Annotated in this window: 59 protein-coding genes and 1 riboswitch (1 of these 60 running past the window's edge); of the genes, 29 read left to right on the top strand and 30 right to left on the bottom strand. The window is 33.9% G+C overall.

Annotated features, from left to right (window positions below):
- On the bottom strand, window positions 1-11 hold the 5' end (the start) of the coding sequence (locus tag ACM39_RS11965; protein WP_048511287.1) for a GreA/GreB family elongation factor. The gene continues 430 nt to the left of window position 1, outside the view; 11 of the gene's 441 nt are visible here — the first part of the coding sequence; it begins with the start codon at window positions 9-11; the stop codon falls past the left edge of the window.
- A 197-nt stretch (window positions 12-208) separates the two neighbouring features.
- Between ACM39_RS11965 and ACM39_RS11960 the strand changes: the two genes are divergently transcribed.
- Window positions 209-1141, top strand: coding sequence for a hypothetical protein (locus ACM39_RS11960; RefSeq protein ID WP_048511286.1), 933 nt, complete (start codon window positions 209-211; stop codon window positions 1139-1141).
- Between the two features lie 92 nt (window positions 1142-1233).
- Here ACM39_RS11960 and ACM39_RS11955 read toward each other — a convergent pair whose 3' ends face one another.
- From ACM39_RS11955 to ACM39_RS11940, 4 genes are all read right to left on the bottom strand, one after another.
- Entirely contained in the window at window positions 1234-2580 is a 1347-nt protein-coding gene (locus tag ACM39_RS11955; protein ID WP_048511285.1) for an alpha-amylase family glycosyl hydrolase, read from the bottom strand.
- A 240-nt stretch (window positions 2581-2820) separates the two neighbouring features.
- Window positions 2821-3417: an IS1096 element passenger TnpR family protein gene (locus ACM39_RS11950; RefSeq protein ID WP_048511473.1), complete on the bottom strand. Its 597-nt coding sequence runs from the start codon at window positions 3415-3417 to the stop codon at window positions 2821-2823.
- 134 nt (window positions 3418-3551) lie between these two features.
- On the bottom strand, window positions 3552-4583 hold the full coding sequence (locus tag ACM39_RS11945; RefSeq protein WP_048511284.1) for a sensor histidine kinase: 1032 nt from the start codon (window positions 4581-4583) through the stop codon (window positions 3552-3554).
- Window positions 4584-4629: 46 nt separating this feature from the next.
- The gene (locus ACM39_RS11940) at window positions 4630-5307 is read right to left on the bottom strand and encodes a response regulator (RefSeq protein ID WP_048511283.1); all 678 of its coding nucleotides are present in this window, start codon (window positions 5305-5307) and stop codon (window positions 4630-4632) included.
- A 192-nt stretch (window positions 5308-5499) separates the two neighbouring features.
- Between ACM39_RS11940 and ACM39_RS11935 the strand changes: the two genes are divergently transcribed.
- Both ACM39_RS11935 and ACM39_RS11930 read left to right on the top strand, forming a co-directional pair.
- Window positions 5500-8292: a TonB-dependent receptor domain-containing protein gene (locus ACM39_RS11935; RefSeq protein ID WP_048511282.1), complete on the top strand. Its 2793-nt coding sequence runs from the start codon at window positions 5500-5502 to the stop codon at window positions 8290-8292.
- Between the two features lie 40 nt (window positions 8293-8332).
- Window positions 8333-9757 carry a hypothetical protein gene (locus tag ACM39_RS11930; protein ID WP_048511281.1) on the top strand — a complete coding sequence of 475 codons (1425 nt, stop codon included), beginning with the start codon at window positions 8333-8335 and terminating at the stop codon, window positions 9755-9757.
- A 264-nt stretch (window positions 9758-10021) separates the two neighbouring features.
- Here the strand turns inward: ACM39_RS11930 and hemL are convergent, their stop codons facing one another.
- The 4 genes from hemL to ACM39_RS11910 form a co-directional block, all read right to left on the bottom strand.
- Window positions 10022-11305: a glutamate-1-semialdehyde 2,1-aminomutase gene (gene hemL, locus ACM39_RS11925; RefSeq protein ID WP_048511280.1), complete on the bottom strand. Its 1284-nt coding sequence runs from the start codon at window positions 11303-11305 to the stop codon at window positions 10022-10024.
- Window positions 11306-11384: 79 nt separating this feature from the next.
- Entirely contained in the window at window positions 11385-12443 is a 1059-nt protein-coding gene (locus ACM39_RS11920) for a glucosaminidase domain-containing protein (protein ID WP_048511279.1), read from the bottom strand.
- 15 nt (window positions 12444-12458) lie between these two features.
- Window positions 12459-13367, bottom strand: coding sequence for a 1-aminocyclopropane-1-carboxylate deaminase/D-cysteine desulfhydrase (locus ACM39_RS11915; protein WP_048511278.1), 909 nt, complete (start codon window positions 13365-13367; stop codon window positions 12459-12461).
- Between the two features lie 173 nt (window positions 13368-13540).
- The gene (locus ACM39_RS11910) at window positions 13541-13867 is read right to left on the bottom strand and encodes a hypothetical protein (RefSeq protein WP_048511277.1); all 327 of its coding nucleotides are present in this window, start codon (window positions 13865-13867) and stop codon (window positions 13541-13543) included.
- A 40-nt stretch (window positions 13868-13907) separates the two neighbouring features.
- On the opposite strand from ACM39_RS11910, the gene ACM39_RS11905 reads away from it, so the two are divergent.
- Together ACM39_RS11905 and ACM39_RS11900 are read left to right on the top strand one after the other, a co-directional pair.
- Entirely contained in the window at window positions 13908-14090 is a 183-nt protein-coding gene (locus ACM39_RS11905) for a DUF5522 domain-containing protein (protein WP_048511276.1), read from the top strand.
- A gap of 1 nt (window position 14091) precedes the next feature.
- Complete coding sequence (locus ACM39_RS11900) at window positions 14092-14619, top strand: DUF4136 domain-containing protein (protein ID WP_048511275.1); 528 nt, start codon at window positions 14092-14094, stop codon at window positions 14617-14619.
- Window positions 14620-14746: 127 nt separating this feature from the next.
- On the opposite strand, the gene ACM39_RS11895 is transcribed toward ACM39_RS11900, so the two are convergent.
- Window positions 14747-15556, bottom strand: a complete 810-nt coding sequence (locus tag ACM39_RS11895) for a T9SS type A sorting domain-containing protein (protein ID WP_048511274.1) — start codon at window positions 15554-15556, stop codon at window positions 14747-14749.
- Window positions 15557-15820: 264 nt separating this feature from the next.
- On the opposite strand from ACM39_RS11895, the gene ACM39_RS11890 reads away from it, so the two are divergent.
- Window positions 15821-17362: an endonuclease gene (locus ACM39_RS11890; RefSeq protein ID WP_048511273.1), complete on the top strand. Its 1542-nt coding sequence runs from the start codon at window positions 15821-15823 to the stop codon at window positions 17360-17362.
- Window positions 17363-17436: 74 nt separating this feature from the next.
- Here the strand turns inward: ACM39_RS11890 and ACM39_RS11885 are convergent, their stop codons facing one another.
- The 3 genes from ACM39_RS11885 to namA are packed head-to-tail and all read right to left on the bottom strand — an operon-like array spanning window position 17437 to window position 19158.
- Window positions 17437-17769: a CCC motif membrane protein gene (locus ACM39_RS11885; protein WP_048511272.1), complete on the bottom strand. Its 333-nt coding sequence runs from the start codon at window positions 17767-17769 to the stop codon at window positions 17437-17439.
- Between the two features lie 23 nt (window positions 17770-17792).
- On the bottom strand, window positions 17793-18074 hold the full coding sequence (locus ACM39_RS11880) for a DUF2752 domain-containing protein (RefSeq protein WP_048511271.1): 282 nt from the start codon (window positions 18072-18074) through the stop codon (window positions 17793-17795).
- Window positions 18075-18111: 37 nt separating this feature from the next.
- Complete coding sequence (namA, locus tag ACM39_RS11875; RefSeq protein WP_048511270.1) at window positions 18112-19158, bottom strand: NADPH dehydrogenase NamA; 1047 nt, start codon at window positions 19156-19158, stop codon at window positions 18112-18114.
- A 101-nt stretch (window positions 19159-19259) separates the two neighbouring features.
- On the opposite strand from namA, the gene cdd reads away from it, so the two are divergent.
- The 3 genes from cdd (at window position 19260) to ACM39_RS11855 (ending at window position 22917) form a co-directional block, all read left to right on the top strand.
- The gene (cdd, locus tag ACM39_RS11870) at window positions 19260-19742 is read left to right on the top strand and encodes a cytidine deaminase (protein WP_048511269.1); all 483 of its coding nucleotides are present in this window, start codon (window positions 19260-19262) and stop codon (window positions 19740-19742) included.
- A gap of 78 nt (window positions 19743-19820) precedes the next feature.
- Window positions 19821-19997, top strand: a riboswitch (cobalamin riboswitch).
- A 33-nt stretch (window positions 19998-20030) separates the two neighbouring features.
- Window positions 20031-21857 (top strand): TonB-dependent receptor plug domain-containing protein, encoded by a 1827-nt coding sequence (locus ACM39_RS11860; RefSeq protein WP_048511267.1) that lies wholly within the window; start codon window positions 20031-20033, stop codon window positions 21855-21857.
- Window positions 21858-21876: 19 nt separating this feature from the next.
- Window positions 21877-22917, top strand: a complete 1041-nt coding sequence (locus ACM39_RS11855; protein WP_048511266.1) for a DUF5074 domain-containing protein — start codon at window positions 21877-21879, stop codon at window positions 22915-22917.
- Window positions 22918-23307: 390 nt separating this feature from the next.
- Here the strand turns inward: ACM39_RS11855 and ACM39_RS11845 are convergent, their stop codons facing one another.
- The 8 genes from ACM39_RS11845 to ACM39_RS11810 all read right to left on the bottom strand — a co-directional run bounded on the left by ACM39_RS11845 (window position 23308) and on the right by ACM39_RS11810 (window position 29864).
- Window positions 23308-24729: a CCA tRNA nucleotidyltransferase gene (locus ACM39_RS11845; RefSeq protein WP_048511264.1), complete on the bottom strand. Its 1422-nt coding sequence runs from the start codon at window positions 24727-24729 to the stop codon at window positions 23308-23310.
- Window positions 24730-24846: 117 nt separating this feature from the next.
- A complete protein-coding gene (locus ACM39_RS11840) occupies window positions 24847-25434 on the bottom strand; it encodes an L-threonylcarbamoyladenylate synthase (protein WP_228377108.1) in 588 nt (195 codons plus the stop codon).
- A gap of 335 nt (window positions 25435-25769) precedes the next feature.
- Window positions 25770-26333, bottom strand: coding sequence for a DinB family protein (locus ACM39_RS11835; RefSeq protein WP_228377107.1), 564 nt, complete (start codon window positions 26331-26333; stop codon window positions 25770-25772).
- Window positions 26312-26764, bottom strand: a complete 453-nt coding sequence (locus ACM39_RS11830; protein WP_048511262.1) for a GNAT family N-acetyltransferase — start codon at window positions 26762-26764, stop codon at window positions 26312-26314. Before ACM39_RS11830 ends, ACM39_RS11835 begins: the two co-directional genes overlap by 22 nt.
- Window positions 26765-26770: 6 nt before the next feature.
- The gene (locus ACM39_RS11825) at window positions 26771-27250 is read right to left on the bottom strand and encodes a nuclear transport factor 2 family protein (protein WP_048511261.1); all 480 of its coding nucleotides are present in this window, start codon (window positions 27248-27250) and stop codon (window positions 26771-26773) included.
- Window positions 27251-27268: 18 nt separating this feature from the next.
- On the bottom strand, window positions 27269-28408 hold the full coding sequence (locus tag ACM39_RS11820; protein WP_048511260.1) for a cystathionine gamma-synthase: 1140 nt from the start codon (window positions 28406-28408) through the stop codon (window positions 27269-27271).
- 89 nt (window positions 28409-28497) lie between these two features.
- A complete protein-coding gene (gene gldC, locus ACM39_RS11815) occupies window positions 28498-28824 on the bottom strand; it encodes a gliding motility protein GldC (protein ID WP_048511259.1) in 327 nt (108 codons plus the stop codon).
- Between the two features lie 53 nt (window positions 28825-28877).
- Entirely contained in the window at window positions 28878-29864 is a 987-nt protein-coding gene (locus ACM39_RS11810; RefSeq protein WP_082140584.1) for a gliding motility protein GldB, read from the bottom strand.
- 53 nt (window positions 29865-29917) lie between these two features.
- Between ACM39_RS11810 and ACM39_RS11805 the strand changes: the two genes are divergently transcribed.
- The 6 genes from ACM39_RS11805 to ACM39_RS11780 all read left to right on the top strand — a co-directional run bounded on the left by ACM39_RS11805 (window position 29918) and on the right by ACM39_RS11780 (window position 33382).
- Window positions 29918-30556: a leucine-rich repeat domain-containing protein gene (locus ACM39_RS11805; protein ID WP_048511258.1), complete on the top strand. Its 639-nt coding sequence runs from the start codon at window positions 29918-29920 to the stop codon at window positions 30554-30556.
- 78 nt (window positions 30557-30634) lie between these two features.
- Window positions 30635-31183: a GNAT family N-acetyltransferase gene (locus ACM39_RS11800; protein WP_185097457.1), complete on the top strand. Its 549-nt coding sequence runs from the start codon at window positions 30635-30637 to the stop codon at window positions 31181-31183.
- Between the two features lie 15 nt (window positions 31184-31198).
- Window positions 31199-31993 (top strand): NAD(+) synthase, encoded by a 795-nt coding sequence (gene nadE, locus ACM39_RS11795; protein ID WP_048511257.1) that lies wholly within the window; start codon window positions 31199-31201, stop codon window positions 31991-31993.
- A 15-nt stretch (window positions 31994-32008) separates the two neighbouring features.
- Entirely contained in the window at window positions 32009-32503 is a 495-nt protein-coding gene (locus tag ACM39_RS11790) for a ribonuclease domain-containing protein (protein WP_053073324.1), read from the top strand.
- Window positions 32490-33098: a matrixin family metalloprotease gene (locus ACM39_RS11785; RefSeq protein ID WP_048511256.1), complete on the top strand. Its 609-nt coding sequence runs from the start codon at window positions 32490-32492 to the stop codon at window positions 33096-33098. Before ACM39_RS11790 ends, ACM39_RS11785 begins: the two co-directional genes overlap by 14 nt.
- On the top strand, window positions 33095-33382 hold the full coding sequence (locus ACM39_RS11780; RefSeq protein ID WP_048511255.1) for a barstar family protein: 288 nt from the start codon (window positions 33095-33097) through the stop codon (window positions 33380-33382). Before ACM39_RS11785 ends, ACM39_RS11780 begins: the two co-directional genes overlap by 4 nt.
- An 82-nt stretch (window positions 33383-33464) precedes the next feature.
- Here ACM39_RS11780 and ACM39_RS11775 read toward each other — a convergent pair whose 3' ends face one another.
- Window positions 33465-34778, bottom strand: a complete 1314-nt coding sequence (locus ACM39_RS11775; protein WP_048511254.1) for a T9SS type A sorting domain-containing protein — start codon at window positions 34776-34778, stop codon at window positions 33465-33467.
- A 212-nt stretch (window positions 34779-34990) separates the two neighbouring features.
- Here ACM39_RS11775 and ACM39_RS11770 point away from each other — a divergent pair, with 212 nt between their 5' ends.
- Window positions 34991-36568: a helix-turn-helix domain-containing protein gene (locus ACM39_RS11770; RefSeq protein WP_228377106.1), complete on the top strand. Its 1578-nt coding sequence runs from the start codon at window positions 34991-34993 to the stop codon at window positions 36566-36568.
- Window positions 36565-37695, top strand: a complete 1131-nt coding sequence (locus ACM39_RS11765; RefSeq protein ID WP_048511252.1) for a hypothetical protein — start codon at window positions 36565-36567, stop codon at window positions 37693-37695. The genes ACM39_RS11770 and ACM39_RS11765 overlap by 4 nt, the downstream gene beginning before the upstream one ends.
- A gap of 74 nt (window positions 37696-37769) precedes the next feature.
- Here ACM39_RS11765 and pafA read toward each other — a convergent pair whose 3' ends face one another.
- Window positions 37770-39416, bottom strand: a complete 1647-nt coding sequence (gene pafA, locus ACM39_RS11760) for an alkaline phosphatase PafA (protein WP_048511251.1) — start codon at window positions 39414-39416, stop codon at window positions 37770-37772.
- Between the two features lie 242 nt (window positions 39417-39658).
- Between pafA and ACM39_RS11755 the strand changes: the two genes are divergently transcribed.
- The 6 genes from ACM39_RS11755 (at window position 39659) to ACM39_RS11730 (ending at window position 43443) form a co-directional block, all read left to right on the top strand.
- Window positions 39659-39985, top strand: coding sequence for a hypothetical protein (locus tag ACM39_RS11755; protein WP_048511250.1), 327 nt, complete (start codon window positions 39659-39661; stop codon window positions 39983-39985).
- 9 nt (window positions 39986-39994) lie between these two features.
- The gene (locus tag ACM39_RS11750) at window positions 39995-40789 is read left to right on the top strand and encodes a hypothetical protein (RefSeq protein WP_048511249.1); all 795 of its coding nucleotides are present in this window, start codon (window positions 39995-39997) and stop codon (window positions 40787-40789) included.
- A gap of 10 nt (window positions 40790-40799) precedes the next feature.
- Window positions 40800-41333, top strand: a complete 534-nt coding sequence (locus tag ACM39_RS11745; RefSeq protein ID WP_048511248.1) for a GNAT family N-acetyltransferase — start codon at window positions 40800-40802, stop codon at window positions 41331-41333.
- An 87-nt stretch (window positions 41334-41420) separates the two neighbouring features.
- Entirely contained in the window at window positions 41421-42005 is a 585-nt protein-coding gene (locus ACM39_RS11740) for a TetR/AcrR family transcriptional regulator (protein ID WP_048511247.1), read from the top strand.
- Window positions 42006-42076: 71 nt separating this feature from the next.
- A complete protein-coding gene (locus tag ACM39_RS11735) occupies window positions 42077-42814 on the top strand; it encodes an SDR family oxidoreductase (RefSeq protein ID WP_048511246.1) in 738 nt (245 codons plus the stop codon).
- Between the two features lie 260 nt (window positions 42815-43074).
- Window positions 43075-43443 (top strand): hypothetical protein, encoded by a 369-nt coding sequence (locus tag ACM39_RS11730; protein ID WP_228377105.1) that lies wholly within the window; start codon window positions 43075-43077, stop codon window positions 43441-43443.
- Window positions 43444-43516: 73 nt separating this feature from the next.
- Here ACM39_RS11730 and ACM39_RS11725 read toward each other — a convergent pair whose 3' ends face one another.
- The 3 genes from ACM39_RS11725 to ACM39_RS11715 form a co-directional block, all read right to left on the bottom strand.
- Complete coding sequence (locus tag ACM39_RS11725) at window positions 43517-44443, bottom strand: malate dehydrogenase (RefSeq protein ID WP_048511244.1); 927 nt, start codon at window positions 44441-44443, stop codon at window positions 43517-43519.
- A gap of 115 nt (window positions 44444-44558) precedes the next feature.
- Complete coding sequence (locus ACM39_RS11720) at window positions 44559-45110, bottom strand: biliverdin-producing heme oxygenase (RefSeq protein ID WP_048511243.1); 552 nt, start codon at window positions 45108-45110, stop codon at window positions 44559-44561.
- 27 nt (window positions 45111-45137) lie between these two features.
- Entirely contained in the window at window positions 45138-47330 is a 2193-nt protein-coding gene (locus ACM39_RS11715; protein WP_048511468.1) for an ATP-binding protein, read from the bottom strand.
- 532 nt (window positions 47331-47862) lie between these two features.
- Between ACM39_RS11715 and ACM39_RS11710 the strand changes: the two genes are divergently transcribed.
- Genes ACM39_RS11710 through ACM39_RS11690 form a run of 5 tightly spaced genes read left to right on the top strand, consistent with a single transcriptional unit; the run spans window position 47863 to window position 53830 of the window.
- Window positions 47863-49020, top strand: coding sequence for a porin (locus ACM39_RS11710; protein ID WP_053073323.1), 1158 nt, complete (start codon window positions 47863-47865; stop codon window positions 49018-49020).
- Between the two features lie 18 nt (window positions 49021-49038).
- Complete coding sequence (locus ACM39_RS11705) at window positions 49039-50469, top strand: anion permease (protein ID WP_048511242.1); 1431 nt, start codon at window positions 49039-49041, stop codon at window positions 50467-50469.
- A gap of 15 nt (window positions 50470-50484) precedes the next feature.
- Window positions 50485-51141 (top strand): succinate dehydrogenase cytochrome b subunit, encoded by a 657-nt coding sequence (locus ACM39_RS11700; protein WP_048511241.1) that lies wholly within the window; start codon window positions 50485-50487, stop codon window positions 51139-51141.
- An 11-nt stretch (window positions 51142-51152) separates the two neighbouring features.
- On the top strand, window positions 51153-53069 hold the full coding sequence (locus tag ACM39_RS11695; RefSeq protein WP_048511240.1) for a fumarate reductase/succinate dehydrogenase flavoprotein subunit: 1917 nt from the start codon (window positions 51153-51155) through the stop codon (window positions 53067-53069).
- A gap of 11 nt (window positions 53070-53080) precedes the next feature.
- A complete protein-coding gene (locus ACM39_RS11690; RefSeq protein WP_048511239.1) occupies window positions 53081-53830 on the top strand; it encodes a succinate dehydrogenase/fumarate reductase iron-sulfur subunit in 750 nt (249 codons plus the stop codon).
- Window positions 53831-53856: 26 nt separating this feature from the next.
- Here ACM39_RS11690 and ACM39_RS11685 read toward each other — a convergent pair whose 3' ends face one another.
- Window positions 53857-54819 carry a hypothetical protein gene (locus tag ACM39_RS11685; protein ID WP_131701452.1) on the bottom strand — a complete coding sequence of 321 codons (963 nt, stop codon included), beginning with the start codon at window positions 54817-54819 and terminating at the stop codon, window positions 53857-53859.
- A gap of 69 nt (window positions 54820-54888) precedes the next feature.
- The gene (locus ACM39_RS11680; protein WP_048511237.1) at window positions 54889-55902 is read right to left on the bottom strand and encodes a nucleoid-associated protein; all 1014 of its coding nucleotides are present in this window, start codon (window positions 55900-55902) and stop codon (window positions 54889-54891) included.
- A 489-nt stretch (window positions 55903-56391) separates the two neighbouring features.
- On the opposite strand from ACM39_RS11680, the gene ACM39_RS11675 reads away from it, so the two are divergent.
- Window positions 56392-56787: a hypothetical protein gene (locus tag ACM39_RS11675; protein WP_048511236.1), complete on the top strand. Its 396-nt coding sequence runs from the start codon at window positions 56392-56394 to the stop codon at window positions 56785-56787.
- A 68-nt stretch (window positions 56788-56855) separates the two neighbouring features.
- Here ACM39_RS11675 and ACM39_RS11670 read toward each other — a convergent pair whose 3' ends face one another.
- Both ACM39_RS11670 and ACM39_RS19215 read right to left on the bottom strand, forming a co-directional pair.
- On the bottom strand, window positions 56856-57200 hold the full coding sequence (locus ACM39_RS11670; protein ID WP_048511235.1) for a tetratricopeptide repeat protein: 345 nt from the start codon (window positions 57198-57200) through the stop codon (window positions 56856-56858).
- Window positions 57201-57451: 251 nt separating this feature from the next.
- Window positions 57452-57671: hypothetical protein (locus tag ACM39_RS19215; protein ID WP_048511233.1), on the bottom strand; the 220-nt coding region annotated here is incomplete at its 5' end.

Below are 57671 nucleotides of genomic sequence, written 5' to 3'. Positions count from 1 at the left end.
GATTTATCCATTCCTCCTTTAAATTAGAACAAAAATATATCAAATTTAATATAATCTATAATTTTTTACTACAAAATTTTATTATTATATAAAAACAAACAATTCATACTATTATATACTCAACAAAACATAATAATATTTGATAATTATTTAATATAAAAATAGAACAATTTATATATTTTAGTCAGACTTTTAATAAAAAAACAACATGACAAAAAAATTATCTCTATTTACATTAGTTTTAATGTATTCTTCTGCCTTCTCACAGGTTGGCATCAACACGGACACTCCAAACTCTTCTGCTGCATTGGATGTAAACTCAGACACAAAAGGGCTAATTGTCCCCAGATTAACAACAGCCGCTGTAACTTCTCTTTCGAGCACGGCAAGTGAAGGATTAATTGTTTTTGATAAAGAAAAGAAAATATTTTTTGGCTGGGATGGAGCAAAGTGGCAAAACTTAGGATTTGAAGGTAATGCAAGCAATGGCTCATCTCAAACAGGAATTATTTTCTCACAAGGGTTTGAAACGGGTGATTCTGTAAACTATACAACGTCGGGATTTTCACCTTCAGGTTTTAATTTCACATCAGGATCAACTACAACCTCTGATGCTCCGGCTTCTTCTTCGTTATTTTCTGAAGGAATAAGAGGCTACGGATATTCCAGCAACAATAGCAGCGCTACGACTTCCTATATAGAATTTAATACTGTTGATGCGTCATCCTATACCAATAATATTACATTCAGCTTCGATATTGCCGCATTTTCTATAGGAAGCACAGCTAATGGGATGGAAAATAACGATATCATCACAGTAGATGTAAGTATAGATGGCGGTGCTAATTATAACACTAAACTTACCCTCACGGGAGGTAATTCTTCGAGTGCAACCAACACAAGATGGTCATTTTCAGGGTCGGGAACAGGTACAAACACGTATTCATCATCAGGAATTACTGTAACCTCACCCAATACCAATACAGGTTCGGGAATTACTTTTACCGGAGCTCAAGCAATAACGGAGTTATCTGTGACAGAAATTCCTAATTCAAGTCAATTGAAACTAAGAATTGGGGTAAGAAATAATGCAGCTGCAGAACTTTGGGTTATTGATAATGTAAAATTACAGGCATTGTAACCTTTTATATTATTACAATTTGTGAAAAAGCGGACTTAAAAGTCCGCTTTTTATCTTTTTTAAATTCAATCTTCAGCTGGTGCTGTAACGGTTTATTTTTCATATACAACATAATCTGAAACTTTGAAATTAAAATCTTTTCCGTTAGTGAAATCTCTTTTTTTACCGTCAAATATATTTTTGAAATTTCCTGATAAATTTTCATCTTCAATTCTGAAATTTACAGGTTCCTTTGACATGTTTAAAACCACTAAGACCTCATCTTTTCCGTTTTTTCTTATGTATGCTAAAATTTTATCATTAGCAGTTGTATTCAAAAGATAAGTGGAAACACTTGCATCACCTCCTCTCAACGCAGGATTTGAAGTTTTTAGATTTAATAACGTTTTATAAAAATCAGCATTCTGATACGTATTTGTCCATTTGATAACATCCTTTTCAAAGAATTCTAAACGCTTCATATTGGGAAGTTCCTGCCCCGAATATAATAATGGAACACCATTCCAGGTTGCAGAAAATACTGCCATTGGTTTTGTGATGGCTCCATATTTTTCATATTCTGTTCCGTTCCATGAATTTTCATCGTGATTGGTTGTGAACCAAGCCCTCATTGAGCTATCTCCGATATTTGAATACTGTACCAATAAGTCTTTAAGCTCTTGAAGCGGTTCATTTTTCTTATAATAGTCTGCAGATTTATGCATCCATTTCCAAGAATAACTTGCATCGAAAACTTTTCCGTATTCCGGACTTTCCAATTCATCAAATTCACCTAACCAAAATAAAGGTTTAATTTTTTCAACCTCAGGACGTGCCTGTTGCCAGAAATCAACCTCAACCCAAGAGGCCAAATCACATCTGAAACCATCAATATTTGTTTCTTTTACCCAATACTTCATGGCGTCGATCATTGCAAGGCGCATTTCCTGGTTCTTATAATCCAGTTCGATGATATCATCCATTCCTGAAGCACGATGAAAACTTCCATCCAGATCTTTTAAATAAAATTCAGGATGTGTTTTTGTCCAAACATGATCCCAACCTGTATGGTTTGCCACCCAATCGATAATTACTTTGAATCCTAATCTATGAGCTTCATTGACCATGTGTTTAAAATCGTCCAGTGTTCCGAATTCAGGATTGACAGATGTATAATCTGCCGCTGCATAAGGGCTGCCTAAACTTCCTTTTTTATTCTGTTGAGCAATCGGAGTGATGGGCATAAACCAAAGTGTTTTGATTCCCATTGATTTCAGCCTCGGCATTTCTTTTTCAAATGCTTTGAAAGTTCCTTCTTTAGTATATTGTCTTACGTTGACCTCGTAGATATTTGTATTGTGTTTCCAGCCCTTAGGTAAATCCGCCATCTTTTTTGTATTTTGAGTGGTACAGGAAACAATTCCCAGACCAATTGCAGCTAATAAAATTAATTTTTTCATTAAGCGATTTTTAACAAATGTAATAATTTGTGCTAAAAGATAGAATTTTTTAAAGCAAAAAGACCCTGCTATTACGAAAATTTATGATGACACTGGGTATTATAGCCCAGATAGAAACGGCTACCCCGCAGCAAAGGCAAAGGAGCGAAGAATAAAAGTGGATAACAGGAAGAAGCGTTTAAAAATCATTCCAAAAAAGCCCCGAATTTTCATTCAGGGCCATATAATTTAAAATGTCTTTTATCTTTCTTCGTTATCATCGTCTTCATCATCGAAAACATCATCATCATAGTCTTCTTCTTCGTCATCAAAGTTGTCATCATCTTCATCCGCAAAATTGTTGCTGCTTCCGAAGTCGTCTTCAAAACTGAAATCATCATCCATTAAAGGCATCGCTGATTTCTTTTTAGATCCTCCTGCGCTTCCGCTTTTGCTAGGGGCTTTTAAAGGAACATTTCCGAATCTGTAAACAGTAATTGGGTAATTAACGCCTTTTGTTTCGTCAATAATCTCAACTAATTCACAGAAAAATTCCCAAAGGTCTAAAAGTCCGTACTGAAACTGAGCTTTATCACTTACATTAGCAAATGCCTCATCAATGTAAACATCCGACATAATCTCGCCATCGCCATCGTCACTCATATCTTCTAACGGAACACTTTTTACTATTGTTCCATCTTCTTCAAGCAAATTAAAAGTAGAAAGCTCGTCTCCCTGCAAGCTGAATGCACTCTTAATTCCTAAATGTAAGTTCCATAGCGTCTGTTTTCCTTTAACTTCGATATCACGGAAAATATCTTCTTTCGCATCTAATATTACGCGGATTTTGTAAACCATATCAGTTTTTAATTTACTTTTTTTGCCTTTATTATTATGATAAATCTCTCCTGCAAATATAAAATAAATGATATGTGACAAAAAAATATTTCATGATTTTTTAAAATATTTTTTTTTCTTACATTTTGCGAAAATTATTTACTTTTTTCAAGCATAAAACTGAATTTAGTTCCTTCAAGATAAACACTCTCCACAGTAATATTTTCGTTATGCGCCTCAAGGATATGTTTTACGATCGCCAAGCCGAGCCCGGAGCCTCCTTCCCTTCTGCTTCTGCTGGTTTCTACGCGATAAAATCTTTCAAAAATTCTAGGTAAACTCTCCGGCTTTATCCCCATTCCGTTATCAATAACTTCTATTAAGACTTTATTTTTAAGAATGCTCGTTTTTACAACAACCTTAGCTTCCTGTCTATTGGCATAATGAATGGCATTTGAAATTAAATTAATAAATACCTGTGAAATTTTTTGCTTATCAGCATCTACAAAAATTTGAGGATGCAAAGTCTGGATTTGTAAGGTTGTATTGTGCTTTTCAGCTTCAAGATCTAATAAATCGAAAATTTCTTTAATCAGGAGGTTGACATCAAATTTTGAAACCGTAAGGTTAATTTCACCCGCTTCAAGCCTGTTGATCATATCCAAATCTGTAACGATCGCGATCAGCCTTTCCACAGAAATATCAATTCTCTCCAAATATTTGTCACGAATCGTCATATTATCCACTCCGCCATCTCTTAACGTTTCAACATATCCCTGAATGGAAAACAATGGGGTTTTAAGCTCGTGAGAAACATTTCCGATATATTCTTTACGATAGCTCTCCATCTCTTTCATCATATCAATTTCTGTAACTTGCTGCTGATTGAGGTCAGAAAATCTTTCTCCCAATTCTTTAATGGTAATATTTTCATCATTAGCATGTACAATTTCCTGAGGTAAAATCTGAGAAAGACCACGGACCTGTTTCTTTCCGTAATAATTGAAAAGCAACTCAAGAACTATATAATTAATTACAAAAATAAAAATAAGACATATAAACAGGCCTATTTTAAAGAAGGGAGTGCTGTAATAGATATCCTTTAGTGAATCAAAAATGATTACTAAAAGAAACATCACCAATGTCAAAAGACAAGAGGCGACGAGTGTGAGTCTGTAAAATTTCAATTTTACAACATTTTTATTGGTTTATGTAAATGTAAGAAACTGAGTATTAAACAATAAGTTTATACCCAATTCCCTTTAATGTCTGAATGGTATTAATACCAAGCTTTTCTCTTAATCTTCTGATGTGAACATCAATTGTTCTTTCTCCCACGATTACGTCATTACCCCAAACTTTCTCCAGAATTTCCTCTCTTTTGAAAACTTTTTCCGTATTTGAAGCTAAAAGATACAATAAATCGAATTCTTTTTTAGGAAGTAAGAACTGCTGCCCACTTTTAGAAACCCTGAAATTGTCTTTATCAATTACTAAATCCCCGATTTCAATCAGTTTAGCATTATCAGAAACCTGAGAAGTCAGCTGTAATAATGCATTTACTTTAGAAATAAGGATTTTAGGCTTGATCAATTTTACAATATAATCATTTGCTCCCGCCTGAAAGCCTGCCAATTGAGAGAATTCTTCACTCCTTGCAGAAAGGAAAACGATAAGCGTCTTCTGAAGCTCCTTGATTTTCCGAAGTTCCTGGCAAGTTTCTATACCGTCTTTTTCCGGCATCATGACATCCAACAATATCAAATCGGGAACAATTTCTTTGGCTTTATTGATACCTTCGTTACCGTTTGTAGCTGTGTAGATATCATAGCCTTCCTTTTCTAGGTTGTAAGACAGAATCTCTAAAATATCCAGTTCGTCGTCTATTAAGAGGATTTTCTTTTGGTTCATTTTTAATTTTTACTGAGTCAAAGTTAATAATTTTTGAATGACAGATTAATAAATAGGTTATCGTTCACATAAAGTTAACAATAATATTCTTTTGTTAATGTTTAGTTAAGAAAAAATTAAAATTTACTAAACCATTTACCCCATCTTTCTTTACTTCCTTTGCACCGAAAGAATATAGTAAGATAAAGTAAAATGAAAAAACAATTCCACAAGAGCATTATGCTACTTGCCTTGTTTTCTGCTGGCTATGCATTTGCACAAAGTCAGGTTTTAGAAGGTAGGGTATTGGATGAGAAGGACAATACTCCTATTGAAGGAGTAAAAGTAAAGGTAAATGACCAGGAGGTAACTACTGACATTTCCGGAAACTACTCTCTCAGTCTTCCACCCGGAACCAACTATGTTATAACAGTAACTTCCAATGGATACAACAAAAAAGAAATCAGTGAGGTTATTGTAAAAAATGACGCAAATACTCATCTTGATATTATTTTAGATAAGCCATCTACCAAGGAGAAACAAATTGAAGGTGTTGTCATAAAATCCAATGCCAGAAAAGAAACAATTGCATCTACTATCGGTTTACAAAGAAATGCAGGTGTTGTTTCACAGGTTATCGGTGTTGAAGCCATCAAAAGAAGTCCGGACAGAAATACAGGAGAAGTTCTGAAAAGAGTATCCGGGGTAAGTTTATTTGACGGAAAATATATCGTAGTAAGGGGGTTATCAGACCGCTATAACCAAGCTATGCTGAATGGTATTCAGTTATCAAGTACAGAACCGGACAGAAAGACTTTCTCTTTTGATCTGTTTCCCGCTAATGTGATCGAAACACTTGTTATCAATAAAACTTTTATTCCTGAATACAGTGGAGAATGGGGAGGAGGGCTGATCCAGGTAAACACTAAAGATATTCCAAACAAAAACTTTTTTAATCTTCAGGTAGGTGTTGGAGGAAACTCTATCACAATGGGACATGAATTCCATATGCAGAAAGGTGGAAAGTGGGATTTTCTAGGGATTGATGACGGAACCAGAAAACTTCCGAGCAGCATGCCTGCAAAAAATGCGTTTAGTATTTTGGATGATGCTGATAAAACCGGAATTGGTAAACAATATGTAAAAAACCTTGGATATAGCAGTATCGGATATCCTGAAAATTTAAGTTTACAGTTAGACGGCGGTTTTAATACAAAAGTTTTCGGAAAAGATTTGGGAGTTATCGCAGTTCTTAACTACAGTAACAATAAAAGAAGAACTGAATCTAAAAACCGCTTCTTTACTATCAATGATGAACTAGCGGATACCAACTTTGATTATTTTACGGAAAAATACCAAAATGATGTTATTTTAGGAGGTTTATTAAACCTTACCTTAAAGCTTAACAACAATAATAAAATTTCCCTGAAGAATATCATTACCAACAATACGGTAAATCATATGTCTTTCAGAACAGGAAAAGATTTTGAATTTGACCCTGTAAACGGAACCAATATTATGGCGAGGGAGATTGGGTTTAAAGAAACTACTTTCTACAATTCGACTCTTAACGGGACACATAAAATAGATGCTCTTGGAGGTCTTACCTTCAATTGGTACGGAAGTTTTGGTATTTTAGATCAATACATTCCACTACTACAACGTCTACAGTACAATCAGTATCCTGATATGACAGGAAGCCCTTACCTGGCTTTAATTTCCAATGGACTTTCACAAAAATCAGGAAGTGTATTCTACTCTACTCTCAGTGATTATTTATATAATGCAGGAGGAGATGTATCCAAAACCTTTGAGATGTTTGGGCAAAAACAAACAGTAAAAGGAGGATATCTATTTCAGGTAAAAGACAGAATTTATAACTCAAGACCCTTCTCTGTAAGACTTGAAGGATATAATCAGGGATTACTTTCTCAGCCGTTCGAAACAATCTTTAATCCTGAAAACTTCGGAACAGGCGGAGATCAATTTACTTTCGACGAAATTGCCGGAAATCAGTACAGATATATTGCCAATACAATCCTAAATGCAGGTTATTTACAATTTGACAACAACTTTACACCCTGGTTAAGAGCTGTATGGGGATTAAGAGTTGAAAACTTTGACCAATTGGTAGGAAGCACAAAGAGAAGCGATGATCGTTTTGTAAACACTCGAGTTACAGACTTTTTACCGGCATTAAACCTGACCTTCAAAGTAACCAATAACATGAACATTCGTGTTGCAGGCTCACAGACTGTTGTAAGGCCCGAATTTAGGGAAGTTTCTCCTTTAGCATACTACGATTTCGATTTAGGGGCGACAGTAATCGGAAATAAATTTATCCAACGAACTAAAATCACCAATGCGGATCTTCGTTGGGAATGGTATCCCAGAAATGGAGAAATTCTATCTGTGGCAGGTTTCTATAAAAACTTCAAAAACCCGATTGAATTATACTTTAATCAGTCTGGTGTAGGAACAAGTAACACTTTCAACTACCTAAACGTAGATAAGGCTGATGCTTATGGTGCTGAGCTTGAATTCAGAAAAAAACTTGATTTTGTAAGCACCTTCAAAAACTTCACTTTAGGTGGAAACTTCGCTTTAATCAAAAACAGAGTAACGGACGAAGCAACTAATACAGACAGACCTATGCAGGGGCAATCTCCTTATACAGTCAATCTAAGCCTTCAGTACGATGCTGAAAAAACAGGATGGAGCTCAACAGTACTTTTCAACGTGATAGGAAGGAGAATTCTTTATGTAGGAAACGACCAGGTTCCACCAATCTGGGAAGCACCAAGACCACTTCTTGATTTTCAGGTTGCAAAAAAAATATGGCAGAACAAAGGAGAAATCAAGCTTAATGTTTCTGATATCTTAAATCGCCATGCGAAGTTCTACCATGACTTGAATAATAATAAAAAATATGACAGTGCGGATGCACTTGCTATAGACAGAGTAACAGGAACTAACATTAGTTTAACTCTGGGGTACAGCTTTTAATTTAATCAAAATCTAATCTAATAAAATAAGTCTTTATAACATGAAAAAAATTGTTTTATACTCTTTAATGCTTGGTACATTAGCAACAACTATTACCGCATGTAGAAATATAGAAGAAGATGGTGAAACTATCGTTCAAAATGGAGGTTCAGGAAACGGAAGTACTGAAAATCTTATTCTTTCAGGAAAAATCACTACCAATCTTACTCTTAAAGCTAACAATATCTATAAGCTGAGAGGATTAGTATATGTAACTAACGGAGCAACTTTAACTATCGAGCCAGGAACAAAAATTGTAGGTGAGGCTGATAAAAACGGTTCGTTAATTATTACAAGAGGAAGTAAAATCATGGCAGAAGGTACTGCTTCAAACCCAATTATCTTTACCTCAGAAAAACCAAGCCCTAAAAGAGGTGACTGGGCAGGTTTGGTAATCTTGGGAGCTGCTCCTACGAATGCTTCTTTCAACGGACAAGCTGGAATCGGAGAGATTGAAGGTGGTATCAACAACACTGAAGGTCTTGGTCTTTACGGAGGAACAAATGCTGCTGATAACAGTGGTATATTAAAGTATGTAAGAGTAGAATACGCAGGGTATGCATTCTTGCCGGATAAAGAAATCAACGGAATTACATTCGGAGGTGTAGGTAACGGTACTACAGTAGATTACGTAGAAGTTGCTTATGCAAATGATGATAGTTTTGAATGGTTCGGAGGAACTGTAAACTGTTCTCACCTTATTTCTTATAAAGGTCTCGATGATGATTTCGATACTGATAACGGTTTCTCGGGAAAAATCCAGTTTGGTATTGCTGTAAGAGATGCTCAGGTAGCAGACGTGTCAGGTTCTAATGCTTTCGAATCTGATAATGATGCTAATGGCTCTTCTTTAACCCCGCAGACATCTGCTACGTTCTCAAACATGACCATTATTGGTCCAATCAACTCTACAAGCACAAGCACAAACGCCGGATCAATCAACTCTCTGTTCCAGCATGCTTTACAGATAAGAAGAAATTCATCAATCTCAGTATTCAACTCTGTTTTCACGGGATTCCCAATCGGTTTATTTATTGACGCAACGAAAGGTGCTCCTACAGATAACAATATTGTTAATTCAAACTTGGCTTTCCAGAATAATATTTTAGCAGGGAACACAACTCCTTTAAAATTCGGGCCATCTACATCATCTCCTACCCCTTATACTTTAGCAGCCCTTACAAGCTGGTTTAATACAGGAGGAAACTCTATCCTTCCATATACGGCTGATGTGAAATTTACAAATGCCTGGGCTCCTGCAGGAACTACTCCAAACTTCTCTCCTGCTGCAGACTCTCCTTTATTAACAGGCGGCTTATTCACTCACGCTAAATTAACATCTTGGTTTACTCCGGTAACTTACAGAGGAGCCGTTAAAGATGCTAACGATACTTGGTACGCTGGTTGGACAAACTACAACCTATAAAATTAGTCATTCTATACAATAGAAGTAATTAGTTCTTCATATATCAAATTAAGAAAATCCTTCGGAAGTAATTTCGAGGGATTTTCAATATAAAAAATCAGTTTCAAGCCTAGCCATTTTTTTAAATTTAGTTTCCTTTCACAGAAATATTTATATTTTCAAATTTCTTCTAAGTCGAAATGACAAGTTATTCAGATGTTTATTTTAAATAAAAAAGGATAAAGTTTTACACTTCATCCTTTTCAATTTTATATTTTAAAAGCTCTAAGAAAAATCAAATTTCCTGACAGCTTCCAGTGTCATATCAATTTCTTTATCTCTAATAGCATCACTGATAAAGTAGGTTTCATATCCGCTTGGCGGGAGATATATTCCATTTGTCAGCATTTGATGGAAGAAATTATTAAATAATGCATGATTTGCTTCCTGAGCTTCATCAAAATTAGAAACTCTGTTGATATGAAAGAAAACAGACATCATTGAACCTTTTCTATTGATTTTATGCGCAATTCCCTTTTCATTCAAAATTTTTCCAATTTCAAAATCTAAAGTTTCTGTTGTTTTTGCTAATCTGTTGAAAAATTCCGGATCATTTTTGATGATTTGCAACGTTTTTAAACCTGCTCTCATTGCCAAAGGATTTCCGCTTAATGTTCCGGCCTGATAAACCCCTCCTTTTGGAGCTAAATGATCCATAATTTCGTTTCTCCCTGCAAAAGCACCAACCGGAAGGCCTCCTCCAATAACCTTACCGTAAGTCACCAAATCTGCTTTAACATTGAAAAGCTCCTGAGCCCCACCAAAGGCCAGTCTAAAACCGGTCATTACCTCATCAAAAATCAATAAAGCTCCGTTTTCGTCACAGATTTTTCTTAATTTTTGAAGAAATTCATTTTCAGGAAGGACACAACCCATATTTCCGGCAACAGGCTCGATAATTACCGCAGCAATTTCACCCTGATTGTGTCTGAATAAATCTTCAACCTGCTCAAAATCATTATATCTTGCCAACAAAGTATCTTTTGCCGTTCCTCCTGTTACCCCCGGAGAATTCGGATTACCAAAAGTTGCAGCGCCACTTCCAGCCTTAATCAAAAATGAATCTGAATGACCGTGATAACAGCCTTCAAATTTTATAAATTTATTTCTTCCGGTGAAACCTCTTGCCAACCTGATAGCGCTCATACAAGCTTCTGTTCCTGAAGAAACCATTCTGATTTGGTCGATATTCGGGACATTTTCCACGATGAATTTTGCAATCTCAGTTTCCAGTTCAGTTGGAGCACCGAAAGAAAAACCTTTCTCTGCCTGGATTTTTAATTCCTCTAAAACCTCAGGATGAGTATGACCCAAAATAGCTGGTCCCCAAGAATTTATATAATCAATATAGGTATTATCATCGGCATCTGTAAGGTAGGCTCCTTTTGCAGATTTCATGAAAACAGGAATTCCTCCTACTGATTTGAACGCACGTACCGGAGAATTTACCCCTCCCGGAATGTATTTATAAGCTTCATCGAATAAAGCTGAACTTCTTTGGTATTTCATATCTTTTATTGAAACTGACAATTGCCAGTTAACAGTTAAACGAACCTATCAACCAGCAACTTTCATTATAAAAATTAAATTAATTTCTAGGTTTTTTATCAATTAAATAAATCAATTGTCCGGCAGAAGGTTTTTGACCTTCATCCATTCTGTTTTTAGCGTATAATTTATTTAATTTGATTCCGAATTTTTGTGCGATATCGTGCATATTTTCACCATATTCGGCTTTATAAGTTGCTGTATTTCCTTCAGAATTTTTTGATTCAAGGAAAATGATATCGTTTTTCTTTAAAACATCACTTTCAAGTTCGTTCCATTTCATCAGCCTGCTTTCGCTTACTTTGAATTTATTGGCGATGAACTGTATGTTTGTATCTTCAGGAATTATGATATATTTTAAACCGTCATTCGGATGGCTTTTAATTAAAATTGAATTAAGGACTTCTGCTTTTGTTTTAATTTTTTCTACTCTTTTTTGTTGTTGAGCGAAAGAAGTTTGTTTATAGGGAACTTCAACGGTAACAGGATCTTTAGCCTTGTTCACATATTTTTCAGGCTCCAATTGAGCCATGAAAGTTCTGTCATCTCTTAAATCAGGGTACATTTTCAGAACTGCATAAAGAACTTCTCTAGAACTTGTATTATCAAATTCGTACAGTTTATATCTTTCAATTTTACCAATCAAGATGGATGCATAGCGAGGATTTGTTGCATAACCAGCCTTCTTCAGACCGTAAGCCCAGGCTTTGTAATCCTTCATATCCAAATTGAAAAGATTGGCGTAATATTTTCTTGTCGATAAAAATACAGAATGATCTTCGTAAGATTGTCTGGGATCATCATACACACGGAAACACTCATTGGGAGCATCATCTGTATGTTTCATGGTTTTTCCCGTCCAGTCTTCTTTACACTTTATCCCAAAATGATTTTTGCCTTCCTGGGCCAGCCGGCTTTGTCCGCCACCCGTTTCCAAAAGTCCCTGTGCAAGAGTAATAGAAGCAGGAATCTTATACTTTTCCATTTCCTCTACCGCATATTTTGCAAATTTTTGGATATATTGATCTTCAGTAGCCCAAGACTGAGCCGAGAATTTTGATAAAACTAAAAGGCTTATGAGTAAAAAAAGTCTTTTCATGTTTTTCAATTTTACTTATATAATTAAATTTCTATTCTGTTTTTCTAAAAGCAAATTAGCACCCTCAATACCCTGCAATCCACCTGTGTGAAAGCACAAAATTTTGCTGTTTTCAGGAAAAAAACCTTCATCTATCAATTCAAAAACCTTCTGCATCATCTTTCCTGTATAAATCGGTTCTAAAGGAACTCCGTATTTCTCTTTAAAATTATTGATAAAACGGACATTTTCATCTTTTATTTTACCATAACCTCCAAAACCAGAATCTATTAGATTAAAGTTTTTCTTTAAGGTTAATTCAAAGATTTTATTTTCAAGTGAATCATCATCAACCACTTTAAAGCCAATAACTTTCTGATTCTCTTCACAATATTTTGAAATTCCCGCAACGGTCCCTCCTGTTCCAACTGCAGTGCAAAGATAATCAAAATCTTTTGTTTCATTATTGAGCATCATTTTCACGCCTGCTACAGCATCTTCATTGGTACCGCCTTCGGGAACAATTAAAGCTTCCGGGAATTCCTGTTGCAAAAATTCGGTTAATTTATCTTTGTTTCGATATTCCTCACGGGTAACGAATTGTAAATTCATTCCGTTTCTTTTAGCAAAAAGTAAGGTCGGATTGTCACGCCACTTATTTTTAAGTTCCTCCCCTCTTACAATTCCCAATGTTGGAATTCCTGTAAAACTTCCAACAGCAGAAACCGCGGCAATATGATTAGAAAATGCTCCACCAAAGGTAATAATGTAAGGTTTTCCAGGATTTTTCTCTAAATATTTATTAATATTAAAAAACAGCTTCCAATATTTATTCCCAGAAATTTGAGGATGAATTAAATCTTCTCTTTTAATGAAAAGTTTTACATTTTTATTAATAGGGATTTCCTGAATAGGGATGTTATCTGTTGGAAATTGTAGTAGCATACTTTTAACGCTGTGTTCGCTAGGTTTTATTTAACAAAAATAATGTTTTTTTTATGTTCTCTATGGCATTTCGCCCGGCAAAACATATATTCACACTGTTTGCCCTTCTGACCCCAAAGGAGTGTAGTGAGAATATTATAAAGAGTTGAGATATTCGCTTTGAACCCAAACCACTACAGGTATTTCCTGAAATTCCAGAATTTTCTTTTTTTAAGATATTCTAAATCAGATTCATTAGCATAAGCTTCTCTTTCGAAGGAAATTCTTTTGTAAGCCAGATGAGTGTTTTTTAATTTAAAAACCCAATAATAATATTCAATGACGTAGAATATATAAAAGAAAATAACAAGCATTTCCAATTGTTGTCTCAAGTGGATCTTTTCGTGATTGATAAGTATATTATTTTCCTTATCTTCGGGTTTCCTAATGAAGATAAAGGGAAAAAGAGCAATGCCGTTAATTTTTAATTTTTTTAATGGCTTTTGGCATACAATTATCATAATAACAAATATAAAGTTTTTTGACTTAGAGATTTAACTTATGGCACTTTTTGACATCAAAGAAGGTGAAGACTTTTACTACAACGAGCAGGGGTACAAGGTTTTTACGGAGAAATTTCATCTGAAAAGAGGATATTGCTGTAAAAGTGGCTGTAGACATTGTCCTTACGGATACTATAAAAAGACCGATACATTCATTAAAAACGATAAAAAAAATAAATAAAATGAAAAAATATATTTTTATTTTGTTAGCTTCGGCTACGTTGGGTTTAACATCTTGTAGTCCTTTCAACGTACGTTCTGATTATGCGGATACGGCAAACTTCACTTCTTACAAAACATATAAAATAAGAATTGATGATCTGAAGTTGAATGATATTGATAAAGACAGGGTTTTGAATGAATTGTCTAAACAACTTCAAAGCAGAGGTCTTCAATCTGGTGAAAATCCTGATTTAATTGTAAATGTAAAAGCAAACCATAAAAAAGTTACTGATATTACCAACAATTCACCGTACGGAATGTATGGCTGGGGTGGCCCTTTCGGCTGGGGAGTTGGAATGAGCAGAACCTGGACAAGCAATTATAATGAAGGAGCAATTATCGTGGATTTGGTAGATGCGAAGTCTCAAAAATTGGTTTGGCAAGGTATCGGAAGCGGAATTTCTGTAGATTCTCCAAAAGCGAAACAAAGACAAATCCCTGAAATCATGGCGGAAATTATGAAAAATTATCCCCCACAAAGAAAATAAGATTTAAATCAATCAAATATATGTAAAGTCAATACAAATTTTTGTGTTGACTTTTTGTTTTATGAAAAAATGCTGTTTCACAATGTGAAACAGCATTTTCTTAGTTAAAATATAAAAAACCCCTTTTTTATTTTTTTATAATTTTGGTAGATGTATTACTTCCGTTTTTGTAATGCAACGCCACAAAATAAATTCCTTTTTCTAAATCATTCACCTGTAAAACTGTTGATGGCTTCTCAATAAATTTTACCATTCTTCCTACTGCATCAGTAATTGTAATCGATTTCACATCTCTAACGTCTGAAATATTCAAAATGTCCTGAACCGGATTTGGATATACTTTCACTGTTGACAAGTCAATAGCTTCATGAGTCCCTAAATTCGGAATAGGCTCCCAAACCGCATCGTCCCAATAATATCCGGCAAAAGTAGCACCGTTATTACGAATTCCAAGCCTTACATCCGCAGGAATTGTAGTAGGAACTGTTATTGTTTTTTCAGCGGTAGAGTCATAAGTACTGTTTGTGATTATAACCTGCTTCAATACTACAAAGGTTGATGCATCACTGATGTCTGTAATATATCCAAACTCAAGAAACCCTCCTCCCGAATTAGCTTTAGCTTTGAATTTAAAGTGATGCGTTCCTGCATTAACATTGCTTAGCTTTGGAAAAATTACAATGGATGTTTTACCGCTTCCGTATCCGAACTGATAAATCTGCCCTGTACCCGAAGCAGGTGATGTACTGGAAATAATCTGACTTGCTCCATTTAAAGCAATTCTATCCCAACAGGTCGGAACGATACTTTCCGGCGCAGTGTAAGTGTCAAAGTTTTCTGAAAAGCTATCAACGATATTGCATTGGGCATTCACAGAATTACCAAAAAAAATTCCTATTAAAGGAAGATAAATTTTAAAAGATAAATTTTTAACCATTCTAAATAAAAATAATAGAACGAAAATAATTCTTTTTAGGCTAATACTATTTCAATATTTTATGATTTATATCAATTAAATGAAAATTAATTCATGGTTAAAAGTAAATTAATACAAGCGTTCTCAGATATGAATTACAGATTAGCATGTAAATAAAAATTCATTATTTGTGAAGTCTGATTACAATTCACAGCATTAAGATTTAACAGAAACGTAATTTTACATTCATAAAAATGTAGTAATCTTACTGAAAATTTAATTAATATGAAAAAAATTATCTTATTTCTAAGTTTTGCAGGATTAATGCAAGCTCAGGCTCCGGCCGGTTATTATAATTCCGCAAACGGATTATCTGGAGCATCTTTGAAGACCGCTTTAAGCACCATTATCACAAACGGTCATCAAGATAAAGGTTATAATGGACTTTGGACCGGCTATAAAACGACTGATATTGACAAAACTTACGAAAATGACGGTTCGATTATGGACATCTATTCTGAAAAACCAAACGGAGCAGATCCTTACAAATTTACTCCGGGAACCAATCAGTGCGGGACATATTCAGTTGAGGGAAATTGCTATAACAGGGAGCATATTGTTCCTCAAAGTTTGTTTAATGAATCTTCACCGATGGTTTCTGACATTCATTTTATCAGAGCAACAGACGGAAAAGTAAACGGGATGCGTTCAAATTATCCTTTTGGAAAAGTGGGAACTGCAACTTTCACTTCTAAAAACGGCTCAAAACTTGGAAATTCTGCTTCATCAGGATATTCTGGGACAGTCTTTGAACCAATTGATGAATTTAAAGGTGATGTTGCAAGGATGATTTTTTATTTTGTAACACGCTATCAAAGCAAACTTTCAACTTTCACTTCGGGAAATATGCTGGGAAATACTACTTTCCCGGGATTACAAACTTGGGAGCTGAATGTTTTGTTGGCCTGGCATAATCAGGATCCCGTCTCCCAAGCTGAAATTACCCGAAATAATGCTTCTTATACATATCAGGGAAATAGAAACCCTTTCATAGATAACCCTAATTACGTGAATTTAATCTGGGGATCGGGCTCTACAGGCGGAGGCACTACAACTCCACCGGAAGCACCTTCTGGAACAAATTGTGTGAATGAAACATTTGAAAATATTCCGACAAGCAGCCCTTCCACATATTCAACCAGAACATGGACAAACAGCGGAATTTCATGGACCGCAACTGATGCAAGAACAGATCAAACGATTTCTACAAAAGCAATTACAGTAAGAGCAGGTTCGTTAACATCAAGCAGCTCGGCAAACGGGATAGGTTCATTAACTGTGACAACTCAATTGAAGTTCTCAGGAAGCAATGGAACTTTTAACGTAAAAGTAAACGGAACAACAGTTGGAACGATTCCTTACAATACCAATACAACAACGACAACAATTAATAATATCAATGTTTCAGGGAACGTAATTATATCATTAGAAAATACATCAGGCAGTAACAGGGTGGCAATTGACAATCTAAGCTGGACTTGTTATTCATCTACCGGAAAACAGAGCAAAAGTATTTCTCCGGAATTGATTAATGAAATTAAAGATTTACAGATTTATCCAAATCCTATTTCCAATCAGGAAATTTTTGTAAAAGGTAAAACTGAAAACATTAAAAAAGCTGAAATCTATAATCTTCAGGGGAAAATAATGCAGACTATTGACCTCCCTTTTAAAAACAGCAGAAATTCAATTAAAATAATAAATCTGCCACAAGGAGTTTATATTTTGAAACTGGATAATGCTGGTATAAAATTTATTGTGAAGTAATAAATTAGAAATTTTCACTTAAATTAATAAAAAAGACCGCATTGAGCGGTCTTTTCTGGTATTTTATTTTATAATTACTGTCCCATTATATCCTTTATCCTCTCCTGCATCAGTTGCGGATCCTTCATTGCATCCCAACCCACTGTTGAGACCAATACAATTACATAAATAACATACAATACGCTTAGTATGATTCCTATAATAGCCATGATTTTACCGGCGTTAAGCTGACTGTAATTAGAATACGCTGTTGGATTATTTTTATAAAGCTCACCATCTTTTTTAGCAAGAACAAGAGCGATAATCCCGGCGATTAACCCCGGAAGACCATAGCAGCAACATCCTAAAATAGATACAATTCCTAAGATTAATACGGCTGTTGCGTTTGGTAATTTTTGTTCATTCATAGTTATAATTTTAAATATATATTTTAAAAGAAATGCTTGCAGAAATAGGATGTTACCATAATTACGGCATTAATAATAGCTAAAAGAACTAATATATTACTGTAATTTCTTTTTCTGTCTACAAAATTGAGGAATATTGCTGCGAAAAACAGCAACAAAGTATAGACTGCCGGAAACATATGAAAGGCCTCTACAAATCTCCCTTCAAAAACCATGACAATAGCTCTCTGTGTACCACAGCCGAAGCATTCTATTCCTAGGAATTTTTTGCTGGGGCATGATAACATGAAGTCTTCTATTTTCATTTTTATGTTTTTTGGCTATCAAATATATAAAATTACTTTAAATTTTGGCTCTTAAATATTGGTGTGGGAAAAAGCAATCCTGTTTCATTGCAAACGAACCCTGAACAGCGATATATGGGTTTCTTAAAATTTCTCTTGCAATAAAAATTAAATCAGCGTCTCCATTTTGAAGGATACTTTCCGCATGTTCCGCAGTTGTAATTAATCCCACAGCTCCTGTTTTAATTTCAGCTCCATTTTTTACCTGGGACGCAAGAGGAACCTGGTAACCGTCAAAAAGAGGAATTTTCACTCCGTGAATATTTCCTCCGCTGGAAACATCAACTAAATCAACATGGTGATGTTTTAAAATCTTTGCCAATTCTACGCTGCTTTCAATATCCCAGCCATTTGCAGTGTATTCAGTTCCGGAAATCCTTACAAATAAAGCTACATTCTCATCGAGTTCTTCATTGACGGCATCAACGATTTCAATTAAAAACCGGATCCTGTTTTCAAAACTTCCACCATATTCATCCGTCCTGATATTTGAAAGGGGCGATAAAAACTGATGAATCAAATAACCATGCGCTCCGTGGATTTCAATAATATCAAACCCCGCTTTTACAGCTCTTTTTGCTGCATTTTTAAAATTCTGAATCTGTGCTTTAATTTCCTCAACAGTCAAAGCATGCGGAATTCTTTCTGTCGGATGATAAGGAACAGGACTCGGGGCAACCGTTTCCCAGCCTTCTTCAATCGGGATTTGAATATTATTCCAGGTTGAACCTTTTCTTCCTGCGTGAGCAATTTGAATTCCAATTTTGCTTTCAGAATTTTTGTGAATAAATTCAACAATTTTCTGAAGTTTCTCAGCCTGCTCATCATTCCAGATCCCCATACAATGATTGGTAATTCTCCCGCGGGGTTCCACACCTGTTGCTTCAACCATAATTAACCCTGTTCCGCCCTGCGATCTGCTTCCATAATGTACAAAATGGAAATCATTTGCTAAGCCGTTCTCACAAGAATACATACACATTGGTGACATTACCCAGCGGTTTTTCAACTCAATATTTCTGAACTGTATTGGATTGTATAACATTTTTGATTTGAATTTTTCAATTAAAATATCCTGAATAAAATAATATTGCCCACCTGATTAAAAAGAGCTAATTTTATCCCCCTTTTTTTAATCCACAATATATGAAAAAAGAAACTCAAATCAGTTACGAATATTTTAAAAATAACAGCGAACTGACTGATGTCGAAAAAGAATTATTTGAAAGAGCAAAACAAGCTCGTGAAAAGGCTTATGCGCCTTATTCCAACTTTTTTGTCGGCTGTGCTGTCTTGCTTGAAAATGGAGAAATATATACCGGGAACAATCAGGAAAATGCAGCCTATCCTTCCGGACTTTGTGCAGAAAGAACGACTCTTTTTTGGGTTGCTGCCAACTTTCCGGACGTGAAAGTGAAAAAGATTTTTGTTGTTGGGGGCCCAAAAGAACTTCATGAGAAGAATCCGCCAATTCCACCGTGTGGTGCTTGCAGACAGAGTTTAATGGAATATGAAACAAAGCAAAACGAAAATATCAATCTTTATTTCTCAAGTATGAATGAAGAGGTTGTAAAAGTACATGCCATAAAGGATTTGTTACCTTTTTATTTTGACGCTACATTTCTTTGATAATGTAAAGCTCAGTTACTAAATCAGGTATTTTTTGATTTAGCTCTTTACTATTTTGTATTTCAGCTGAATAAACTTTATCTTTGCAAAAATTTTGGTTTCCAGTGTTTTGGAATAATAGGGAATTGGGTGAGATACCCAAACTGTCCCCGCAACTGTAAATCGCAATCAAAATTCCTACGAAAAACCACTGTGCAAACGGGAAGGTGTAGAAAAGCGAAAGTCAGGAGACCTGCCAAAATTATAATTAAAAAACATATTGCTTTCGGAGGAAAAGTAAATTAGTAAATGGGTATAAAAAGATCTTTAGTTCTGCTTTTTTCATCTTATGGTTGTTTTCTTTTTTCACAGGAGAAAACCATAGATACTGTTTATGTTTTTGATAACCAAATGAATAAAGTTAAGCTTTTTCACAAGGTAACAACCATTACGTCTGAGGATGCAGAAAAAAATTCGTCAAACCTTTCCGAACTTTTACGCTTTCAATCACAGGTTTTTATTAAAGAAAATGGACGTGGGGCAGTTTCTTCGCCATCTTTCAGGGGAACTTTAGCAGGACATACCGCTTTTGTATGGAACGGAATTAATATCAACTCCACTTTTCTAGGACAGGGTGATATTAACAATCTTCCTTTATTTGGGGCTGATCAAATTGAAGTAAAGGCCGGTGGCGGAAGTGTAATCTACGGAAGTTCAGCAATCGGGGGAAGTATTCACCTGAATAATGATTTAAATTTTAACAAGGGCTTTAATGCTTCTCTTTTTTCAGAAGTTGCTTCTTTTAATACATATAATAATTTTGCAAAAGCTTCTTACAGTAATGATAAATTAAGCTTTAAAGTTTCCGGAAATTATTCAATAAGTGAGAATGATTATAAGGTTGACGACCTTAAATATATCAACAGAAACGGAAATTATTACAACACCTCTCTGAATATCGGAATTTCTTATAAAATTGCTAAAAATCAGAAAATTTCCTGGCAAAGCCAGTTTTATGATTCGTCGCAGCACTTCCCTATTTATGAGGAAAGCGAAACAAAAACCAAATATGAAACTCAAAGTACAAGAAGCTTAATTGTATGGGATATTAATACCAATAAACTTTCGAACAGCTTAAAAGCAGCTTACACGGAGGAAAATTTCCAGTATTTCAATAATGTGAATGCTCCGAAATCCAGTGGAGGAACGGGAAAAAATTACATTTTCAGAAATGATTTTAATTATTTCATTCTTCCGAAACTAAATGTGAATGTAATTGGCGAGTTTCAGGTCAATAAAGGAGAAGGTTATCAGTCAGGAATCGGAAATATAAGCAGAAATGTAGGCTCTATTGCAGGATTGCTGAGATATTATGCAACAAAAAATGTACGTTTTGAAGGTGGGATTAAAAAAGATTTTGTTGAAGACATTGATTCACCTGTTTTATACTCATTTTCAGGAAAATGGAATGCTACAAACTGGTATAATATAAGTTTTAATGTTTCAAAAAACTTTAAATATCCTTCATTCAATGATACTTACTACGAACCCGGAGGAAATAAAGATTTAAAACCGGAAACTTCTACTCAGGTTGATATGACCAATGAGTTTAAAGCCGGTAATTTTAAACTTACTTTAACTCCTTATTATATGGATATTGCAGATCTTATTGTATGGCTACCGACAGCAATGGGATACTGGCAGGCTTTCAATGTCAATAAAGCAGAATCCTACGGTTTAGAATCTCAATTGAGTTACAGTAAAAAAGTTGGCATCCACCACATTAAAGCAAATATTGGGTATTACTATGCAAAATCTACGAACAAAGAAACGGGAAATCAACAGCCCTACATTCCACTGCACAGAGGTATGATGAATGTTAGTTACGAATATCGCTTCCTTACATTTTTTGCTCAGGGAATACTCAATGGATTAACTTATACGACAAGTGACGAAAAAAAATCAGAGGCTATTGATTCTTATTTTGTTTTAAACACAGGCATATCAGCGGCGGTTTTGAAAAAATATACTTTAGGATTTAAAGTAAACAATATAACGGATACATATTATAAAACGGTTTCTTTTTATCCTTTACCAAAGAGAAATTACAGCGTTTACGCCACAATAAATTTTTAAAAAATAAAACTTGATATATATGAAATTTACCAGACTTTTAACTTTATTTTTTGCATTTGCATTAGTTTTCAATATTTCGTGCAACAGCGATAATGACAATGAAATTACTGCAATCACATATGAAAACGGGTACTTCATTTCAAACGAAGGAAAATTCAATGATAAAAATGCAAGTGTGACTTTTGTAACCAGAGATTTATCTCTTAAACAGGATAATATCTATGCTTTCAATAACAATAATGCTATTTTGGGAGATGTCCTTCAAATGATTGCATTCAATGGAAACAATGCTTTTTTGGTAGTAAACAATTCTAATAAAATTGTTGTAGTAAACCGTTATAACTTTACAAAAGTGGCTGAAATCACAGATCATATTCTGCAGCCAAGAAGTATGACTTTTGCAAACGGGAATATCTACGTTTCAAACAATGATTATGGTACTAATAAATATGTAAGCATTTATAAAATTTCCGATTTATCATATGTAAGTAAAATTGATTTTACCGAATATGTGGAAACAATATTAACTGCAGGGCAAAATGTATTTGTACAAAATGCATCCGGAGGTTATGGAAACAAATTCACCTACATCAACACATCAAACAACAGCAAAACTGAATTCACAGTTCCGAATGGAGATATCAATAAAATGATTTCTTACAATTCTGAAATCTATGCTATCGCTGGGGGTACTACCGATTCTTATATCTACAAAATCGGAACTACAGGAGTTACAGAAACACAGGTATTGACAGGAATCCCGAATGCCACAAATCTTCAGATTGATAATAACAGATATTATTTCAGCTCTTCAAACAAGGTGTATTCAATGAGTATGAACTCAACAACAGTTCCTACTACTCCATTATTTAATGCAGTAGACGGAGGACCTTATTTAACGCTTTACGGATTCACTGTTGTAGACGGAAGAATTTTTACATCAGACATTAAAGGATTCACGCAAGACAGCGAAATCACTGTTTATTCTGCAAGTACAGGAGCTATAATCTCTAAATTTAATGCAGGAAAAGGTTCTAACGGAACGTTCCTAAATCAATAATTATACGCTAAAAGTGTAAAACATAAATTTTTTATTTTTTTTCATCATTTGTGTTTTTTTTCCGGGCGGTTTCTTCGAAACCGCCCGGATTTCATTTCAATGCTTTATAATATATTTCAAATAAAATACTTCAAAAATACCCATCAGCCACCAAACGGGAAACCTAAAATAAGTATAAATAAGGGTAAAATTATCTACAAATGGTTGACCATTTACAGTTTTCTGTATTTCAAAATCCATTGAAAAAACTGGTAATATGATTCCGAATAAAGAAAAAGCAATCAGATAAAATATCCAATTGCTCTCTTTCATTATGTTGTATTTCCAAACTCCAATGTCGAAAGTGAAAATGATGCTTAAAATTATATAATCAAATGCTCCTAAAAATATTTACGCTAAAGTTAAACCCAGTTTTTCTGCTTCTGCAATCACGAATTTAGTGGCATCTTCTTTTTCATTTAAAATTTCACCTTCAAGGATTGCCTCTTTCACTTTTTCCTTTAAAATTCCGATTTCTCGCCCCGGTTTCAAATTAAACATTTCCATGATTTCTTCGCCGGAAATTGGCGGTTGAAAATTTCTTACCTGATCTTTTTCTTCAACTTCTTTTATTTTAACGGCAACATATTCAAAGTTTTTCTTGAATTTTTCCTGTTTTTTTGAATTTTTCGTTGTAATATCTGCCTTACAAAGTGTAAATAAATCTTCTAAATTTTCTCCGGCATCAAACAACAATCTTCTCAATGCAGAATCAGAAGCATCATCTGTAATCAATGCGATTGGACGGGATGAAAGCTTTACCATTTTCTGAACATATTTCATATCTGGACCCAACGGCAATTTTAATCTTTGAAACAGTGTTTTTACCATTTTTGAGCCTAAAAATTCATGTCCGTGAAAAGTCCAGCCTGTTCCTTCAACGAATTTTTTTGTCGGAGCTTTTCCTATATCATGAAGTAATGCTGACCAACGCAGCCAAAGATTATCTGTGTTTTCACAAATATTGTCAACCACTTCTAATGTATGGTAAAAGTTATCTTTATGAGTCTGACCTTCAACCTCTTCCACCCCTTTTAAATCAATCAATTCAGGAATAATAAGTTTTAAAAGCCCTGTTTGCTCCATCAATATTAAACCAACAGAAGGTTTTGGGGAAAGCATGATTTTATTAAATTCAACCATGATTCTTTCCATAGAAACAATCTTAATTCTTTCTGCTTCCTGCCTGATTGCTTCTAAAGAATTTTCTTCAATCTCAAACTGTAAAGTTGAAGCAAAACGAACTGCTCTCATCATCCTTAAAGGATCATCAGAATAGGTTTGAGCTGGCTCTAAGGGTGTTCTAAGGACATTTTTTCCTAAATCATCAATTCCGCTGAAAGGATCAATCAATTCTCCAAAATTATCTTTATTTAAAGAAATTGCCATCGCATTAATAGTAAAATCTCTTCTTTTTTGATCATCTTCCAGTGTTCCTCCTTCAACATTGGGCTTTCTACTGTTTTCGGAATAACTTTCTTTCCTGGCTCCAACAAATTCAAGCTCTAAATCTTTATATTTGATCATCGCTGTTCCGTATGTTTTAAAAATAGAAACTTTTAATTTAGGATCTATTTCCTTAGCAACATTTTGGGCAAGTTCGATTCCACTCTGCTCAGTAACAAAATCAATATCTGTAGAAGCCTTTCTCTTCATTAGTAAATCCCGGACATACCCCCCGACAATATAAACAGACTGATTATTTCTGCTTGCAACTTCTGAAATTATTTTGAAAAGCTTTAAATTTTTATTTTGATTAAGATTAATGAACATGTGTTTGTTATTTAATGTAAAACCATTAAGAAATCAAGTTTATCAAGCCGTTTGACTTCATATTCTTAACGCCCTAATGGTTAAATGATTTTGCAAAGATAATTAAAATCTTTTCTTTTATTCACGCAGGACCTTTATTCTGTTGTCACTCCAGATTTTTATCACTGAGGATCCGGAATATTTTGATATTTTTTCACGATCCTCTTCCACGGTATAATCTACCAAATCAATAATTTCAGAAGAAATATCAGAAAATTTCAGAGGACTTTTCTGACCGCTAAAGTTTGCTGAAGTTGAAACCAATGGTTTATTCAATTTTGTAATTAATTTTTTACAAAAGTCATTTTTTATCAAACGAATTCCTATACTTCCATCTTCTGCCAATAATTCTTTTGGTAAGCCCTTTGGATTTTCATAAACAATCGTAACAGGTTTTTCACTCAAATCGATAATTTCCCATGCCATTTCCGGAACGTCAACCAAATCCTGCAACCTCTTTTCAGTTTCCACTAAGATGATCATGGATTTATTTTTTTCACGCTTCTTAATGTCAAAAATTTTATTAATTGCTTCTATATTTGTTGCGTCACAACCAATTCCCCAGATTGTATCCGTGGGGTAAAGGATAGTTCCTCCGGATTTTAGTATATTGATGATGTTTTCCATTGTTTTCTGTCGTTGAGAGGAGCAATAGCAACGAAGCAATCTCAGAAAGGATCCATTATATCCCTGATATCTTCGGTTAAATCTCTCCTCCTGTAAATGAATTTATTAAATTTAGTTTTTTTCTGTCGGGAACCTGCTTTAATTTGCTTTTCCCTAAAAATTGCTTTTCCTATTTCTTAAAAAGACTCCAATAAACCAATTTATTAAGGTTATATTTTAAAGTAAAACTCAATTCATGAAATTTCCCTTTATGCTCCTGAACTCTTCTGAGTAAGTTTAATGTCACACCTGTATAAAGAACAGTATATTTTTAATAATCTTAAAGATTGCTTCGTCGCTATTGCTCCTCGCAATGACAATAAAATAAAAAAACTTTACAATTTCGGCAAATATCTTTCCTCAATAATATTCAAATGATGGTAATTGTGGCCAACAATCAGTTTCCCGATGGTTTCTACAGAAATTGGATTTCCGTTGGCTATTCCTATGTTGTTTAAAACTGACAGACGAAGAGATTCCAATAAAACCTGAGAAGAATTTCTAACCAACTTATATTCTTCCAATAAAGATTTTAAACTTCTTTCATTGGCAAAAGAATTTTCAGCATAAATTTCTTCGTCGAAACCTGGAAGCTGATTTTCATCACCTCTTGCAAAAGCCAGAATTCTGTATTGAAAAACTCGTTCTGTATCAGATAAATGCAAAAGTAATTCTTTTAATGTCCACTTCCCCTCCCCATAAGCAAAATGTGATTGTTCTTCTGAAAGCCTTGAATAGACATTTACCGTTTTTTCACCGGAAATTTTCAATTCTTCCAGCCAATTTTCAGATGGAATATTATCTAAATATCTCTGGATATATTTTTGAAAATCAGTCATATTAATATGATTTATAAGTAATTGGTAATGAGTGATATCTAATTTTCCGGATTTGTCCATTCATAGAAATTTACTTCATCATAAATCTCGAATCCACAACTTGGGTATAATTTGTTTCCGATATCGTTGGATTTTCCTGTTTCAAGCAGGACTCCGCAAGCGTCTGTAGATTTTGCCAATTCTTTGGCTTTTTCAATCAATTCTTTTGAATAACCTTTCCCGCGATGATTTTCGTTGACATATAAATCGTTCAGCAACCAATACCGCTTCATTCTCGTAGAGGAAAATAAGGGATATAACTGAACGAAACCTACCAATTCACCGTTGCTTTCGGCTACAAATATTTCGGAATCTCTATTCTCAATCCTCTCTTTCAGAAAATTTCCGGCTGCAGAAATATCGGAATCTTTAAGATAAAAAATTCTGTATTGATCAAACAGTTCTGCCAATTGATGTAAATCCTGAATGACAGCTTTTCTTATATTTTTCATTAATAATTATAAATGATGATCGTAGCTCAGAACACGTTTCATTTTCCAGTTTTTACCATCCAAAATCCAAAGAATAGTAAATTTTGCACGGCTGCCTTTGTTCCATTTTCCTTGATAGAGTTCAGCAAAATCATGTTCCCCTTCCTGAATAAAAGCATACAAAACATTATTGTTGTACAAAGGATATACCTGCATGCTGTTTGGAACTAATTCACGTTTTACTTTATTTGGATTACCACAGATATTATTTTTAATAGAAGCGGTGAAAGCTTCTTTCCCTGAAGTAATTCCACCTTTATCATGATAAAATTCCAAATCATCACTGACTATGGAATCATAATGAGAAAGATCACACTTATTAAATCCGATATCGAATACCAAACTATCCAATTTCTTAGCCGTTCTATACAATTCATCAGTCGTTTTCACCTGGGAATATACAAATGGGCTCAAAATCAAAACAATTAAAATTTGAATCTTTCTCATTATGTTTTATTTAAAATATTAAGAAAAAGCTTTTTCCAAATCTGCAATTAGATCTTCTGCATCTTCAATTCCGACACTTAAACGAACCAGATCGTCTGTAATTCCCAGTTCAGCACGTTTTTCAGCAGGAATAGAAGCGTGTGTCATCAAAGCCGGATGGTTTGCCAAAGATTCTACCCCACCAAGAGATTCAGCCAAAGTGAAAACTCTCACTTTTTCTAAGAATTTAATTGCATCTTCTTTTTTACCAGATTTGAAAGTGAAAGAAACCATTCCTCCAAAGTCTTTCATTTGAGATTTTGCCAATTCATATTGTGGGTGAGATTCCAATCCCGGATAAATTACTTTATCAACTGCAGGGTGAGATTCAAGATATTTTGCCACGGCCAATCCGTTTTCCGAATGTCTTTGAACTCTTAATGCCAATGTTTTAATTCCTCTCAACACTAAATAAGAATCGTGAGGCCCTAAAATTCCACCACTCGCAAACTGGATGAAATGAAGTTTTTCTCCCAATTCAGCATCTTTCGCCACCAAAGCTCCCGCGATAACATCAGAGTGACCACCTAAATATTTTGTAGCAGAATGCATTACGATATCAGCTCCCAAGTCGATTGGTCTCTGAAGATAGGGTGTCGCGAAAGTATTGTCAACTGCAACTAAGATATCTTTGTTTTTTGCAATTTCCACAACAGCTTTAATATCAACTAGTTTCATTAATGGGTTTGTTGGAGTTTCAACCCAGATTAATTTAGTTTTATCTGTGATAACCTCAGCAATTTTAGAAACATCATCAAAATTTACGAATGTAAACTTCAACTGGTATTTTTCAAAAAGCCTGGTGAACATTCTGTATGTTCCTCCGTATAAATCGTCAACTGCAATTACTTCATCACCAGGATTCAACAATTTCAGAACACAGTCGATTGCAGCTAAACCCGAACCGAAAGCTAAACCTCTCGCGCCGTTTTCAATGCTTGCCAAAGAGTCCTCCAAAGCCTGTCTTGTAGGGTTTGCGGCTCTTGAATATTCATACCCGGAATGTACTCCCGGACTTTTTTGCGCAAATGTAGATGTTAAAAACACAGGAACGTTCACAGAACCTGTTGCAGATTCGTGATGTTGTCCTCCGTGGATAACTTTTGTATTAAAATTCATAATTTGTATAATTTACAATGTATCAATTTACCGGTTTGCCAATGATTATTATATTGTTAACCTTTTAGTATTGTTATATTTATTATTTTTTACATTTTGATAGCAGACTTTACAGCAAATTCTTCTGCCATTTGCTCAATCCACTGTGCAACATCCTCTTCTCCTGTCGCTCTCTGATACGTATTTCCCAAAGAAATAAAAATCTGGTGAATAAACATTTTCATTTGGTCAACGGGCATTTCTTTTGTCCAAAGATCGATCCTCAATGCTTCCATTGCTTTTTCGTCCCACACAGAAATCATCACTGCTTTTGTATCTTCTTTTTCAACGCCCCCATCTTGTGCATTCCAGGTCATATTTTCCGGAATGTGATTTTCATCCAGCTCTACATCTATCGTTATCTGAGTTTTTCTCATAACTTTCTATATATTTCTAATAATTTACTTTTTCTGAGGTCTAAATTTTTAACTTATTCTTTCAATTTTGGTTTATATCCTGACTGATTAAAAATTGTTGTAGCATCCATTTTCAGGAAGTCCTGTAATTTTGTATCCGGTTTTTGCCTGAAATATTCTTTACAAATCTGCCATCCCGTGAAAATTCCTACTTGCGGTGAAGATTCGTTATCAATTTCAGTATAAAACTTTGAAAACGGTCCCGGCGAAATAAAACGTTCAATTAATCTGTGATCATCCCCAAAAATCAAATTGTTTTCCACAAAATAATTCCAAATATTAGCCTCGTTGGCAACTGTCCAATCATATTGCTTTTGCGTATAATTCATTTTCAGATAATCCGGAAAATTGGGTAAAAAAGCATCCTGAAGAATCATTATTTTACCGTTTAAAACCAACTGATCAATAAATTTCTGATGATCGGGTGAGTCAGGAACAGCATTTTCTGCAAAAATCTGTGAAACTTTTGGAACAATATTCTGAGGGTTCATAGACTTCTGGAAATACATTTCCAAACCTTTGTAGTTTGCATTATTTTCACCCATAAAACCAGTAACGTCTATGAATAAAAAATTTTCTTTCGGATCATAAAAGATTGGATCCTGTACCATCTGCAAAGCCGAAGAGAATAAAAATACCTTTGGGCTTTTGAATTGTGGGAAATAATATTTGATATGCGAAAATAATTCCTGAAGATCTTTCTGAAGTTTTTTCTGATCTATTTTGGCAATGGCTTCTTTATAAATCTTTATTTCTCCATCATCTGCCCTTCTTTTCCCGAAATCAGCATCAGAAACAGTGCCCTGAAACCATGGGAATTTTGCTTTAAACTGTTCTAAAGGAATATTCTGATCATAAAATTCTTTCGAAATATCGGTAACTTCGATTTTTTCCGCAGGATTTTTAATTTCCACATTCCATTGATTCTGAGATTCTTTTTTACAAGAATTCAAACCTAAAACTAAAATGAGAGAAAGCGCAATAATTCTAAAAATCTTCATTATTTTTACAAAAAATTTGATTCACAAAAATAAGGATTATAAATACAAACATCATGATGAAAAAGAAAATATTTACAGCACTTTGCATGTTCTCGACGTTAGCATTTTTTTCAGCCCAGAAACTGGAATTCAAGGATAAAAATTTTGAAAAAGCAGTTCTTGAAAATTTTGATTTAAACAAAAATGGTGCCCTTGATAAATTTGAAGCCGATATGATTTCAAACTTATTTTTAGTCAAAAAAAATATTACTTCTACAGACGATTTAGCTCTTTTTACCAATACAAAAATGATTGTTCTGGATGATAATCCAATTCCTATCGTAACGGTAAAAAATTTAGATCAGCTTGATTTATTTTCTTGTACCGGCTGTAAGATCTCGACTTTCAACGGAGAAAATCTTAAAAGTTTAGCTTCATTGTATCTTGACAACAATGCTATTGAAAATTTTTCATTAAAAGCAACTCCAAGAATTGATCAATTAACCATATCTTTAAATAAGCTAAAGACAATTGATCTAAGTTCATTAAAGAATTTAAGAAAATTAAACGTTGAACACAATCAAATTCAAAAGCTGGATATTTCCGGAAACCCTGGTTTACAAACCCTAAATGTTGGTGGCAATAAAATGAAAGAAACTGACATCAAAAAAGGAACAAAAAGCAATCCAACAATTTTCGGAACAGAGCAATAAATTATAATTTAAAAACCAAGACATACGGAATTTGTTTTTTTTATGTGAATTAAAACGCGAAAAATATTTTTCAAACTAATGATAACGTTAAGGCAGGAAGAAGAAAAAGACTATGAAAAGGTTTTTCAGATTATTGAAGAAGCCTTTATAACAAGAGACAAAAGTAATCATCAGGAACAGTTTTTGATTGAAAAATTAAGAAAATCAGATATTTTTATTCCGGAATTATCAATTGTTGCGGATTATGTAAACGACGAGACTGGCCATCAGGAACTTGTGGGGCATATTTTATTTACAAAAATCACCATTGAAAATGGTTCAGACTCTTTTGAATCATTGGCTATAGCTTCCGTTTCTGTAAAGCCTGAATATCAAAAACAAGGAATTGGAGGCCATCTCATCGCCTTCGGGCATGTTATTGCTGAAGAAATGGGGTATCAATCTGTGATTTTAATAGGCCATGAAAATTATTACAAAAAATTTGGTTATAAAAAAGCAGGTGATTTGGGAATCAATTTTCCGATTGATATTCCTGATGAAAACGGAATGGCTGTTGAATTAACAAAAGACGCATTAAAAAACATAAAAGGAACTGTAAAGTATCCTAAAGAATTTGAAATAGACTAAAAAATTAAATATACAATGCAGACACAAAAAGTAATAGATCATATTGTAAACTGGCTAAAAGATTATGCAGTAAAAGCAAATGTAAAAGGATATGTAATCGGTATTTCCGGAGGTGTGGATTCCGGTGTAGTTTCTACACTCTGCGCAATGACAGGGCTTGAAGTTCTGTTGCTGGAAATGCCAATTCGTCAAAAAGAAGATCAGGTAAACCGTGCTCAGGAACATATTGCAGATCTTAAAAGTAAATTCCCAAATGTACAGGCAAAAACGACGAATCTGACCCCTGTTTTTGAAAGTTTTGAAACAGTGGTAAATGATCACGTTGAAGGGAGATGGAGCAATAACCTTGCACTTGCCAATACAAGAGCCCGTTTCAGAATGTTGACATTGTATTATTTTGGTCAGCTTCACGGTCTTCTGGTTTGTGGAACAGGAAATAAAGTGGAAGATTTCGGAATTGGTTTTTACACAAAATATGGTGATGGCGGCGTTGATGTTTCGCCTATTGCAGATCTATACAAAACTGAGGTTTACAAATTGGCAAAAGCTTTAAATCTAATTGAAAGCATTCAAAATGCAATTCCGACAGACGGACTTTGGGATGCTGAAAAAACAGATGAAGATCAAATAGGAGCAACATATCCTGAATTGGAAAAAATTCAGAAAGAGTACGGAACAAAAACTGCAGAGGATTACGAAGGAAGAGACAAAGAAGTATTTGCCATCTTCGACAGGATGCACAAAGCTGCTTTACATAAAATAAACCCTATCCCGATTTGTGATATTCCTGAGGATTGGAAAGAAGGGTAATTTTGTTTTTTTTATATGAATAGCAAAACCAGATCTCTGTTTTTTATATGTTTAGGGCTTCTTTTTGGGATGTCTGTAATGTATGTATACAAGAATTTTATCGCTGATAAAAAAACTTATTCAACGAATACAACTACAGTTGAATATGGAGAGGTAAATGCAGAAAACTCATCTTCTCAGCAAACTATAAACCAGTTAACTGATGAAAGAACAGTCATCAATTATGTAAAGCAAAAACATACGCTTCCCGATTATTATATCACAAAAAATGAAGCAAGAAAACAAGGCTGGAATCCTTCTAAAAGAAATCTTTGTGAAGTTTTACCCGGAAAAGCAATTGGTGGAGATCAATTCAGCAACAGAGAAAAAAATCTGCCCGGTGGGAAAAAATATTTTGAAGCTGATGTAAATTACAGTTGTGGAAACAGAAATGCAGACCGAATTATTTTTACAAAAGAAGGTGATGTTTATTTGACTAAAAATCATTACAGGAGTTTTGAAAAACAGTAGTTCTTTTTTTCTCCTATTTTGTCTTTTCCTATTTTCATGCTCTAAAAAACAGGAAAATAGGAAAAGACAAAAAGCTGTTACAATATTAATTCAGCCTTTTAAAGATTTAAAACCTGAAAGTATTAATTTTGTAACGGCAGAAATAAAAAAGGTTTATCCTAGTGTAAAAATTCTTGAACCTATTGATTTTCCCGAAAATACCTATTATAAACCAAGAAATAGATACAGGGCTGATTCTATCATTAAGTATTTGAGTGAAAAAACTCAGGATGGCTTTGTAACAATTGGTTTGACTTCAAAAGATATCAGTGCTACGAAGGGAAAAGTGGCTGATTTTGGACTAATGGGATTAGGATATCGGCCTGGAAAAGCATGTGTTGCATCAAAATTTAGATTAGATAAAAAATCTGATGAACAATTTTTTAAAATCGCCATTCATGAGCTAGGTCACACACAGGGTCTGAAACACTGTCCCGAAAAAACATGTTTTATGAGGGATGCTGAAGGTAAAAATCCGACTGATGAAGAAAAAGATTTCTGCAGAAAATGTAAATTAATTTTAATGACTAAAAACTGGAAATTTAGTTCGATATGAAAACAATATATATAGATTTCACTGACATTGGAGATTATGAAGACTTCTACGCTCAGTTGAAGGAAAAACTTACCCTTCCGGATTATTTTGGAGATAATTTGGATGCACTTTCTGACATTATTACAGGAGAATTGGAAATGCCTCTTCATTTGGAATTTGTAAATATGAGTGTGGATCAATTGGAAATTTTTGAAGATTTATTGACAACACTTGAAGATGCTGAAGACCAAGTAGAAGACTTCTCTTTTACTTATTATCTAGAGCAATATGAAGATGAAGATTAATTTTTACTTATCAATAAAATTGGAAAAACTCGCAATACTGCGAGTTTTTCTGGTCTAAGTCTTATGAGTTGTTTTTAAATTTTTACTGCTTTATGAATTTTAAATTTTGTGAAACTTCCCCTTTCACGAAAAACTCTAATACGTAAGTACCTTTTGACAGTGAGGAAACATCAATCTGGTTTCCAACCGAATCAATAGTTCTTACTTTTTGACCGACCATGTTATATATCTCTGCTTTATCAATTTTTTTTGTTCCTTTGATATAAATAATATCTTTCACAGGATTGGGATAGATAGAAGCTTTATCATTTTTTACTGATATTTCATTTGTAGAAAGGAAAGAAGTAATATCAAGATAAAACCCTACAATCTGTCCCGAAGCATTTGTTCCAACTCCCGCAATTTTCTTTCCGTCTCCAGATATTGCCAAAGGAAGAGACATTGTTACTCCTTGTGTATTGATTCCCAATCCTGTTGCATAATCATTTAAATTTACACGCCCTCCTGCAGAAGTCCATATAAAGCCTTCTCCAGCCATTGGAGGTCCGGGAAATGATCTGAAAAAGCCGATTACAGTTCCGCCATCATCAGAAATTCCCGTTGCCCCGCCTCTGAAGAAGACCGAGGAATTTGGATGTGTTATGTATGTAAGCCCGGAGGTACTATTCCAGACATAAGGTTCAGGTAGGCTTGCTCCTATGATTGTGTTTCCATCAGCAGAAACATCTCCTGCCTCGCCTACGTTATCTCCGTTATTATCAGTAATAAAAGATTCTACACCATTTACCCATCTGGCACCGCTCCTCGTTCCGTCAGCTTCATCCTGCCAGCCAACGATAACTGTTCCGTCAGCATTTACAGCATTTGCTCTAGAGCTTCTGCCGGGTATTATACTTCCTAAATCTATTACTCCTGTTGCTGAACTCCATTTTACAGCGTGAGCATTGGCTGCAGTAAGCCAGCCTAAACCCACAACTGTATTTCCATCAGAAGTCATTCCCCAAGTAGAACTTACACTACCGTCCCAGCCAGTGGGAACTAATCCTCCTTGATTTGTCCAGGTCGAAGTAGCAACATTATAAGTAGAGATTTCATTAAAATTTGTATTGCCGTTGGTGATTGAAGAAGCAATTTTAGTCCCGTCACTGGAAATCAAAGTCCTTCCGGCAGCGGGATATCCATTCGTAATGGAACCAATTTGCACCAACCCGTTACTCGCGTCCCATTTGAAAATCTCTCCGGAACTTGTGTGCATACTTACAATCCCATTATCGGAAATACCTCCAACGGTAAAATTTCCAAGTGACATTACAGTCAGCTGCGCATCCATTACTGAAAAATTGAACAAGAAAAAACCAGCAATAGTTTTTATTGACATTTTGTAAATTTTTTTCATATATATTTGGATTTAATATTTCGAATTGGTGGAAACAATATTAATATTATATTTACTATTTCGAAAGGATTTGACTTATATAATTCACGAAATTTAAAAGAACTAAAAGTACAAATAATTAAAATTCAAAACTATAGAAACATTTTATTTTGAGGACAAATTTTAAGAAGATTGAAGAAAAACATAATAAAAACATTTTTTTGCAAAGGAAAATGCTAAAAAAAAACATTCAATTTTGTTTCTTTTTTCTTTGTTCAATTATCATCCACGGACAATCAAGTCCTGATTTTAATATTTTAGCAGATAAGGCTTTTCAAAAATTATATCAAAATCCGGATGATTGTATCAATTACTCATTAAGCATTCTGATCAGTGATCAGAATATCGAGCATAGGATTGTTTTACGAAACATAATTTCTCAGGCCTATGCAATGAATGGAGATTATGTGAAATCTGTGAATATTTCAAGCCAAAAAGATGAAGCTGGTGAAAAAGAAAAACTCTCTTATTTTATGCAGGTATTTGCAAATTATAACCTTGCAGACCAATATCAGAATCTAGATCTGTATAATCAGTCTCAAAGAATTATTTCAAACCTGTTAACTGATAAAAACCTGTTAAAAAGTGACAATATAAAGATAAAAACTACTGTTGCAAAATTATACCAACTGCAGGCATTGAACTTTGGAATCAAAAGAAATTACAATGCTGCTTTAGAAAACCTTAAAAAAAGTAATAATTATCTTGGTTTTGATAACGAAGAAAACCTGATTCTGGGAGTCGAAAATAAAGTAATCCTTTCCTCTTATTTAATGCGACAAAATAGACTGGAAGATGCAAAACATATTCTTGAAAATACATTGATATTTGTAGAAAGCAGAACAAATTATAATTTTCTTCAAGCTCTTATCTATGAAAATTTAGCCCGGTATTACTTTTTAAAAGGAAATTATAAAACTTCAATAGAAAATTTAGAAAAAGGGCTTTCAAAAATCGAAAATAATCAGTTTTACAGTCTTAGGGTAAAATTTTATGAATCTCTGGCAAAGAATTATTTTGCATTACACAATGACGAAAAATATCAGTATAATAACAAGCTTTATATAGAAATCCGTACAAAAATTGATACCAGTGCAAAAGAAGGAATCCGGTATATTGTGAGATTAGTCGAAAATAACCAAAATGAGAATCTTGAATTTCAACAGCAAAATGAATCAAAACAGTTCTGGATTATAACTTTAATTTTTTCTTCGATTATCATTATTTTAATTATATATCTTTTTACTGCAAAAAGTACAAACAACGACTTAAAAAAACAATCCGAATTCTTCGAAAAGCAAAAAAAATGGCAGGAAACCCATCGGGCAAATCTTCCAAAGGAAGTTATTCCTGAAAAAACCATTGAAAAAGATTCCAATAAAATTTCAAAAGAAAAAGAAAATGAAATTCTGCAAAAATTAAACGAATGGGAACAATTTGATTTTTATTTAAACAAAAACATGTCGCTTTCAACTCTTTCAGCTCAAATGGGCGTCAATACAAAATATCTTTCCGAGGTCATTAATACAAACAAAGGAAAAAATTTTAATGGATACATTAATGAATTAAGAATTAATCACATTGCTCATTTATTAAAGACCAATCCTGCATTTTTAAATTATAAAGTCAGTTATCTAGCAGAATTTTCGGGATTTTCCTCTCACAGTGCGTTTACGACAGTTTTTAAATCAATTACAGGAATGTCTCCCAATGCTTACATTCAAGAAATCAGTAAAAACAGAACATCATGAAAACTGCGTTGAAAATCTTATTATTCATTTTTTTAATCTGTCGGATTAATATTTCTGCACAGGAAATTCCTTTTGATGTTATACTAAAAAAGGCTCGCCTGGAAATCTATGATAACCCCGACAACTCTATAGCAACAGCCAAAAGTTTATTAAAAAAAGAAAAAAATATAGATAAAGTCATTCAAATCTATATCGTTCTTTCCACCGCAAATATTGCCAAAAGAGACTTTGATCAATCTTTACAATATATTTTAAAGGCTAAAGAATTAGCTCAAAAATCTAATGATTTAAAAACACAAACCAGCGTTTTGATTTCCGTGGCAATTCAATATCAGCAAATGGAACTTTTCAGTAAAAGTTTTGAAACCCTTAACGAAGCTGATCTATATTTAGCAAAACTTCCTGATGATCTTTTTGAAAAACATATTGAGACTGCAAGAAGTTACGCTATCCGCGGAATGATTTATAAAAGCCAGTCGAATTCTGAAATTGCCTTAGAAAAGTTTTTAATTTCCATTAAAAATTTCGAAAAAGTAAATCCTAAACAATCAGCATACGCCAATATGAGCGTTGTGTACTACAATATTGGATATTGCTATCTCAACCTTAATCAAATAGATAAAGCTCAAGAAGCTTTTCTGCAATCTGTAACTTATGCTCAAAAAAATAATGCAAAAAGCCTGGAAGCATTCGCATTAAAGGGAATGGCAGAAGTTTACAAACAAAAACGGGAAAATAAAGCAGCCCTACATCTTTTAATAAAGGCCGAAGATCTTTGTAAAAATACCCAAGACCTCATCCTGAACGAAGGAATTTACAAAGAAATGGCTGATAATTATCTCGCAATGGGAAATCAAAGTCTATATCAAGATTACAATAAAAAACACTTTGAAATGCGTTTCAAAAGACAGCAAAACGAATTAAAATCTATAAATCAGGCGATAAATAACCATAATAAAGAAACTTTGAAGAAAAGCGAAGAGCTTAAAACATATTATTTCCGAATAAAAATGTTAGTCATAGCTTTTGGAACAATCATCATTTCTGTTTTGTTTTATTTTATTTTAAAAGTCAAAAAACAAAACAGAAAATACCAAAAAGAAATTCAGGAGCTTATTCGCTCATAAATATAATTTTATAGAAAAAATAAAAATCCCTGACACCATTAAGCCAGGGATTTGTTATATGTGTGTATTTTATACTATTTTCCGATTGCTTCCGTGATCGGGTTTCCTATATTTCCACTTGGAAACTGAATCTTTAATAACGACGAAACTGTCGGTGCAATATCTGTCATATTATAAGCTTTATCACTTTCCCCATGCTGAATTCCCCAACCCATAAATAACAATGGAATGTGAGCATCATAAGAATTCCAGACACTATGTGTGGTTCCTGTTTTTGCATAAGGAGGAAGCATAGAATCGTGAGAAATCAACTGAATGTCTCCACTCCTCTGCCTGTTGATCCCGTTGATAATTCTCTGCTTAATCGGCTCCGGAATTGTTGATTCCTGGACTTTCGTTACAGAAACAGCATATAAAACCGTAGGATCTTTTTCCAGTTCTTTGATGGTGAAATCTCTTACAGCATCCAGCTCTATTTTATTGTCATTTAATAATTTTCTGTCAAAATAAATCTGGTAATTATCAACTGCGTTAATCAGTTTATCCACTCCGAATTTTTCTTTAAGCTTCTGATTAATGTCTTTCTGGCTGTTTTCACCGAAGAATCCTGTCGGGATTTTATGTTCCTGCAAAAACCCTACAGAATGCGCTCCACCATGATCTGCTGAAAGAAAAACAGTATACTGACCTTTTCCAACTTTTGAATCCAAATAATTGAAAAACTGTGCCAGATCCTGGTCTAATCTTAAATAGACATCTTCAACCTCGATAGAATTTGGCCCGAATTTATGACCTGCATAATCTGTAGAAGCTAAATTAATTGCTAAGAAGTCCGTAATATCATCACCTCCTAATTTTTCGCCTTCCACGGAAGCTTCAGCCATTTTCAAAGTCAATGTATTCCCGAAAGGAGTATAACGGATATTATCTTTTTTTTCCTGATAATCTTTAGCTAAATTGTTGTAAGGAAAAGTTGGTGTTTTTGCACTTCCCAAAAGCCCCTCCCAAGAAGAGTTATCGGGAGAACTTTCCGTATACTGATTGATCGGAAGCAAGGTATTCCAGCCGTTTGCCACTAGTTTATCCGGTAAATTCTGAGAATTGAAGGTTTTTACCCATTGAGGTAAATCATTCATATACCATGTACTGGTAATGAAATTTCCTGTAGAATCGTCAAACCAGAAAGCTCCATTTGGTGTATGTCCTGCCGGAAGAATTGAGGCACGATCTTTCAGAGAAACTCCGATTACTTTTGCCTGGAAATTCGTTGCCAATCTCAACTCATCAGTCACAGTAGTAGACCAGAGATTTTTAGGAGAATGACTTCCTATTTTAGCATTGGTAGTTCCGACTGGCTGTACGCTTTCGTCAGTTGTACAATACACATTTTTACCCGTTTCTTTATCTGTCCAGTCATTTCCTGCTATCCCATGAATCGCCGGAACCGAACCTGTATAAATACAAGTGTGTCCTAAAGCAGTAACCGTAGGAACATAAGGAATGTGAACATTATTCAGAGAGTACCCTGTATTTAGCAACCTTTTGAAACCGTCATTCCCATATTTATTGTAAAAACGGTACAAATAATCCCATCTCATCTGGTCTACGACTAAACCCACCACTAATTTGGGTCTTTCTAATTGAGAATTTTTGTTCTTCTGAGCATTGATTGTAATTACGGACAAAAAAGTAACCGCCGCAATCGAAATTTTCCTAAGCATTCAGTAAAATTTTATTGGAAACAAATTTACGCCTTTTGAAAGTTTTGGAATGTGAAATTTTGATTAAATTTCACAATGTTATATGTAATTTAAAAACATTATAATCAAATATGTCTACCTTTGAAAAGAGTTTAAAGGCTTCTAATTTTAAATTTTCTTTGTTTTTATAATTTTTAAATAAAATTAGTTAAATTTGAATCTGACACAAAGTCATTAATATTCCCTCAAATATTAATTAAACCATGAAAATACTCAGACCATTTCTTTTATTCATTTCACTTTTATTATTCGGATGGCTCTTTGTGAGCAATGCAAATCAGATAAATGTAGCAGCAACCTTTAATGAAGACGAAATTAATTCTGAAATTTCTAAAATCAATAGTTTTACAAATATTGATATGCTGAAAGGATATTCTATCCAACAAATCAATTCGCTGGAAACAAGTAAAGAAAGATCTTTCCAAAGTGCTATAGGAAGAATTTTCATTATTTTAATTTTAGTTTTAATTCAAATTGTCATTTATGCTACCAAAGGAAATTTTACAAACTCTAAAGCAACCGATTTTTAATACTGTAAAATGATTTTAGGAGTCTATTGGTATTTTAAATTCCCTGAAGGTTTATATAATTTTCAATATTTTAAATTTTTAAAAGGAATTGGTAGTCGTGTGAATAATCTTGCAGAGCTTGAAACCAAAGTTTCGGTAAATAATATTGATCAGCTTTTAATAAAACTCGAAAATCTGAAATTAAATTATAGTAAAGCTTATTTGAACGTCAAAATTAATGGAAATCAACTTATAATAAACACGGGCGAATACAATCTTTATGATTATCATTTTCAAATGATTTCTGAAATAGAACAAATATTACAAAGTGAAGATACCGTTTTGATGGATAATGAAATTCGTTTTGAAACCCAATTAACTAAAAATCTCGAGGCTGATTGGAATGGAAAATTTGATAAGAAAAAGCATAATTTTATTCAAATCATCGGCTCTGATTTCAAAAAATACAACGCCGAAAATCTTTCGCTAAGAATTGACTGCAACCTGCCTTTAATTTCAAAGAAAAAGTTTATGATTGATTTAATTCAAATCTGCCGTGAAGAAAATATTTTTGTTTTTTACTATAATGAATGCGAATTTGAAAATCATATTAACTTAATGTTGTTTTTCAGCAACGGACGACAAACCAAAGAAAATATTCAGATTGTAAATATTAATTCTTTTGGGCATAAAGTTGAGCTTCTCACCCAAAAATATAATCTGAAATTCGGTTATACCGGAGAGTTTAAGTATTATCCATCAAAGGGGCCTCATCTTCAGCTTATCGTAGATGAAGAATTTATAATCAGCCATAATAACCGTTAAATTAATTCTGATGGAAGTAAAAAAACTTGAAAAATTAAAGTGTGATCCGACACTCAACTGGGGATTGAATGGATATGAAACCGATAAAATATTCAGCGTTTCAACCATTGAAATTGAAAATTCTTTCGAGTTTAATCTGAGAGAAAAAAATCAGCATTATAAAAAGATTTGGGAAACAAATTCTGATGATATTGATGAACTTAACGAAATTATCACACAAGGACATTCGTTTGGAGTTTACGAAAATAATGAATTGATTGGTTGGGCTATTTGTGATTTCAGAGACTGGAACAACAGTCTTTTTATTGAAAATATGTTGATTAGTGAAAAGTTCAGAGGTAGGAACATTGGAAGATATTTAATTAAAAATATCCATAAAGAAGCTCGGATTTTAGGCTGTAGAATTGTGGAATTGGAAACACAAAACACCAATTATCCCGCTATAAAATTTTATCAAAAAGCAGGCTTCCAATTTACAGGACTCAATACAAAACTTTACGATAATTCTACAGAAACAGCTCTGTTTATGAGTTTTGAAATTTAAATAGACAAAAGCTATAAATCATATTTAAAATTTTATTTTGTACCAATTAGTACAATTGTATATCTTTGCTTTATCAAATAGAAAATCATGGCTGGAAGACCAAAAATATTCGATGAAGGACAAGCTGTAGAAAAGGCAACTGAAATTTTCAGAAGTAAAGGCTATGACACCGCTTCGGCAGATGAATTACTGAGTGCCATGGGAATTGGAAAAGGAAGTTTCTATTTGGCTTTTAAAGGAGGAAAACAGGAGTTGTATATTCGCTCCATACAACAATTTTCAGAAAGCTTTATCAAAAAATTAAGTGACGGAATTTCAAAATCAGAAAATAAAATCGAATTTATCAGACAACTTTTTTTAATGCTTGCAGATGCTCCGGATTGTGATAAAGAAAGAGGCTGTTATCTAGGGAATGCCTTAGTGCAGCTTTCTGAAAAGGATGAAAACATAAAAAAAACGACAGCAGAATTATTAAAAAAACTCCAAGTTCTTTTTACAGGAGTAATTGCCGAAGCTCAGGAAAAAAATCAAATCAAAAACACCGAAAAACCTGAAATTTTATCGTGGCATTTGATTAATCTTTGGAACGGAATTCACGTGACAAGACGTATGGAAAACTCTTCGGAAATTCTTCGTTCGATGATAGAAATTAATTTAAAATTACTTAAATAAAAAAATTTAACCAATTTTGTACTAAACAGTACAAAAAAAATAATACCAATAATTTTAACAAACAAGAAATTATGAACATTACAAACAACACCATCTTAATTACCGGCGGAGGTTCTGGAATCGGGTTAGAAATAGCAAAAGCTTTAAGCCCGGCTAATAAAATTATCATTGTAGGAAGGAACAAAGAAAAATTAGATGCTGCAGCAAAAGATTTAGCAAACGTTTTTACTATTCAGGCAGATATTACCAATGAAAGTGATATTGACAGACTTTTTGAAGAAGTAAAAACCACTTTTGGAGGGTTACATATTTTAATCAATAACGCTGGCCATGCTTATTACTATACCATTTCAGAAAATTCTGATACATACACTAAAGCTTTAGCCGAATTCACGACTAACTATTTTGCACCCATCAGGCTGACAGAAAAATTTCTGCCCTTATTAAAACAGCAAAATGAAGCAGCCATTATAAATGTTTCTTCTATTGTTGGTTTTGTTCCCGGCTCTTATATTCCAACATATTCTGATTCAAAAGCAGCCTTACACTCCCACACGAGAATTTTGAGATATGAATTGGCAAAAACTACCCATGTAAAAGTATTTGAATTGATGCCGCCTTTAGTTGATACAGATTTTTCAGTAGAAATCGGAGGAAGAGAAAACGGAATTCCGGCTTCTGACGTTGCAGAGAGCCTGGTAAAAGGACTTCAGGAAGACATTTATGAAATTCGGGTTGGAAATACTGAACTGATTTACAATAATTTCTTTGCCAATTCAGAAGAAGCGTTCAGTACTTTTAATAATTAAAGCTTGTCATTCCTGAAAAAAGGTCTGATTTATATTTCGTTTATATTCTCGCAAATTGAGCAATAATACAGACGTTTTATCTAATCTGTAAATCAGCTTAATCTGCGAGATCTTATTTATATAATTTTACCTTCAATTTAAAATTTATTAAAAGTTATCCACAAAACTGCTTTTTTATCCACAATTTGATTTCAATAAATTACAATCTATTTCCAAAATAAAATACACAAAATTATTACGCTTTTTTATATTTTTATGTAATGAAAATCTTCAAAATTATTTCTCTAACATCATACTGTTTCATATTTTTAATGGGAATGATGATTCCTCTCCCATTTCTTATCTGGCTTATTGTTACTCTTTTTAGTTTTGGAAATATTGATCAAGTTTTTGCAATTCTTGGTATAGCAGGAATCATTTTAAATCTTGTAAAATGGAAAGATAGTTATGGAAAATCAATCATAAGTTTCATTTTAATGATTTCACCAATCATATCCCGTCTTATTCAAGTTTCGTTTGAAAAGTTTCATTACTTAGGGTTTGAAATCCCTTTAGTCATTTTTATTGTTACCTATATTATTTTTATTGTTCTTCAGATTAAAATTAGAAGAGCTGGTAACATTTTATAATTTGAAAATCGATATATAAAATGAAGCCTGCACCCTTTGGGTGCAGGCTTCATTTTATATAAAGTTTACTCTATTAAAACTTCAAATCTCCATTTACTTCTCTTACAGCATTTGCAGCCTCAGCAAATTTTAATTGCTCTTCTGCAGTAAGGGTAACGTTTACAATTTTTTCTACACCGTTTGCACCGATGATAGCCGGAACGCCTAAACATATATCGTTTTGACCGTATTCACCTTCAAGCATTAGAGAGCAAGGGATCATTTTCTTTTGATCACATGCAATAGCCTGAACCATTACAGAAACTGCTGCACCCGGAGCATACCAAGCTGAGGTGCCTAATAGCTTTGTAAGAGTTGCCCCTCCTACTTTTGTTTCTTCTATTACATATTTTTGCTGTTCATCATTTAAGAATTCAGTTACAGGAACACCATTTCTTGTTGCTTTGCTCAATAACGGAAGCATACCTGTATCACTGTGAGCAGCGATTACCATTCCGTCTACGTCAGAAATTGGGCTTTCCAATGCTTCAGCCAATCTATATTTGAATCTCGCTGAATCCAGCGCACCACCCATTCCAATGATTTTGTGCTTCGGAAGGCCAGATGTTTTGTGTACCAAATAAGCCATTGTATCCATTGGGTTAGACACAACGATGATGATCACTTCCGGAGAATGTTTTACCAAATTTGCAGTAACGTCTTTTACAATTCCCGCATTGATACCGATCAATTCTTCTCTTGTCATTCCCGGTTTTCTGGGAATACCTGAAGTGATAACAGCCACATGAGAACCTGCAGTTTTACTATAATCTCCTGTTGTTCCGGTAATTTTTGTATCAAACCCGTTTAGAGATGCTGTCTGCATCAAATCCATTGCTTTACCTTCAGCAAATCCTTCTTTAATGTCTACTAAAACTACTTCTGAACAGAAGTTTTTCATTGCGATGTATTCTGCACAGCTTGCTCCTACAGCACCTGCTCCTACTACAGTTACTTTCATTTTGATTTATTTTTTTAAATTATTTTTAGTTTAGTCTAGATTGAAACTGCCCAAATTTAACAATTCCTGAAAAATTGGGCAATCTTTCAGGAATTTTAATTATAATTTAATAGAATTAATTAACGTTTAGCAGGAATGTGTATAGTTTTTTCGCTCCGGAAAGTACATCATTATAATTTTCCTCAGTCACTTCAGTATCCAAAACCTCCTTAAAGTTTTTCCACATTGATCCTGTATTTTCCTGATAACACCCGAAGAAATTAAAAGTAACAGTATCAAACCCTTCAGTTTTAGAAAGCTGTTTTGCAATCACATTTCCACCCAAAGTAGAACCTTCAATTACATACATTGCTCCCAAAGCTTCATTTTCATTGCTGAATTCTAGTTCATGAGAAACAGTTTGATTTTCTAAAGCTAAACTTGCCAAATCTTTTTCAATAAGAGGAAGTTTTTTTCTGTTGCTCAACTGTAATTTTTCAGCAAATTTATCAGAAAGACTGCTGAATATTTTATCTTCACTATGGAGAAGCATCAAATAATTGGTATTGATGATTTTTTTATAATCTTCCAAAGTGAAAGTTTTATTAAAAATTTTTTCAGAATTAAAAAGTTTCTCAGCAGCATCGTGATATTCCGCTGTATTCTGTTTAAGATATTCAGATACCATAAATAAGGGTTTAAAAGTTCCCCAAATTTAAGGCTTTTTGAACGTTAAAAAGAAAGAAGTACCATCTTTATTGCTTTTATAATCAACATTTCCCCCGATTCTTTTCATTATTCTATGAACAATAGATAATCCTATTCCGTTTCCTTTAAACTTTTTTGCATTATCCATTCTGTTGAAAATTTTGAACATCTTATGTTTTTCTTCTTCAGGAATACCAATCCCGTTATCTGAAATCCTGTAAACAATCATATCACCATCTTCCGTTCCTTCAATTTCCACTTTAGGTTCTTCCTTATGAGAAGAATATTTTACTGCATTATTGATGATATTTAAAAATACCTGATGAAGCAACGTTTTATCTGCCAATACATCCGGACATTCTTTGACAATTACTTCGCTGGCTGGGCTGGCAAATGTAATTTTAGCATTTTCCAAAATTTTATGAATCGTAAGGCCGGGCTGAAGTCTTTCAAGTTGTATTTCACTGTGCTTTGCACGACTTAACTGTAAAACATCATGCATCATTTCTGCCATATTATCAATCTCTTCTATAATAGAATTAATTTTTCCCTTACTCTTTTCCGAGCCATCTGTAAGGCTGTTTAAAAGCATTTGAGCATTCAGTTTCATCACCGTCAAAGGTGTTCCTAAGTCATGAGAAATTGTGTACGAAAAACTGTCAAGTTCTTCATTGACTTTTTTAAGTTCTTCATTTAACTGCTTGATAACCTTATATTGTTTGTGAGAGGTCTCTAAAATAACATCTCTAACGGCATGTACGGCACTTATATTTCTGGAATTCCATCTTTTCGAACTTCCTTTAATATTTTCAGTAAAAACATGAAAAGATGTTCTGGGTGATACAATATGTTTTTCTTCTCCGTCTTGGGAAAATACTTTAATCATTTTTTCCGGATTTCCTGCCCATTTTATATGTTCATCAAATTCTTTTCTAAACCATATAAGCAGTTCATTTTTATCCCTGTCGATAAAATATATGATGATTCCTGCCGTATTTTCATCCAACCCTAAATCATCCCTGTGTATTTTCAGAAAATCACGGCTCACATATATGCTTTCGTGAGTATTTGTATACGCCCACTTCACAATCATTTCGATAATATTGTCGGTCGGGGTAATACCTTCTTTTACAATATTCTCGTCGGAAATAATGGCTAATCCATCTGCCTCCGGAAGATCTTTGATTTCAGATTTATTTTCAACCAAAGATTCGAAAAGTGTATTATATTTTAAAAATTCTGATTTTAACTGGGCCGATTTTTCATTTAAACCCAAACGGTAATCAAGTTCTTTTTTAGATTTAAATGAAGAATAAGCATTGGAAGCCAGCGCCGTGAAAATACCCGCCTGCACCCTGTCTTCAAGGTCAATATGTTTAGCTTCTGAATTCTGACAGGTTACCAAACCCCAAAGATGATCTTCAATAATAATCGATACACTAAAACTGGATGCTGCTCCTGAGTTTTTAATATACTGTCCGTGAATCGGGGACATTGCTCTGGAAGCGGCAAAAGTCAGATCAATATTTTCATTTTTATTGCTAATAATACGGATTGGCGGTGAATATACATCACTGAAAATTCTTTTTCTTTTTTTTAAATAAAGCTTGCGAGCTTGTCTTGGGATATCAGATTCAGGATAATGCAATCCTATATAGCTTTCGAAATTGTCATTAGTTTTTTCTGCTATTACTTTTCCCGAGCCATCCATCATGAATTTGTACACCATCATCCGGTCATAATTCACTATTTTAGAAAGTGTACTCAGTAGCTGTTCCCAAATTTCCTGTTCATTATCAATGATATAAAAATTATCATATTTATTATTGATACGCTTGTAGGGGTTTTGTAAAACTTCCTCAAATTCTAAAAAAATATTTTTACCGGTTCTGAAAATAGAAAAATGATACTGTTTCTCTCCAATGAAAATCTTATCAAAATAGGTTGTATTTTCTCTTTCAGTATGAGTTCTAATTGAGGTGAAAATATCAGATTCAATAATGTTTTGAAATAAATCAGGAAAATCCGTAATCTTCTTTCCGAAAAGCAGTTCAAAGTTTTCCAGCTTAAAAATATCCTTAATATTTTCGCTAAAAAAAGTAATGGAAAATGAATCTGCATCTATGCCAATCAAATATCCAAAACTTTGTATATACCCAGGGATATGAATGGGTTCCTCATGACACTCTACAAAATTCATATAAATAAATATATCTATCAAATATAATGAATTTTTTAAAGCTATCTTACTTTGTGGTATTAAAAATTTCAGGCCTTCATTCACCGTCTGTTCAAGGATTTTACCCATGAAAAGTAAAAAAACAATTTTAAACTTTTCTCATTTTTTCAATGCTTTACATAGGGTTTATTCAAAATATAATAAAAAATTCCCTTTTTTTTGATTTAAGTTCAACAAATATGACTATTAACATGAATTTTAGATTAATATTTAAAATATTTATGTTAATTAAACAAAATTCATTAAATTTATATCACCGAATTATGAAAACACTTAAAAATTCTTTGAAATATTGTTGACAATGTTTAAAGATTAATCAATTAAACACCATTATTATGAAAAAGTTCCCATTAATTCTTTTTTCAATAATCCTTTTTACAGGAACCTCGAACATACGGGATGAACAAAAACTTCAAAAAAGCAAAACTCTTTAAAGTATAAGACTTAATTAGCCCGGAATCATCCATCCCTATTCATTAAAAATATAAACATCATGACCTTTTTTAAAGCAATAAAGAGATTCCTGTTCTTTTATTTTGTGTTATCCTGTGTTTCAGTAACGGCGCAGATACCGGATTCTTTACACGCAAAACATGAAGAAGAAAATGTCATATATCCCCAACTTCAGTTTAAAGGTCTTTTTCAGGCACGTTATCTTGTCGGAATGACTAAAGATGTAGATGTAAATGGCCTTCATCACACCGATAACAGCGGGACTGATAATAGTTTTATGATCAAATACATGAGAGTTCAGATGCGGGCGCAAATCAGCAAACGTACAGAAGTCGTGGTATTGGCAAATTTAGCAGATTTTAAAAATGACCCGAAATCAAGAGTTCTTGAAAATGCTTATTTAAAATATACTTTCAACCCCAAATTAGCCTTTACAGCCGGGCAGTTCAGGCCATGGTTTGGTATTGAAGAAACCTATCCTATTGATATTATTAAATCATTGGACTGGTCAAATCAATACACAGAATTCGGGAAATTGGGCTGGACAAGTTTCCAAATCGGGCTTTCTGCAACAGGACAGCTTGAACTAGGTCAAATTCCCTTTCAATATGCTGTTTCCGTTGTGAATGGGAACGGAAAAAATCAAGTCAATGATAATGATAGCGGAAAACAATATTCTACAAGATTAGTCTTTGGTTTGGCTAAAAAATATAATTTAAATCTCGGTTTAAATGGAGGTATCGGAGAGGTTTTCAGCAAAAAAATTTATGCTGTAGGTATTGACGTAAGCTCACTTGTCACTTTTGATTCAAAATGGAGCTTAGACATGCAGCTTGAAGCAAAACAGGCAACTAACCATCCATTATATTTTGCCGTTGCTCCGGAACTCAGACCGGATAATCCTGATGAATACCTGATTCGCGGGGCTTACTTTCTTCCCAACTTAAGATACGAAATCAACCACAGAAACCTGAGTGCATTTGAATTGTCCTGCCGCTACGAATATTTAGATACCAATTTCAGATTAAACTCAAATCCCAGACAGACAATAACTCCAATGTTCGGCTTGGAATTTTTAAAAAATTATGGTGCAAGAATTCAGCTTGGAGTACAATTTGACCGTTATAAGCATCAAGTAGAAAATACGACACAATACAACAATAATCTATTCATTGTTCAGGTACAGAGTAGATTTTAATCATTAAAACCAATTATTATGAAAGAAATTAATATTAAAGCAGTAGCAATCACCTTTGCCATTGCTCTTATCATATGGTTTATTCCTGCACCGGAAGGAGTTGCAGAAAATGCCTGGCATTTATTCGCCATTTTTGCAGCCACCATTTTAGGGATTATTTTAAAAGCCGCTCCAATGGGAACAATGTGTATGATGGCAATCGGTTTTACCGCTTTGACACAGGTTGTTGCTCCCGGAGATGCAGGAAAATCAATCACAAAAGCACTTTCCGGTTTTGGAGACAAGGTAATCTGGCTGATTGGGATTTCTTTTTTTATTGCAAGAGGGTTTATTAAAACAGGGTTAGGAAATCGGATTGCTTTTTTATTCATCAGAATCTTTGGTAAAAGTTCATTGGGTTTAGCTTACGGATTGGGTCTTGCGGATGTCTGCTTAGCTCCTGCAATACCGAGTAACACAGCAAGAGGAGGAGGAATTATTTATCCGATTATGAAATCTATGGCAATAAGTTTTGACTCTGTACCCGAAAAGCCCGAGACCCACAGAAAATTAGGTTCTTATTTAACTTTAAATAGTTATTATATGAATCTCATCGCATCTTCTATGTTTTTGACAGGAACGGCAAGTAACCCGATGTGTCAGAAATTTGCAGCAGGGTTTGGAATAAATATTACCTGGATGTCCTGGGCAGCAGCCGGTTTTGTTCCGGGATTGGTCGCTTTTTTTGTTGTTCCTTTGGTTTTATATAAATTATATCCGCCTGAATTAAAGAAAACTGGGGATGCTCCAAAAATGGCGGCTCAGAAATTAAAAGAAATGGGGGCCATCTCCAAAAACGAATGGTTAATGCTTTTGGCATTCTTTATTTTACTGGCACTTTGGGTTTTTGGAGGAGCTTTATCAATTGATGCGACTACAACAGCTTTCATAGGTCTTACATTACTTTTACTAACTTCAGTTTTGACTTGGGAAGATGTAAAATCTGAAAAAGGAGCTTGGGATACCATCGTTTGGTTTGCCGTTCTGGTGATGATGGCAAGCTCGCTCAACGAATTGGGATTCATTGGATGGTTCAGTGATTTGATTAAAATGAAAATCGGCGGAATGACGTGGACAGTTGCTTTTCCTGTAATTATTTTGGTGTATTTTTTCAGTCATTACATTTTTGCAAGTGCAACGGCTCACGTGGCAGCAATGTATGCCGCTTTGTTGGGAGTTGGTATCGCGGTCGGAATTCCTCCGATGTTATTGGCAATGATGCTTGGGTTTTTAGGTTCAATTTATGGTGTGTTAACCCATTACGGCCACGGCCCTGCTCCGGTTTTCTTCGGAAGCGGATATGTGGACCTGAAAGCGTGGTGGCTTCGAGGTTTGGAAATAGGAATTGTTCTGTTAATCATTTATATGGGTGTCGGCGGGCTTTGGATGAAAATTTTAGGTTATTATTAATTATAAATAAAAAATATGCTGTCAACATTGTCAAGAAAAATGCTGATGTGTCTTACGGGACTTTTCCTGAGCTTCTTCCTGCTGATTCATTTCTTGGGAAACCTTCAGCTATTTTTACCACAGGAGCAGGCACATCTTCAGTTTAATGCCTATTCGCATTTTCTGTCGGGAAATATTATCATTAAAATCGTTTCTTACATTTTGTATGCAAGTATTATTCTTCATGCTTTGGATGGTTTAATTATTACTTTAAAAAATAAAAAATCCGGAGCAAATTACCAATCTGACCAACGCGGAAGAGCCAGCAAATGGTATTCGAGAAATATGGGAATTTTAGGAACATTGATTTTAATTTTCCTTGTCATTCACTTTCAAAATTTCTGGTATATCTACAAATTCGGGAAACCACCGCTGGATGATAATGGAAATAAAGACCTTTATATTCTGGTCGTAACTGTTTTTAAAGAATGGTGGTATGTTTTAATTTATGTCATTTCGATGATTGCATTATGCTATCACCTGATTCATGGTATTTACAGCGCAGTCAGAACCTTAGGATTGTTTCATCCGAAGTTTGTAAAATGGTTTAAAACCATCGGAATTGCTTATTCAGTCATTATCAGCATTGGATTTGCTTTAATGCCGATTTATGTATTCCTCACGTACCGTTAAATCGAAAAATCATGATTTTAAATTCAAAAATACCGGAAGGCCCATTAGAAAAGAAATGGGAAAACTATAAAAAAACTGCTAAGCTCGTCAATCCGGCTAACCGAAAAAAACTGGACGTTATCGTTGTCGGAACAGGATTGGCAGGAAGTTCTATTGCTGCTTCACTGGGCGAAATGGGCTATCATATAAAATCATTCTGTTTTCAGGACAGCCCGAGAAGAGCGCATTCTGTTGCCGCACAAGGTGGCGTAAATGCTGCCAAAAATTATAAAAATGACGGCGACAGCGTTTACAGGATGTTCGTCGATACCCTAAAAGGCGGAGATTTCAGAGCACGTGAAGCCAATGTTTACCGGATGGCAGAATGTTCTTTAAATCTCATCGACCAAGCCGTTGCACAAGGCGTTCCTTTTGGAAGGGAATATGGGGGCTATTTAAATAACCGTTCTTTCGGAGGAGTTCAGGTAAGCCGGACTTTTTATGCAAGAGGACAAACCGGACAGCAATTGCTTTTAGGCGCTTATCAGGCGTTGATGCGACAGGTCGGAAAGAAAAGCGTTCAGTTATTTTCAAGGCACGAAATGCTGGAATTGGTTGTCATAGACGGAAAAGCAAGAGGAATTATTGTCAGGAATTTAGACACAGGAGAAATTGAAAGACATGCTGCACATGCTGTCGTTTTGGCAACAGGCGGTTATGGTAAAATATATTATTTATCGACTTTGGCAATGGGCTGCAATGGTTCTGCGATTTGGAGAGCCCATAAAAAGGGAGCATTAATGGCATCTCCAAGCTGGATTCAGGTACACCCTACTTCACTGCCGCAGTCGGGAGATTATCAGTCGAAATTAACATTGATGTCAGAATCTTTGCGGAACGACGGCAGAATCTGGGTTCCTTTAAAAGAAAATGAAACCCGAAAACCAAACGATATTCCTGAAAACGAAAGAGATTATTATCTGGAAAGACGATATCCTGCTTTTGGCAATTTAGCTCCGAGAGATATTTCATCAAGAGCTGCGAAAGAAAGAATAGATGCCGGCTTTGGAATCGGGCCTTTAAAAAATGCAGTATATCTTGATTTTTCTAAAGCCATAAAAGAACAGGGTAAGGAAAAAATCCAGGAGAAATACGGAAATCTATTTGATATGTATCTTAAAATCACAGGTTACAATGCTTATGAAGAACCGATGATGATTTCCCCTTCCGCCCACTTTTCGATGGGCGGGCTATGGGTTGATTATGAATTAATGACCACTATTCCGGGATTATTTGCGTTGGGTGAAGCTAATTTTGCAGACCACGGAGCCAATCGACTGGGAGCAAATTCCCTTCTTCAGGCTTCTGTTGACGGGTATTTCATCGCACCTTACACGATTGCGAATTATTTATCCCAAGAAATTCATACCGGAAAAATTTCAACAAAAGATATTGAATTTGAAAAAGCGGAAAATCAGGTTAAACAACAAATTGAAAGTTTTATCAATAGTAACGGAACAAAAACTGTTGATTATTTTCATAAAACTTTAGGAAAACTGCTGTACGATTATTGCGGTTTAGCGAGAAATGAAGAAGGTCTAAAATTCGCTATTGAAGAAATCCGAAAACTAAAACAGGAATTCTACAAAGAGGTCAAGGTTTCCGGACAAGGTGATACAATGAATACCGAACTGGAAAAAGCAGGTCGTGTTTCTGATTATTTTGAAATCGGTGAACTGATGTGTTATGATGCTTTAACCCGGAATGAATCCTGCGGTGCTCATTTCCGTGAAGAATTTCAGACTCCGGATGGAGAAGCATTGAGAAATGATGCTGAATTCCAGTTCATATCTGCATGGAATTGGACAGGTGAAAATAACAAGCCTGAACTCATCAAAGAACCTTTGATTTTTGAAGAAATACAGCCAACCGTAAGAAGTTATAAATAAAACCGGAAATTATGGATTTACATCTGAAAATATGGAGACAGAAAGATCACCAGAGTGAAGGAAAACTGGTAAATTATGATTTGACAGCATTGAACCCTCATATGTCTTTCCTCGAAATGCTGGATACATTAAACGAAAAACTGATTCTTAATGGTGATGACCCTGTAGAATTCGACCACGACTGTCGTGAAGGAATCTGCGGACAATGCGGAATGATGATTAACGGACTCGCTCACGGGCCTTTGGAACACACAACAACCTGTCAGCTCCATTTAAGGTCTTTTAAAGATGGAGAAACAATTGTGATTGAACCCTTCCGGGCTTTGGCATTTCCTGTAAAGAGAGATTTGAAAGTTGACCGTTCTGCGTTTGACAGGATTATTTCTTCAGGTGGTTTTGTTTCAATAAACACAGGGCAGGCTCCCGATGCAACGGCAATTGCAATCACTCATCAATCGGCAGAAGAAGCATTTGATTCTGCCGCGTGTATTGGTTGTGGTGCGTGTGTTGCGACTTGTAAAAACGGAAGTGCAGCGTTATTTACCTCAGCGAAAATTACACATATGGTTTTACTCCCGCAAGGAAAAGAAGAAAGAAGCAACCGTGTTCTCAATATGGTTCAGCAAATGGATTCTGAACATTTTGGTCACTGCTCAAATACAGAAGCCTGTGAAGTCGAATGCCCACAAGGAATTTCCGTTTTGAACATTGCCAGAATGAATTACGAATACAGCAGAGCATTGTTTTTTAGGAAGAAATAATAAGTTGTAAAACTTCGAAATTTTACTTAATTCATTCTCGGGATTGTAATTTTCTTAGGATTATTTTCATCATACATAATCTCAATTTTTCCTTCTTTCGGAACAGAAGCTAAATTTAAAAGACTTACGATTTTCTTGTAAACAGCAATATGTTCACTTCCCCGGAAATCTTTAAAACTTACCTGAAACATGATCTGGGGTTGATCATTTATCGTTAATCCGGTTTGACTTACGCTAATAATATCTGCTTCTGCATTTCTTCCGGCAAAAAGTATTTGTTCATTTTTTGTATTGTTGAAAAATTTTCCCGCAATCATCTGATACACCAAAATAGTCAGTAGAAACATCACCCCGCTAAACAAAACAGGATGCATGAAAGTGAGAAACCTCCAGCCAAAATCAAAGGATTCCCTGATATAAAAATAGGAATATAAACCCAAAACATACACAATCATAAAAATAACGAACAAAATTCTCAGTATCATATTTCCTGTATTGAACTTCGTTTTTTGTCCGCTTAAGATAAAATAAGGTTCTTCCGAAGTATTTGGATTCAGTAAAACTTTTACCGTATTTCCTGTCGCAAATCTTTTTTCCTCTGGCTTTGTGTCATGAAACATCATTTCATGCTCAATCAAAATATTTCTGAGATTAAGAAAAGAAAGTGTAATGTGAATTAAATTAATATTTGCTTTAGCATTATACTTTATTAATTTATAATCTAAAATTTTTGCATTCCTTGAAATTCCATTGTTTACAATATGACTGATTGTATTTTTTGCTTTAAAAGTTTTTACAAAAAGGTTATTAATAAAAAAGACAAGCACATACAACCAGATAGCTATAGAAATACCAAGATAAATATAACTTACCTCCAGTGAATTCCTTGGCTCTGTCAATGTTTCCGAAGTCATCATATAAATAAAAATCGGGAAGGGAATACAGAAAACCAACATATATAGCGCCCAGAAAATGATCATGAACTTCATAATAAATATTTTGTGATAGGTTATAAAGTTATGATATTATAAATTAATCAGGTGATTTTATAGTTTAATTTAAACTTCTTTTTCGAAATAAAGCATATAATATTTTCCGTTTTCATCTTCACCCTGGGCCAGTTTTTGACGGTCTCCGTGAATGTAGATATGGAAATTTTTATCTAGTTTAATAATACTTTTAAAGTGTCTTTGTGTTTTTTTTACCGCCGCTTCACTGATTGGAAACTCTTCTGCAATGTTGATCTGCATATCCTGCTCATAATCAGTTTTAAAATTATTAAAACTTTCGATTACATGCTCATCGCCCAATACCTCTGAAGCAAATTCATCTAATTTGAATTCCTCTTTTTCTTTAAAGAAATTAATTGATTTATTCAAAAAATCCGCCTGATCTGCCTTAGAAACTTCAAATTCCTGAGGTAATTGTTTGGTGATATAGTCTTTATAAACCATTAAAGCTTCCTGCGTATGAAAATATTCATCATCACGCTGTTTTACCTTTAAAAAATCCTCAAACCAATAGTACATATCTCCGTTTTTGTTATTATCAACCACAGAAAGCACATATCCAGTTTCTTTATCATTATTGTAGATCAAAGCTGCTTTATCAATTTTTGCCAAACCGATTCCCTGATCTTTTTCAATTTCAAAACTTTCGCTTTGAGGAGATATTTTTAGGAAAGATTCTCTTTTTTCGGTTTTAAAAATTCCAATTTTATCAACTTTTTCAGTTCCTTCTCTTTCATCTTCAAAATATACAATAAACAGCTCTCCACCCTGGACTCTTGGATTTTCAGCAGCTTCGAAAAGGTGTTTTGCAATATTTTCAGATTCCCAAAGGAATTTGGCTTTATCATCAAAAATTTCTGACACAGCACTGTAAACAGGATTATTCACCAAATAAGAATCACTGTAAAAATGAAAAGTTTCTTCTGATTTGAAAGAACCTAAAAAATAGTCTTCAAGCAATTCTGCCATTCCTTCTTCCAACTGCAATTCTTCCTGAGAAAGTATTAAAGATTCTCCGTTGATTTTATTTCCTACTCTGTGTACTACGATTTTTGAAAACATGCTGAATATTTTGGATTGCAAAGATATTAATTATCTCAAACAATCAACACCTTTCATCCTGATAAAAACCTTATCATTTTGACAGGATTTTTTCTTAGTAATCATCCATTCTCCGAGAATATAAAAACTTAGACAATTCTGCCGTTTCTTGTAGCAAATAATATCGAAAAGTGATTTTCAGTCACATTTCAGGAAATAAATTCCGGACAGATTTATAATGTGGCGAATAACTTTATTACATTTTTAAGCAGTTTCATTACATAACCACAAAAACTAACAAAATAAAAACCTGTTCAAAATCAACCACTTATAAAAAATAAAATAAGAAAATTTCAGACCAAAAACCTTCATAACAATGACTAACAGACATAATATGGCTATTTAGCTGCTTATATTGCCGAGATGATCAGCACATTTATTTTTTGCTGCCTGTGTGTAAACTTTGGTACAGTTTTCGCGGCAATACGAATGTTCTGAAAAATATTAATTATGATGAATGTACAAATGCAAACTATTAATCAAAAAATAGCTACGGAATATTTAAAATTTTTCTATCCACCACTTCGCAAAGAAATTGCTCAATTATCCAAACAAGATAATTTTGCGGGAGTAATACAGGCAACTGTAAATTATTTGAAAAATCTTTTACAAGAGTCAAAAATCAACATCATTGCCCATCACATCAAACTGATGGATATGATTTACACAGGGGGAGATACTTATGTGAAAGATATGATTGAAAATCTTTTCGTAAGGTCGTTTGAAAGTTTCAAAAAGCATACAAAAATACAGCATTGGAAACTTCTTTATCAATATATGCCTGTGAGTTTCCAAATGATTTATAATGACCAGCAAAAGAAAGATAGAATATTCTTTGGTAAATAAAATTTAATGTAAACTCCCCGAACGTTTTGTTTTGGGAGTTTTTATATGTCTAATATGGAAAATTGCTTTTATTTTATTCTCTCCCAAACTTCTTTAGGAATTTTCTTCAAATCCTTTTTCTGGGATTGCATTAACTCCACATACTTTTTGTAGTTTTCTTTGGCTAAATCCTTATTGTCAATTGCCCAATAGCTGTCAGCTAAATTGAGATAAGCAACGGTTCGGTTTGGAAATTTTTTGAGGATTTCGTTATATAAATAGATTGCTTTGGAATTTCCATTTTTTGTTTTAGAAATATAATAGGCAAAATTATTATACTTATTTACATTGGTACTATTAATAGTATCAACTGTAATCAAAGCTTTCAAATCATCAATTGAATATGAAAAATTGTAATTGTCTTTTTTTGACAATAAATCATATTCCTTATCAAAATCTATAGAAAAAAGTATTATCTTCTTTAGATATTTTCACTATGCCTTTTACTTTTATTTTGTCATTTGAATATAAAAGAAATTTATTTTTAGATTCAATCTTCAGATATAACTTACACTTAGATGCAATAGGATAATAATTTCCAACGATATTCTGAGAAAATATTAAAGCATTAAAAAAAAATAAAATTAAAATTAAAATTTTAGTCGTCATATTTTTCAATTTGGAGTTACATTCCCGGGCTTAACAGTATTGATTTTTTAGTTTTTACAATACCGTTTTTTTGAATAATCTGCATAGGCTCGGTATTTTTTGCTACTTCTATATCCCGTCCGTTTACAGTGTCATAGATTTTAAAATCTACATATTTTCCCAGCATATTCAACGTGTAGATTTGCAGGTTCAGACTATTCAGATATTTCAGATTGTCTTTATCTTGTGCTTTGTAT

Source organism: Chryseobacterium sp. FH2 (assembly GCF_001045455.1).
Lineage (GTDB): Bacteria > Bacteroidota > Bacteroidia > Flavobacteriales > Weeksellaceae > Chryseobacterium.
The sequence above is the reverse complement of the archived record's forward strand: the minus strand, read 5'-3'. Positions and strand labels throughout refer to the sequence as shown.

Excerpts from the sequence above, each read along its gene's own strand:
- ACM39_RS11960 (WP_048511286.1), top strand. The coding sequence starts at position 209 with ATGACAAAAAAATTATCTCTATTTACATTAGTTTTAATGTATTCTTCT.
- ACM39_RS11955 (WP_048511285.1), bottom strand. The coding sequence starts at position 2,580 with ATGAAAAAATTAATTTTATTAGCTGCAATTGGTCTGGGAATTGTTTCC.
- ACM39_RS11950 (WP_048511473.1), bottom strand. The coding sequence starts at position 3,417 with ATGGTTTACAAAATCCGCGTAATATTAGATGCGAAAGAAGATATTTTC.
- ACM39_RS11940 (WP_048511283.1), bottom strand. The coding sequence starts at position 5,307 with ATGAACCAAAAGAAAATCCTCTTAATAGACGACGAACTGGATATTTTA.
- ACM39_RS11935 (WP_048511282.1), top strand. The coding sequence starts at position 5,500 with ATGAAAAAACAATTCCACAAGAGCATTATGCTACTTGCCTTGTTTTCT.
- ACM39_RS11930 (WP_048511281.1), top strand. The coding sequence starts at position 8,333 with ATGAAAAAAATTGTTTTATACTCTTTAATGCTTGGTACATTAGCAACA.
- hemL (WP_048511280.1), bottom strand. The coding sequence starts at position 11,305 with ATGAAATACCAAAGAAGTTCAGCTTTATTCGATGAAGCTTATAAATAC.
- ACM39_RS11920 (WP_048511279.1), bottom strand. The coding sequence starts at position 12,443 with ATGAAAAGACTTTTTTTACTCATAAGCCTTTTAGTTTTATCAAAATTC.
- ACM39_RS11915 (WP_048511278.1), bottom strand. The coding sequence starts at position 13,367 with ATGCTACTACAATTTCCAACAGATAACATCCCTATTCAGGAAATCCCT.
- ACM39_RS11910 (WP_048511277.1), bottom strand. The coding sequence starts at position 13,867 with ATGATAATTGTATGCCAAAAGCCATTAAAAAAATTAAAAATTAACGGC.
- ACM39_RS11905 (WP_048511276.1), top strand. The coding sequence starts at position 13,908 with ATGGCACTTTTTGACATCAAAGAAGGTGAAGACTTTTACTACAACGAG.
- ACM39_RS11900 (WP_048511275.1), top strand. The coding sequence starts at position 14,092 with ATGAAAAAATATATTTTTATTTTGTTAGCTTCGGCTACGTTGGGTTTA.
- ACM39_RS11895 (WP_048511274.1), bottom strand. The coding sequence starts at position 15,556 with ATGGTTAAAAATTTATCTTTTAAAATTTATCTTCCTTTAATAGGAATT.
- ACM39_RS11890 (WP_048511273.1), top strand. The coding sequence starts at position 15,821 with ATGAAAAAAATTATCTTATTTCTAAGTTTTGCAGGATTAATGCAAGCT.
- ACM39_RS11885 (WP_048511272.1), bottom strand. The coding sequence starts at position 17,769 with ATGAATGAACAAAAATTACCAAACGCAACAGCCGTATTAATCTTAGGA.
- ACM39_RS11880 (WP_048511271.1), bottom strand. The coding sequence starts at position 18,074 with ATGAAAATAGAAGACTTCATGTTATCATGCCCCAGCAAAAAATTCCTA.
- namA (WP_048511270.1), bottom strand. The coding sequence starts at position 19,158 with ATGTTATACAATCCAATACAGTTCAGAAATATTGAGTTGAAAAACCGC.
- cdd (WP_048511269.1), top strand. The coding sequence starts at position 19,260 with ATGAAAAAAGAAACTCAAATCAGTTACGAATATTTTAAAAATAACAGC.
- ACM39_RS11860 (WP_048511267.1), top strand. The coding sequence starts at position 20,031 with ATGGGTATAAAAAGATCTTTAGTTCTGCTTTTTTCATCTTATGGTTGT.
- ACM39_RS11855 (WP_048511266.1), top strand. The coding sequence starts at position 21,877 with ATGAAATTTACCAGACTTTTAACTTTATTTTTTGCATTTGCATTAGTT.
- ACM39_RS11845 (WP_048511264.1), bottom strand. The coding sequence starts at position 24,729 with ATGTTCATTAATCTTAATCAAAATAAAAATTTAAAGCTTTTCAAAATA.
- ACM39_RS11835 (WP_228377107.1), bottom strand. The coding sequence starts at position 26,333 with ATGGACAAATCCGGAAAATTAGATATCACTCATTACCAATTACTTATA.
- ACM39_RS11830 (WP_048511262.1), bottom strand. The coding sequence starts at position 26,764 with ATGAAAAATATAAGAAAAGCTGTCATTCAGGATTTACATCAATTGGCA.
- ACM39_RS11825 (WP_048511261.1), bottom strand. The coding sequence starts at position 27,250 with ATGAGAAAGATTCAAATTTTAATTGTTTTGATTTTGAGCCCATTTGTA.
- ACM39_RS11820 (WP_048511260.1), bottom strand. The coding sequence starts at position 28,408 with ATGAATTTTAATACAAAAGTTATCCACGGAGGACAACATCACGAATCT.
- gldC (WP_048511259.1), bottom strand. The coding sequence starts at position 28,824 with ATGAGAAAAACTCAGATAACGATAGATGTAGAGCTGGATGAAAATCAC.
- ACM39_RS11810 (WP_082140584.1), bottom strand. The coding sequence starts at position 29,864 with ATGAAGATTTTTAGAATTATTGCGCTTTCTCTCATTTTAGTTTTAGGT.
- ACM39_RS11805 (WP_048511258.1), top strand. The coding sequence starts at position 29,918 with ATGATGAAAAAGAAAATATTTACAGCACTTTGCATGTTCTCGACGTTA.
- ACM39_RS11800 (WP_185097457.1), top strand. The coding sequence starts at position 30,635 with ATGATAACGTTAAGGCAGGAAGAAGAAAAAGACTATGAAAAGGTTTTT.
- nadE (WP_048511257.1), top strand. The coding sequence starts at position 31,199 with ATGCAGACACAAAAAGTAATAGATCATATTGTAAACTGGCTAAAAGAT.
- ACM39_RS11790 (WP_053073324.1), top strand. The coding sequence starts at position 32,009 with ATGAATAGCAAAACCAGATCTCTGTTTTTTATATGTTTAGGGCTTCTT.
- ACM39_RS11780 (WP_048511255.1), top strand. The coding sequence starts at position 33,095 with ATGAAAACAATATATATAGATTTCACTGACATTGGAGATTATGAAGAC.
- ACM39_RS11775 (WP_048511254.1), bottom strand. The coding sequence starts at position 34,778 with ATGAAAAAAATTTACAAAATGTCAATAAAAACTATTGCTGGTTTTTTC.
- ACM39_RS11770 (WP_228377106.1), top strand. The coding sequence starts at position 34,991 with ATGCTAAAAAAAAACATTCAATTTTGTTTCTTTTTTCTTTGTTCAATT.
- ACM39_RS11765 (WP_048511252.1), top strand. The coding sequence starts at position 36,565 with ATGAAAACTGCGTTGAAAATCTTATTATTCATTTTTTTAATCTGTCGG.
- pafA (WP_048511251.1), bottom strand. The coding sequence starts at position 39,416 with ATGCTTAGGAAAATTTCGATTGCGGCGGTTACTTTTTTGTCCGTAATT.
- ACM39_RS11755 (WP_048511250.1), top strand. The coding sequence starts at position 39,659 with ATGAAAATACTCAGACCATTTCTTTTATTCATTTCACTTTTATTATTC.
- ACM39_RS11750 (WP_048511249.1), top strand. The coding sequence starts at position 39,995 with ATGATTTTAGGAGTCTATTGGTATTTTAAATTCCCTGAAGGTTTATAT.
- ACM39_RS11745 (WP_048511248.1), top strand. The coding sequence starts at position 40,800 with ATGGAAGTAAAAAAACTTGAAAAATTAAAGTGTGATCCGACACTCAAC.
- ACM39_RS11740 (WP_048511247.1), top strand. The coding sequence starts at position 41,421 with ATGGCTGGAAGACCAAAAATATTCGATGAAGGACAAGCTGTAGAAAAG.
- ACM39_RS11735 (WP_048511246.1), top strand. The coding sequence starts at position 42,077 with ATGAACATTACAAACAACACCATCTTAATTACCGGCGGAGGTTCTGGA.
- ACM39_RS11730 (WP_228377105.1), top strand. The coding sequence starts at position 43,075 with ATGAAAATCTTCAAAATTATTTCTCTAACATCATACTGTTTCATATTT.
- ACM39_RS11725 (WP_048511244.1), bottom strand. The coding sequence starts at position 44,443 with ATGAAAGTAACTGTAGTAGGAGCAGGTGCTGTAGGAGCAAGCTGTGCA.
- ACM39_RS11720 (WP_048511243.1), bottom strand. The coding sequence starts at position 45,110 with ATGGTATCTGAATATCTTAAACAGAATACAGCGGAATATCACGATGCT.
- ACM39_RS11715 (WP_048511468.1), bottom strand. The coding sequence starts at position 47,330 with ATGAATTTTGTAGAGTGTCATGAGGAACCCATTCATATCCCTGGGTAT.
- ACM39_RS11710 (WP_053073323.1), top strand. The coding sequence starts at position 47,863 with ATGACCTTTTTTAAAGCAATAAAGAGATTCCTGTTCTTTTATTTTGTG.
- ACM39_RS11705 (WP_048511242.1), top strand. The coding sequence starts at position 49,039 with ATGAAAGAAATTAATATTAAAGCAGTAGCAATCACCTTTGCCATTGCT.
- ACM39_RS11700 (WP_048511241.1), top strand. The coding sequence starts at position 50,485 with ATGCTGTCAACATTGTCAAGAAAAATGCTGATGTGTCTTACGGGACTT.
- ACM39_RS11695 (WP_048511240.1), top strand. The coding sequence starts at position 51,153 with ATGATTTTAAATTCAAAAATACCGGAAGGCCCATTAGAAAAGAAATGG.
- ACM39_RS11690 (WP_048511239.1), top strand. The coding sequence starts at position 53,081 with ATGGATTTACATCTGAAAATATGGAGACAGAAAGATCACCAGAGTGAA.
- ACM39_RS11685 (WP_131701452.1), bottom strand. The coding sequence starts at position 54,819 with ATGAAGTTCATGATCATTTTCTGGGCGCTATATATGTTGGTTTTCTGT.
- ACM39_RS11680 (WP_048511237.1), bottom strand. The coding sequence starts at position 55,902 with ATGTTTTCAAAAATCGTAGTACACAGAGTAGGAAATAAAATCAACGGA.
- ACM39_RS11675 (WP_048511236.1), top strand. The coding sequence starts at position 56,392 with ATGATGAATGTACAAATGCAAACTATTAATCAAAAAATAGCTACGGAA.